General features: G+C 64.9%; 47 protein-coding genes and 1 tRNA gene (1 of these 48 running past the window's edge). 25 read left to right on the forward strand and 23 right to left on the reverse strand.

Translation table 11 applies throughout. The annotated features are described in order from the left end of the window. Window positions 1-194: 194 nt before the first annotated feature. On the reverse strand, window positions 195-1,046 hold the full coding sequence (locus tag ACEE23_RS03140) for an HAD family hydrolase (RefSeq protein WP_448871912.1): 852 nt from the start codon (window positions 1,044-1,046) through the stop codon (window positions 195-197). A 61-nt stretch (window positions 1,047-1,107) separates the two neighbouring features. On the opposite strand from ACEE23_RS03140, the gene ACEE23_RS03145 reads away from it, so the two are divergent. Continuing rightward, entirely contained in the window at window positions 1,108-2,154 is a 1,047-nt protein-coding gene (locus tag ACEE23_RS03145) for a 3-hydroxyisobutyryl-CoA hydrolase (protein WP_448871914.1), read from the forward strand. Window positions 2,155-2,170: 16 nt separating this feature from the next. Here ACEE23_RS03145 and ACEE23_RS03150 read toward each other — a convergent pair whose 3' ends face one another. The 4 genes from ACEE23_RS03150 to ACEE23_RS03165 form a co-directional block, all read right to left on the reverse strand. Further along, window positions 2,171-3,319 (reverse strand): glycosyltransferase family 4 protein, encoded by a 1,149-nt coding sequence (locus ACEE23_RS03150; RefSeq protein WP_448871916.1) that lies wholly within the window; start codon window positions 3,317-3,319, stop codon window positions 2,171-2,173. 14 nt (window positions 3,320-3,333) lie between these two features. Beyond that, a complete protein-coding gene (locus tag ACEE23_RS03155) occupies window positions 3,334-4,527 on the reverse strand; it encodes an NAD-dependent epimerase/dehydratase family protein (protein ID WP_448871918.1) in 1,194 nt (397 codons plus the stop codon). 180 nt (window positions 4,528-4,707) lie between these two features. Beyond that, window positions 4,708-5,298: a TetR/AcrR family transcriptional regulator gene (locus ACEE23_RS03160; protein WP_448871920.1), complete on the reverse strand. Its 591-nt coding sequence runs from the start codon at window positions 5,296-5,298 to the stop codon at window positions 4,708-4,710. Then, window positions 5,291-8,020, reverse strand: a complete 2,730-nt coding sequence (locus tag ACEE23_RS03165; protein WP_448871922.1) for an MMPL family transporter — start codon at window positions 8,018-8,020, stop codon at window positions 5,291-5,293. Before ACEE23_RS03165 ends, ACEE23_RS03160 begins: the two co-directional genes overlap by 8 nt. Before the next feature lie 246 nt (window positions 8,021-8,266). Between ACEE23_RS03165 and ACEE23_RS03170 the strand changes: the two genes are divergently transcribed. Next, window positions 8,267-8,923: a hypothetical protein gene (locus ACEE23_RS03170; RefSeq protein ID WP_448871924.1), complete on the forward strand. Its 657-nt coding sequence runs from the start codon at window positions 8,267-8,269 to the stop codon at window positions 8,921-8,923. Between the two features lie 42 nt (window positions 8,924-8,965). On the opposite strand, the gene ACEE23_RS03175 is transcribed toward ACEE23_RS03170, so the two are convergent. Continuing rightward, on the reverse strand, window positions 8,966-9,370 hold the full coding sequence (locus ACEE23_RS03175) for a hypothetical protein (RefSeq protein WP_448871926.1): 405 nt from the start codon (window positions 9,368-9,370) through the stop codon (window positions 8,966-8,968). 37 nt (window positions 9,371-9,407) lie between these two features. On the opposite strand from ACEE23_RS03175, the gene ACEE23_RS03180 reads away from it, so the two are divergent. Beyond that, window positions 9,408-10,277 carry a patatin-like phospholipase family protein gene (locus tag ACEE23_RS03180; protein WP_448871928.1) on the forward strand — a complete coding sequence of 290 codons (870 nt, stop codon included), beginning with the start codon at window positions 9,408-9,410 and terminating at the stop codon, window positions 10,275-10,277. Between the two features lie 12 nt (window positions 10,278-10,289). On the opposite strand, the gene ACEE23_RS03185 is transcribed toward ACEE23_RS03180, so the two are convergent. Beyond that, window positions 10,290-12,236, reverse strand: coding sequence for an MFS transporter (locus ACEE23_RS03185; RefSeq protein WP_448871930.1), 1,947 nt, complete (start codon window positions 12,234-12,236; stop codon window positions 10,290-10,292). Between the two features lie 372 nt (window positions 12,237-12,608). Here ACEE23_RS03185 and ACEE23_RS03190 point away from each other — a divergent pair, with 372 nt between their 5' ends. Continuing rightward, the gene (locus ACEE23_RS03190; protein WP_448871932.1) at window positions 12,609-14,177 is read left to right on the forward strand and encodes an aspartate:alanine exchanger family transporter; all 1,569 of its coding nucleotides are present in this window, start codon (window positions 12,609-12,611) and stop codon (window positions 14,175-14,177) included. A 140-nt stretch (window positions 14,178-14,317) separates the two neighbouring features. On the opposite strand, the gene ACEE23_RS03195 is transcribed toward ACEE23_RS03190, so the two are convergent. Genes ACEE23_RS03195 through pth (ACEE23_RS03205) form a run of 3 tightly spaced genes read right to left on the reverse strand, consistent with a single transcriptional unit; the run spans window position 14,318 to window position 17,520 of the window. Beyond that, the gene (locus ACEE23_RS03195) at window positions 14,318-15,961 is read right to left on the reverse strand and encodes a peptide chain release factor 3 (RefSeq protein ID WP_448871934.1); all 1,644 of its coding nucleotides are present in this window, start codon (window positions 15,959-15,961) and stop codon (window positions 14,318-14,320) included. 48 nt (window positions 15,962-16,009) lie between these two features. Then, entirely contained in the window at window positions 16,010-16,810 is an 801-nt protein-coding gene (locus ACEE23_RS03200) for an SDR family NAD(P)-dependent oxidoreductase (protein WP_448871936.1), read from the reverse strand. Window positions 16,811-16,857: 47 nt separating this feature from the next. Beyond that, window positions 16,858-17,520, reverse strand: a complete 663-nt coding sequence (gene pth / locus ACEE23_RS03205) for an aminoacyl-tRNA hydrolase (protein ID WP_448871938.1) — start codon at window positions 17,518-17,520, stop codon at window positions 16,858-16,860. Between the two features lie 31 nt (window positions 17,521-17,551). Between pth (ACEE23_RS03205) and ACEE23_RS03210 the strand changes: the two genes are divergently transcribed. After that, window positions 17,552-18,547 (forward strand): nitronate monooxygenase, encoded by a 996-nt coding sequence (locus ACEE23_RS03210; RefSeq protein WP_448871940.1) that lies wholly within the window; start codon window positions 17,552-17,554, stop codon window positions 18,545-18,547. Window positions 18,548-18,613: 66 nt separating this feature from the next. Further along, on the forward strand, window positions 18,614-20,074 hold the full coding sequence (locus ACEE23_RS03215) for a glyceraldehyde-3-phosphate dehydrogenase (protein ID WP_448871942.1): 1,461 nt from the start codon (window positions 18,614-18,616) through the stop codon (window positions 20,072-20,074). A 109-nt stretch (window positions 20,075-20,183) separates the two neighbouring features. Here the strand turns inward: ACEE23_RS03215 and ppk2 are convergent, their stop codons facing one another. The 9 genes from ppk2 to ACEE23_RS03260 all read right to left on the reverse strand — a co-directional run bounded on the left by ppk2 (window position 20,184) and on the right by ACEE23_RS03260 (window position 29,795). Then, window positions 20,184-21,056, reverse strand: coding sequence for a polyphosphate kinase 2 (ppk2, locus tag ACEE23_RS03220; RefSeq protein WP_448871944.1), 873 nt, complete (start codon window positions 21,054-21,056; stop codon window positions 20,184-20,186). Between the two features lie 53 nt (window positions 21,057-21,109). Further along, window positions 21,110-21,940: a fumarylacetoacetate hydrolase family protein gene (locus tag ACEE23_RS03225; protein WP_448871946.1), complete on the reverse strand. Its 831-nt coding sequence runs from the start codon at window positions 21,938-21,940 to the stop codon at window positions 21,110-21,112. Between the two features lie 6 nt (window positions 21,941-21,946). Further along, window positions 21,947-22,504 carry an aminoacyl-tRNA hydrolase gene (gene pth, locus ACEE23_RS03230; protein ID WP_448871948.1) on the reverse strand — a complete coding sequence of 186 codons (558 nt, stop codon included), beginning with the start codon at window positions 22,502-22,504 and terminating at the stop codon, window positions 21,947-21,949. A gap of 94 nt (window positions 22,505-22,598) precedes the next feature. Further along, window positions 22,599-23,252 (reverse strand): 50S ribosomal protein L25/general stress protein Ctc, encoded by a 654-nt coding sequence (locus ACEE23_RS03235; protein ID WP_448871950.1) that lies wholly within the window; start codon window positions 23,250-23,252, stop codon window positions 22,599-22,601. Window positions 23,253-23,554: 302 nt separating this feature from the next. After that, entirely contained in the window at window positions 23,555-24,883 is a 1,329-nt protein-coding gene (locus ACEE23_RS03240) for a YkvI family membrane protein (protein ID WP_448871952.1), read from the reverse strand. A gap of 203 nt (window positions 24,884-25,086) precedes the next feature. Beyond that, the gene (locus tag ACEE23_RS03245) at window positions 25,087-25,857 is read right to left on the reverse strand and encodes an SDR family NAD(P)-dependent oxidoreductase (RefSeq protein ID WP_448871954.1); all 771 of its coding nucleotides are present in this window, start codon (window positions 25,855-25,857) and stop codon (window positions 25,087-25,089) included. Between the two features lie 120 nt (window positions 25,858-25,977). Then, a complete protein-coding gene (locus ACEE23_RS03250) occupies window positions 25,978-26,955 on the reverse strand; it encodes a ribose-phosphate diphosphokinase (protein ID WP_448871956.1) in 978 nt (325 codons plus the stop codon). 19 nt (window positions 26,956-26,974) lie between these two features. Next, window positions 26,975-28,435, reverse strand: coding sequence for a bifunctional UDP-N-acetylglucosamine diphosphorylase/glucosamine-1-phosphate N-acetyltransferase GlmU (gene glmU, locus ACEE23_RS03255; protein WP_368519529.1), 1,461 nt, complete (start codon window positions 28,433-28,435; stop codon window positions 26,975-26,977). A 136-nt stretch (window positions 28,436-28,571) separates the two neighbouring features. Continuing rightward, the gene (locus ACEE23_RS03260) at window positions 28,572-29,795 is read right to left on the reverse strand and encodes an MFS transporter (RefSeq protein WP_448871958.1); all 1,224 of its coding nucleotides are present in this window, start codon (window positions 29,793-29,795) and stop codon (window positions 28,572-28,574) included. A 211-nt stretch (window positions 29,796-30,006) separates the two neighbouring features. Between ACEE23_RS03260 and ACEE23_RS03265 the strand changes: the two genes are divergently transcribed. From ACEE23_RS03265 to ACEE23_RS03285, 5 genes are all read left to right on the forward strand, one after another. Then, a complete protein-coding gene (locus tag ACEE23_RS03265) occupies window positions 30,007-31,728 on the forward strand; it encodes a multicopper oxidase family protein (RefSeq protein WP_368519531.1) in 1,722 nt (573 codons plus the stop codon). Between the two features lie 66 nt (window positions 31,729-31,794). Then, window positions 31,795-32,505: a trimeric intracellular cation channel family protein gene (locus tag ACEE23_RS03270; RefSeq protein WP_368519532.1), complete on the forward strand. Its 711-nt coding sequence runs from the start codon at window positions 31,795-31,797 to the stop codon at window positions 32,503-32,505. Between the two features lie 367 nt (window positions 32,506-32,872). Beyond that, window positions 32,873-34,243, forward strand: a complete 1,371-nt coding sequence (locus ACEE23_RS03275) for an HAAAP family serine/threonine permease (protein ID WP_368519533.1) — start codon at window positions 32,873-32,875, stop codon at window positions 34,241-34,243. A gap of 72 nt (window positions 34,244-34,315) precedes the next feature. Further along, window positions 34,316-35,689 (forward strand): L-serine ammonia-lyase, encoded by a 1,374-nt coding sequence (locus ACEE23_RS03280; protein WP_368519534.1) that lies wholly within the window; start codon window positions 34,316-34,318, stop codon window positions 35,687-35,689. Between the two features lie 68 nt (window positions 35,690-35,757). Beyond that, window positions 35,758-36,570, forward strand: a complete 813-nt coding sequence (locus ACEE23_RS03285; RefSeq protein ID WP_368519535.1) for a helix-turn-helix transcriptional regulator — start codon at window positions 35,758-35,760, stop codon at window positions 36,568-36,570. Window positions 36,571-36,656: 86 nt separating this feature from the next. On the opposite strand, the gene ACEE23_RS03290 is transcribed toward ACEE23_RS03285, so the two are convergent. Next, a complete protein-coding gene (locus ACEE23_RS03290) occupies window positions 36,657-37,295 on the reverse strand; it encodes a hypothetical protein (protein ID WP_448871962.1) in 639 nt (212 codons plus the stop codon). A gap of 640 nt (window positions 37,296-37,935) precedes the next feature. Here ACEE23_RS03290 and ACEE23_RS03295 point away from each other — a divergent pair. The 3 genes from ACEE23_RS03295 to adhP all read left to right on the forward strand — a co-directional run bounded on the left by ACEE23_RS03295 (window position 37,936) and on the right by adhP (window position 43,672). Then, window positions 37,936-38,583, forward strand: a complete 648-nt coding sequence (locus ACEE23_RS03295) for a TetR/AcrR family transcriptional regulator (RefSeq protein ID WP_368519537.1) — start codon at window positions 37,936-37,938, stop codon at window positions 38,581-38,583. Between the two features lie 5 nt (window positions 38,584-38,588). Next, window positions 38,589-42,245, forward strand: a complete 3,657-nt coding sequence (gene mfd, locus ACEE23_RS03300; protein WP_368521104.1) for a transcription-repair coupling factor — start codon at window positions 38,589-38,591, stop codon at window positions 42,243-42,245. A 401-nt stretch (window positions 42,246-42,646) separates the two neighbouring features. Beyond that, window positions 42,647-43,672 (forward strand): alcohol dehydrogenase AdhP, encoded by a 1,026-nt coding sequence (gene adhP / locus ACEE23_RS03305; RefSeq protein ID WP_368521008.1) that lies wholly within the window; start codon window positions 42,647-42,649, stop codon window positions 43,670-43,672. A gap of 123 nt (window positions 43,673-43,795) precedes the next feature. On the opposite strand, the gene ACEE23_RS03310 is transcribed toward adhP, so the two are convergent. Beyond that, on the reverse strand, window positions 43,796-45,295 hold the full coding sequence (locus ACEE23_RS03310) for an amino acid permease (protein ID WP_409338174.1): 1,500 nt from the start codon (window positions 45,293-45,295) through the stop codon (window positions 43,796-43,798). 69 nt (window positions 45,296-45,364) lie between these two features. On the opposite strand from ACEE23_RS03310, the gene ACEE23_RS03315 reads away from it, so the two are divergent. Beyond that, entirely contained in the window at window positions 45,365-45,976 is a 612-nt protein-coding gene (locus tag ACEE23_RS03315; protein ID WP_368519539.1) for a MazG nucleotide pyrophosphohydrolase domain-containing protein, read from the forward strand. A gap of 14 nt (window positions 45,977-45,990) precedes the next feature. On the opposite strand, the gene ACEE23_RS03320 is transcribed toward ACEE23_RS03315, so the two are convergent. Continuing rightward, a complete protein-coding gene (locus ACEE23_RS03320) occupies window positions 45,991-46,413 on the reverse strand; it encodes a hypothetical protein (protein WP_368519540.1) in 423 nt (140 codons plus the stop codon). A 233-nt stretch (window positions 46,414-46,646) separates the two neighbouring features. On the opposite strand from ACEE23_RS03320, the gene ACEE23_RS03325 reads away from it, so the two are divergent. From ACEE23_RS03325 to ACEE23_RS03355, 7 genes are all read left to right on the forward strand, one after another. Continuing rightward, window positions 46,647-47,423: a lytic transglycosylase domain-containing protein gene (locus ACEE23_RS03325; protein WP_368521106.1), complete on the forward strand. Its 777-nt coding sequence runs from the start codon at window positions 46,647-46,649 to the stop codon at window positions 47,421-47,423. 128 nt (window positions 47,424-47,551) lie between these two features. Further along, window positions 47,552-48,829 (forward strand): phosphopyruvate hydratase, encoded by a 1,278-nt coding sequence (gene eno, locus ACEE23_RS03330; RefSeq protein WP_448871965.1) that lies wholly within the window; start codon window positions 47,552-47,554, stop codon window positions 48,827-48,829. Window positions 48,830-48,997: 168 nt separating this feature from the next. Next, complete coding sequence (locus ACEE23_RS03335; protein ID WP_368519542.1) at window positions 48,998-49,651, forward strand: septum formation initiator family protein; 654 nt, start codon at window positions 48,998-49,000, stop codon at window positions 49,649-49,651. Between the two features lie 46 nt (window positions 49,652-49,697). Beyond that, window positions 49,698-50,243, forward strand: a complete 546-nt coding sequence (locus ACEE23_RS03340) for a DUF501 domain-containing protein (RefSeq protein ID WP_448871968.1) — start codon at window positions 49,698-49,700, stop codon at window positions 50,241-50,243. Between the two features lie 62 nt (window positions 50,244-50,305). Then, entirely contained in the window at window positions 50,306-51,277 is a 972-nt protein-coding gene (locus ACEE23_RS03345) for a Ppx/GppA phosphatase family protein (RefSeq protein ID WP_448871970.1), read from the forward strand. Between the two features lie 109 nt (window positions 51,278-51,386). Continuing rightward, window positions 51,387-51,463, forward strand: a tRNA-Leu gene (locus ACEE23_RS03350). Window positions 51,464-51,785: 322 nt separating this feature from the next. After that, window positions 51,786-53,240: a DHA2 family efflux MFS transporter permease subunit gene (locus tag ACEE23_RS03355; RefSeq protein ID WP_368521013.1), complete on the forward strand. Its 1,455-nt coding sequence runs from the start codon at window positions 51,786-51,788 to the stop codon at window positions 53,238-53,240. Window positions 53,241-53,396: 156 nt separating this feature from the next. On the opposite strand, the gene ACEE23_RS03360 is transcribed toward ACEE23_RS03355, so the two are convergent. After that, on the reverse strand, window positions 53,397-54,965 hold the full coding sequence (locus ACEE23_RS03360; RefSeq protein WP_448871972.1) for an esterase-like activity of phytase family protein: 1,569 nt from the start codon (window positions 54,963-54,965) through the stop codon (window positions 53,397-53,399). Window positions 54,966-55,298: 333 nt separating this feature from the next. Here ACEE23_RS03360 and ACEE23_RS03365 point away from each other — a divergent pair, with 333 nt between their 5' ends. From ACEE23_RS03365 to ACEE23_RS03375, 3 genes are all read left to right on the forward strand, one after another. Beyond that, on the forward strand, window positions 55,299-55,934 hold the full coding sequence (locus ACEE23_RS03365; RefSeq protein WP_368519789.1) for a dioxygenase family protein: 636 nt from the start codon (window positions 55,299-55,301) through the stop codon (window positions 55,932-55,934). 116 nt (window positions 55,935-56,050) lie between these two features. Next, window positions 56,051-56,845, forward strand: coding sequence for a Bax inhibitor-1/YccA family protein (locus ACEE23_RS03370; protein WP_368519547.1), 795 nt, complete (start codon window positions 56,051-56,053; stop codon window positions 56,843-56,845). Window positions 56,846-57,591: 746 nt separating this feature from the next. Further along, a protein-coding gene (locus ACEE23_RS03375; protein ID WP_448871974.1) for a hypothetical protein crosses the window boundary here: on the forward strand, window positions 57,592-57,671 show its start. It continues 526 nt past the right edge of the window; only the first 80 of its 606 coding nucleotides appear in the window; its start codon is at window positions 57,592-57,594; its stop codon lies beyond the right edge, outside the window.

Below are 57,671 nucleotides of genomic sequence, written 5' to 3' on the forward strand. Positions count from 1 at the left end.
GTGGTGTGCTCGGGGCAGCCGGCACGCCGCTAGCGCGGGTGCTCTGGCTGCGACTGCGGCGCGGGTCAAGCTTTTGGGCTACGCGTTTGCCCAGTTTGCCGGCCTTAGAACTCACCACTCGCTCCTACCTAGCTGGGGAAAATAATCGCGCCCTGATCCGCGAGTCAGACTCAGTGCCAGGGCGATGGTGGGGATTATTCTCCAAACCAGTCGCGGAGTACTTCTAACACGCCGTTGTTGAGATTGGAGGGAGCTTGGAGATCCGCGATTTCTTTCAGGCGGCGGTGAGCATTCTCCATCGCCACCGCGGTGCCGGCCGCCTGGAGCAGCTGGAAATCGTTGAGGTAGTCGCCGAAGGCGGCGGTCTGCTCCATCGGGATGCCCAGCTTCGCGGCTAGTTGTTCCAGCGCGTGGCCCTTATCCGCGTCGGCGGACATGATGTCCAACCAGTTCTTGCCGGAAATCGCCAGGTTGTTGCCGGCGGCCGCGGCCCGCAGGTGCGGGGCGACGTGCTCTTCGGAGTCGGCCGTGCAGTAGACCGCCAGCTTGACCAGCGGCGTATCGGCCGCCACCCGCGCCAGGTCCTCCACCACGGTCACGGAGTGGTAGTACTTGTCGATTTCGGCCCGGATGGCAGCCGAGGTACCGGCGGCGATGTAGGCGGTCTCCGGCGCGCAAAGGACCACCGCGTAAGTATGGGCACTGTCGGCACTGTCGGCGCTGTCGGCACTGTCAGCACTGTCGATGCCCGCGCAGGCGCCCAGGCAGGCGGTGACCACGTCGGCGGGCAGCTGCGTGGTGTCCACGACCGTGCCGCGGTGGCTGACCACGGTCCCGTTTTCTGCGATGAAGGAGTTGATGCCGCTAATGTCGGCGAACATGTCGCGGAGGGTGGCCAGCTGCCGGCCGGACGCCGGCACCAGGACCACCCCACGGTCGTGGAGCCGGGCGGCGAGCTCGGGGAAGCCGGCGGGGATGCGGCCTTCGCCGTCGAGGAGGGTTCCGTCCATGTCGAGGGCGATGAGCCGGGGAGTAGGTGCAGGCATAATGATCCTCCGTGAAGTGTGGGGCTGCGGCGCCGCTGTGTGACGTGGAATACTGGATACCATGACTGAACACAACGATGCCCCAGTAATTCTTGACGTCCGCAACAGTACCGGAGTGGTGGAGCTCAACCGGCCCAAGGCCTTGAATTCCCTCAACCCTGAGATGGTCGACAGGATTGTTGAGGGCCTGAACCAGTGGCGCGACGACAACGCCATCGAGCAGGTGCTTTTTGTCTCCCGCAGCCCGAAGGCCTACTGCGCCGGCGGCGACGTGCGCGCGGCACGGGAGGGCCTCATTGATGGCAACGTCGCGGAGGTCGACCAGTTCTTCCAAGACGAGTACGCCATGAACGCCCAGCTGGCGCACTACCCGAAGCCGGTCATCGCGGTTCTCGACGGGATCGTCATGGGCGGGGGAGTAGGCATCTCCGTGCACGGCAGCCACCGCATTGTCACGGACAAGACTTTCGCCTCCATGCCGGAGATGAACATCGGCTACGTCACCGACGTCGGCGCGGGATATGCCGCCCAGCGCGCGGTGGGCACCCGCGGCAAGCCCTCGCCGGCGCTGGCGAAGTTCTGGGCGCTGACCGGCTACCGGATGTACGCCGCGGATCTGCTCTACTCCGGCCTGGCTACCCACTACGTCAAGGACGCCGAGGCCGTGGTGGAAGACATCGTCGAGCGCGGGATCGATGCCGCGCTGGGCGAGCACTCCACCCAGCCGGAAGAGGCGGCCCCGATGGCGGAATTCATCGACGATATTGAGGCTATTTTCGGCGCGCCGACGTGGGAGGAAATCTCTCAGCGCCTGGAGCAGGCCGGTAATGAGGAGCTGGCGCGCAAGGTCGCGGAGCTCACCCAGGCCGCCAGCCCGACCTCGCTGGTGGCCGCGGCCGAGCTGCTGGCGGCCGAGGAGCGCGCCGCCAGCGTCGACGACGCGCTGGCCATGGAAAACGCGCTCGGGAAATACCTGCGCGGGCTGCCCGACTTCCGCGAGGGCGTGCGCGCGGTGCTAGTCGACAAGACCCAGGACGCGACCTTCACGCCGGCTGCTGCCAGCGAGGTCGACGTGGAAGGCATCCGCGCGGCGCTGGGCAGCGTGTAGACACGCGGCGTTAAGCCTAAGCGGGGCGGTAGAGCGGGCCGTCGATGGCCCGCTGATAGGTCTCAACGAGGGAGCGGGTCGCCGCCTCCCAGGACCACCGCTCGGCCTCGGCGCGCGCGGCCTCACCCATGGCGGCGCGGCGGTCGGCATCGCCTAGCAATCCCGCCAGGGCCTCGGCCCACGCGCTGTCGGAGGCGTCCTCGTCGACCAGCAGGCCGGTCTTCTCGTCGTCGATGACAAACGGGATGCCGCCCGCGCGGGTGCCGACCACCGGCACGCCGGAGGCGAAGGACTCCAGGGCCACTAGGCCCAGGGTCTCGGTCCGGGAGGGGAAGCAGAAGACGTCGCCGCAGGCGAAGGCCGCGGCCAGCTCGTCGCCGGAGAGATAACCGGTAAAGACCGCCTCGCCGGGGCCGAACTGCTTCGCCAGCTGCTCGGAGTAGGGGCCGGCGCCGACCACCGCCAGGCGCGCGCCGGGCACGCGATCGCGCACACGCGCCATGATGCCGGGCAGGCGGTCCAAGTCCTTTTCCTTGGACACGCGCCCCACGTAGGTAACCAGCGGGGCTTCGGGGTGCCCGTCAGTCAGCCGGGAGCGCATGTCCTCGCTGTAGCGGAGCGGGTAGTAGTTGTCCGTGTCCACCGCCTTGGGCCACAGCGAGACGTTGTTGATGCCCAGTTCTTGGGCGCGCTCGACCATGGGGCCTGAGGTACACAGGTTTTCTATCGCCTGGTTGTGTAGGTAGCGCAGCGCCGCCTCCGTGGCGGGCCGGACCCAGCCGATGCCTAAGGCGTCGACGTATTCGGGCAGGTTCGTGTGGAAGCTGCCCACCAGGGGCAGGGCCTCGCGGCGCGCGGCCCACACGCCCAGGGCCGCGGTCCAAATCGGGTTGACCACGTGCACGACGTCGGCGTCGAAGCGCCGCAGGCGATAAAGCACCCGCGGATCCGGCAGGCCCCATTTCAGCTCGGGGTAGACCGGCCACAGGGACAGCGAGGGGATGGAGACGACCTCGAAGCCGGCGTAAGTGGCCGGCGGGTTACCGGGGGCGAAGACTAAGACCTCGTGCCCGGCGGCGTGCAGCTGCCGCAGGGTGTGGGTAAGCCGGGTGACGACCCCGTCGATTTTGGGCAGGAAGACTTCCGTGAAGATGGCAATGCGCACGGTAGCTGCCTGCCCTATTCGTTCTCGGGAACGCCGGCGGACTGCTTGGCCGTCCAGAGGGAGCGCGCGGGGATCTTGGACCGATCCACCCGGTCGCAGTACTTGCGCGCGACGTCCTCGACCTCCTGCAGCAGCCCCTCGGACAGGGTGGTGGGCTCAAGGCCCAGGCGCAGGAAGGTGTCGTTGGATACGTGCAGCTCGTTCTCGGCAGACTCCTTGCGCGGGTTCGGCACGTAGGCGACCTGCGCGCCGGAGAACTTCGCTACCAGCTCCGCCAGGTCGCGCACGCGGTGGGTCTCGGTCATCTGGTTGATGATCTTGACCCGCTCGCCGCGCTGCGGCGGGTTGTTCAGGGCTAGCTCGATGCAGCGGACCATGTCGCGGATGTGGATGAACGCGCGGGTCTGCCCGCCGGTGCCGTGCACCGTCAGCGGGTAGCCGACGCCGGCCTGGACCAAGAAGCGGTTGAGCACGGTGCCGTAGTCGCCGTCGTAGTCGAAGCGGTTGATCAGCCGCTCGTCTTGGCGGGTCTGCTCGGTGTGCGTGCCCCAGATGATGCCCTGGTGGAGATCGGTAATGCGCAGCTCGTCGTTCTTCGCGTAGTAGGCGAAAAGGTGCTGGTCCAGCACCTTGGTCATGTGGTAGACCGAGCCCGGGTTGGACGGGTAGAGGATGGACTGCTCGACCGGCTCGGAGCCCGGGACCTCCACCTTGACGTCCAGGTAGCCTTCCGGGATCTCCATGCCGGCGGTGCCGTAGCCGTAGACCCCCATGGTGCCCAGGTGGGCGACGTGGATGTCCTGGCCGGACTCGACCACCGCAGCCAGCAGGTTGTGCGTGGCGTTGATGTTGTTGTCCACCGTGTAGCGCTTGGTCCGCGAGGACTTCATCGAATACGGCGCGGCGCGCTGTTCGGCAAAGTGGACGACGGCGTCCGGGCGCTCGGTGTTGATGAACTCCAGCAGCCCCTCGTAGTCGTGGGCCACGTCGATGCGGTGGAAGCCGATGGTCTTGCCGGAGACTTCCTTCCAGGCCTCCAACCGCTCGTCGATGCTGCGGATCGGGGTGAGCGATTCGGCTTCGAGCTCGGCGTCGATGGCGCGCCGGGAGAGGTTGTCAACGATGTGCACGTCGTGGCCCTGGTCGGACAGGTAGAGGGCTGCGGGCCAACCGCAGAATCCGTCCCCGCCCAGAATGGCTACCTTCACTGTGTGATGCTCCAATAAAAGATCGAGAATAGGGAGAACCTTAAAAAGGTCTAGAAATAAAATTTTACCCTGATTCAACGCTTAAGGCGCTGAATCAGGGTAAACCTTCAGTGAACATTTGCTGCCCAGCGGGGCGGGCACCAAGCGGGCACTACCTGGATTCTTCGGGGAGTAGTCCGCCTAGACTATCGAGCGAAGCGTGGCAAAGGCCCGCCGGACCATCTGCTCACCCACCTCTGGGTCGCGCGGCTCAGGCAGTGCGAAGAAAGCCTTGCTCGCCGACGCACTCACCGCGGCGCAGGTGTGGAGAACCACCTCGGTGTCGAACGCGTCCCGCTCGGGGCTGTGCCGGGAAAACGCTTCCGAGACTTGCTCTGCCACGCGCTTGGCTTCGTCGCGATTGACACCGGAGAAACATGACTTATCTAGGTAATCCATCACCATCGACAACGAAGCCACGGAGTGCAGCTCCGGTTCGGCGGTACGGAATCCCTTACAGACGATGTCTTCGAAGATCTCCGTCGTGGTTGCTTGCGCTGGGTATTCGTCTACCTTCTCGGCAATCGAGCTGACTGCATCAAGTGCGAACTGGGCCAGGCACTCGTTCAGACTGGCGTAATAATTGTGGAAGGTGCGGGCGGATACGCCTGCCTGCTCGGCCACGTGAGAAACCGTGAGCGCTTCCGCGCCTTCGGCTAGATAGATGCGGCCAGCCGCATCCGCTATCGCCTGCCGGGTGGCGCGCTTTTTCGTTTCTCGGAGATTACTCATTGCCAGTAAATGCCTTCTTGACCTTGGTCCACCAGGAACCCTTGCCCGAAAGGTTATCGCCTTGCTGCACCCGGGCGCCAGTTTCGGCGTCCTTAGCATCGCCCTCGCGCGCCGGGGTGGCCGGGCCGGATTCGGTGTAAACACCGGCGCGTCGGGCCGCCTCAACGTGAGCGGCGTAGCCGCCGTGTTCTGGGTGGAAGTCCGCGTAGGTGTCGCGGTGCTGGCGCGCGGCCGAGTCGGCATTGCCAGTGCCAGCAGCGCCGCTTGCGGGCTCGGTTGCAGGCTCGGTCGGGCCGGCAGTGGCGGTAGCGGTAGCGGCGCTGCCCGCGGTCGCTGCGCCAGCGGCAGCCGGGGTGCTGACCTGGTCGGGGTCGCCGCCGGCCATCAGGGCCTCGCGGTTGGCGGTAAGCGCCTCGCCCTCGATGTCCATGTTCGGCAGGGCCTTGTCCAGCCACTTGGGCAGCCACCAGGCCTTGTCGCCCAGCAGGAACATGGTGGCCGGGATGATGGTCATGCGGACCACGAAGGCATCGATAGCCACGCCGATGGCCAGGGCGAAGCCCATGGTCTTGATGAACTGCTCGTCCATGAGCATGAAGGCGGCGAAGACCGAAATCATGATGAGCGCGGCCGCGGTGACCACGCGGGCGCCGTGCTTGAAGCCGTTGGAGGTCGCGTTCCCTGCGGTCTTGCCGTGGACGTAGCCCTCGCGCATGCGGGTGACCAGGAAGACCTGGTAGTCCATGGCCAGCCCGAAGGTCAGGCCGATGAGCATGATCGGCAGGAAGGACAGCAGCGGCTGCGGATCGTCGATGATGCCGAAACGGCCCTCCTGGAAGATAGCCACGGTGATGCCGAAGGCGGCGGCCATCGAGCCCGCGAAGCCGAGCGCGGCGATAAGCGGGACCCAGATGGAGCGGAATACCAGCAGCAGGACAAGGAAAGCCAGGGCCAGGACCACGGCGATGTACGGGATGAGGATATCCGTGAGCCGCTCCGAGATGTCGTCGAAGATCGGGGTGATGCCGGTGATGCCGTATTCGCCGCCGGTGTCTTCGGTGAAGTCGGACTGGTAGGAACGCAGTGCGTTCAGGGTGTCCGTGGTGGCCTCATCGGTAGCGCCCGTGGTCGGGGTGATAAGCACCTGGGCGGCGTCCATATTGTCGGTCGTCGCGATGATCTGCGCGTTTTCGACGCCCTCGGTGTCATTGAATTCGGCCAGCAGCTGCTGGAACGCAGGCATGCGCTCCTGCTCGTTCACGTCTGCGACGTCGACGTAGGCGACCATCGGGGCGTTGCGGCCTTCGCCGAAGGCGTCGGCGGTGATCTCGTAGGCATCGCGCTGCGGGCTGCCCAGGTTGGCGGTGCCATCGGTCGGCATGGCCAGGGACAGGTTGGCGGCTGGGATGGCCAGAATGCCCAGCAGCACAATGCCGGCGACCAGGTTGGTAACCGGACGTGCGCGGATCTGGCGGACCCACTTCAGGCCCATAGTGGGCTTCTCGTCCTCCGGGTCCGGGACCTTCGGCCCCGGCACGCGGCCGGCGAAGATCTTGGTGCCCAGCAGGCCCAGCAGGGCCGGGATGAAGGTCAGGGCGACAAGCACGGCGACGGCCACGGTAGCCGCGGCGGCGATAGCCATGGTGCCCAGGAAGGGGATGCCGATCATGGTTAGTGCTGCCAGCGCGATCACCACGGTGGTACCGGCGAAGACCACGGAGGAGCCCGCGGTGCCCAACGCCATGCCCATGGCGTGGGCGCGGGTCTTTTTATCCATCTTCTTCAGCTCTTGGGCCAGTTCCTTCGGGCTCAGGTTGTTCAGCCCAGAGGAGGTGATGAGCTCGTTGCGGTAGCGGTTGACAATGAACAGGGCATAGTCGATGCCCACGGCCAGGCCGATCATGGAGGCCAGCATCGGGGTCATGTCCGAGATGGTGTCGGTGAAGATGGTGCCCAGCTGGACCCCCAGCAGGCCCACGCCGACGCCGATGACCGCGGAGATCAGCGGCATGCCGGCGGCGACGAAGGAACCGAAGGTAATCAGCAGCACGATAGCGGCCACGGCCATACCGATGAGCTCCGAGGTCATGTTCATCTCTTCGCCTGCGGCGGAGAAGGCGTTGCCACTGTACTTGACGGTCAGGTCGCCGGAGTCGTAGTCATCGATGATGCCGGTGACCGCGTCGCGCTCGCCCTCGTCGATCTCCATGACCTCCGGCGCATCAAAGGTGATGGACAGAGTGCCGGTGGTCTTGTCCTCGCTCAGCGGGGACAGGGCCTTGAGGTTGGACTGGATCTGCTCCTGCGGCATGCCCTGGGCGGCCATCTGCTCGCCCATCTGCTTCTGCATGCCACCGGCGGCCATTACCGGGTTGACCAGCTGGTCCGTGTCGGTCAGGGCGTCGGTGCCCTTGAGATCGTCGATGAGCTTATCGACCTCGCCCATCACGGCCGGGTCGTCTAAGGTCTTGCCCTCCGGTGCCTGGATGACCACGTTGGCGGTGGGCTCGTTCATAGCATCCGAGTTGTTACCGAAACGCTCGTTCATCTTGTCTTGGGTGACGGTGGAATCCATGTCCGGCATGGAAAAGTTCGGGTTCGGCTCTTTGGCGAAGCCGGCGGTCAGGCCGGCCATGGCGACCAGCAGCACGAGCCAGAAGGCCAGGAAAGGCCAGACCTTCCGGTACGACCAGCTGCCCAGCCGGTAGAGGAATTTAGACATAAAGCGTGCTTTCTTTCTCGCTCAGAAGAATGGTCAAACGACAAATGGTTAAACGTCGGTCCGCCCCCCTGCCGCGCGAAACGTCGTCTAGGCGGGGAGCGGAGGAAGTGAAAGAAGGATTCCGGGGCACGTGTGTCTGAACGTGCACGACCTCGGAAACATTGCATAGTGTACGCAAACTTGCAGAGGTTGTGCAACTTGGGCGCGCTTCGGGCGTTCAGGGACTTAAGCGGTAAGATTGCGCCCATGCTGCACGCCGCTAGTTTCGCCTTCCTGGACTCCGTCAACGCCCTGCTCATCGGCGTGGTCACGGCGCTGGGCGTGATGCTCGAGCGTGGCAAGTACCGCCGGATCGTGCCGCTTTTGATCTTCGGCGACTGGTTCGGCGTCTTCGCCCTGTCAGTGGTGACTATGTTCGTGCTGGACCAGCTCAAGGCCTACGTCGAGGGCTTTCTCGACACGCCTATCCTGGGCGTGCTGCTCATCGTCCTAGGCTTGGCCGCGGCCGTGATGACCTGGCGCCACCGCGGGGGAGAGTCCAACGAGATGGTGAGCAAGCTCCTGCGGCCCCTGCAAAACCCAAGCCCGCTGACGTTTTTGACCGGTTTCATCCTGGGCGTGGCCCAGTCCATCACCTCCGGCGCCTTCTTCGCCGGGCTCATCTACTTGGCCGCCGGGGACTACAGCGTGGGCATCCGCTACGGCGGGCTCTTCCTCTACGCCACCTTCGCCCTGTCGCTGCCCATCGCGGTGGCGGTCTTCGTCGGGCTCGTGCGGTGCAAACCCCACTCGGCGGCCGGGCGGCTTTTCGCCCAGGCCCGCGAGAACAAGGAGACCGTCAGCAAGGTCGGCAGCTACGTGGTGGCCGCCATCCTGGTCATCATCGGCTTCGCGATGCTCTAGGTCTGAATCCACCACAAACCCACCTCAAACCCACCACAGCCCTTAATCCACCACGAAGGCCAGGCGCTCGGAGATTTCACACTCGCCCGGGCCGGTCAGCTTCTCCGCTACCGCGCGGCGCTCCTGGTCGGACAAGGGGATAAGCCAGCCCTTCTTCGGATCGTGGACCGGCAGGGTGGCCTTGCTGACCGGCAGGAGGTAGACCGCCACGTCTGTGTTGGCGGCGGTGGCATCGCGCCTGCCCGCCGTTAGCAGTAGCGGGCGGGCGTTTTCGGCCGCCTCCCGCACCGCGTCGGCGGTGATGACGTCAATATCCACAATAACGAGGGTTTCCGCCGTGGACACCTGCAAGCGCGCGGCCGCGAGCTCCGGCACGTCAACGCGGGCCCGGGCCAGGGAGGGGCCTTTCCGGCCGGTCAGTGTGGACCAGATACTGCGCACATCCATGGCCTTAATTGTATCCGCGGTTAGAATGGCGGCCATTATGATTGATGCCTCGGATACCGCGCTTGTCATCGAAGGCGGCGGGATGCGCAACTCCTATACCGCCGCCTGCATCGTCCAGTTCATCCAGCAGGAGGTCCAGTTCGGCTGGGTCGGTGGGGTCTCCGCGGGCTCGTCGCACACGGTCAACTACCTGTCAGGGGACCCCATCCGCGCGGAGGATTCCTTCACCGACTTCGCCAAGAACCCCAGCTTCGGCGGCGTGGGCTCCCTGCTGCGGGGCAAGGGCTATTTCAACGCGGAATTCATCTACGAAAAGTCCGCGGACCAGGACCTGCCCTTCGATTGGGAGGGCTACCAGGCGAACCCGGCGGAGATGAACCTGGCCGCCACGCGCGCGGACACCGGGGAATCCGTCTACTGGACGCGCGCGGACGTTAACGTCCCGGAGGACCTTTTCGTGCGGGTGCGTGCCTCCTCCACCCTGCCGCTGCTGATGCCGCTGCGCTTTATCGACGGCGCGCCCTACGTCGACGGCGCCCTCGGCGAGCACGGCGGGATCACCATCGAGCAGGCCGAGCTGGCGGGTTACAAGAAATTCTTTTTCGTCGGCTCCAAGCCGCGGGACTATATCCGCCCCAAAACGCGCCGGCCCAGCATGGTGCGCGGGCTCTTCCGGCGCTACCCGGCTATCGCGGAGGCGCTCATCCAGCGGCCGGACCGCTACAACGCCTCCCGCGCGCGGCTGGCGGAGCTGGAGCGGGCCGGCCAGGCCTACCTGTTTAGCCCGGAGGACATGCAGGTCTCCTCCACGGAGCGCTCGGTGGCCAAGCTACGCGCCAACTTTGCCGCCGGCGCCCGCCAGGTCGAGAGCGAATGGCCCGCCTGGCAGGAGTTCCTGCGCGGCTAGGGCGTGTACTGGTTAAGCCTCGCCGGGGACGGCGGCCGCGGCCTGCGGGGCGGAGGAAACGTAGGTCGCCACCAGGTAGCGGTTGATATCCGAGCGGTTGATGACGCCGACCACGCGGCCGGCGGAGTCGACCACGGGCGCCTTCTTCAGGTGCCGGTCGGCCAAGACCGCGGAGATGGTCCCCAGGTCGTCCTCGGCGTTGACCGTGACCACGTCGGTGGTGGCGATGTCGGCCACCGGCTTGTCGAGCACCGCGGCGACCTCGACGCTAAACTCGTCCTCGCCGTGGTGGATGAGGAAGGCATAAGGCGTGGTAAACCGCGGGACCTGGGTGCCCAGTGCGCCCAGCACGTCGCCGTCGGAGACGATGCCGCGCAGGGTACCGTCCTGGGCCAGCAGGGGCACGGCGGAGATCTTCTTGTCCACGAAGACCTGCAGCGCCTGGCGGATCGTGGCGGCAGGCGGCAGGTGGTAGACGTCGGTCTTCATTAGCTGGCTAACCAGCGAGTCCGCGACCGCCGGGGCCGCCTCGCCTGCCACCGGGGCAGCGGCGGCATCGTGAGCAGTGCGCGAGCGGGTGCCGGCCACGGCCAGGACTGCCGTCCCGGCGGCGAGGACAAAGAGCAGGACGCCGACGGCCAGAAAGCCGCGTTTAGCGGACTCATCCGAGCCCTGCCCGGAGGCGACGAAGGCGCCGTAGATGCCGGTGGAGACGGCCGAACCGATACAGCCGGCGACCTGGAAGGACGTCGAGAAGATGGTCACGCCGTGCGCGTTCAGGTGGCGCGGCAGCGAGGATAGAGCGAAGGACTGCACTGGGCCGATGGCCAGGGCGGAGCCGACGATGGCCGGGATGTACCACAGCGTGATGGCCCAGAGGACCTCGCCGCTCATGGCCCAGGAGGTGGCCAGGGAGAACACGGCCATGAGCGCCATGCCCAGCGGCAGGATGAGCTGCGGGCCGGAGGAGTCGTAGATCTTGCCGGCCACCGGGCCCAGGATCACGGCCATCAGGATGGCGGGGAAGAGCACCAGCGAGGCGGTCAGCCCCGTGGTTCCGTGCACCGACTGCAGGTGGATCGGCACGAGGATGTTCATGGAGAAGACGATGATGAGCGCGACGACGTTGATGGTCACGCCGGCGCGGAAGGCGAAGACCCCCAAGGGGCGGAGATCGATGAGCGGATCGGCGCTGGTGCGCTGGCGGCGCACGAAGGCGGCCAGGGCGAGGGCGCCGATGACGATCGCGGCTACGGCGACGAGGCGCTGTGGGCCGAAGATGGTGGATATACCGTAGAGAAGCCCGATGAGAGCCACGGCGACCAGCGCCACGGAGAGCGCGTCCAGGGTGGTCTTGGCGTTTTCGGAGATGTTGTAGACCACGATCCAGCCGACGATGAAGCTAATCAACGCCAACCCGCCGAAGAACCACAGCAGCAGGCGCCAGGAGGCCAGCTCCAGCAGGCCGCCGGAGACCACGATGGCCACCGACGGGCCCAGCGTGGTCATCGCGCCCATCAGCCCCATGAAGGTGCCGAGTTTCTCGCGCGGGGCGACGGTCAGGGCGATATTCATGCCGATGGGGACGAGCAGGCCCGTGCCCAGCGACTGGATGATGCGGCCGAGCAGCAGCACGGTGAAGTTCGGGGCCAAGGCGGCGACGACGGAACCGATGACCAGTGTGGAGGTCGTGGCCAGGTACAGCGGCTTGGTATTAAAGCGGCGGAAGAAGAACCCCGCGGTCGGGGTCATCACGGCCGCGCCCAGCATGTAGGCGGTGGCCAGCCACTGCACGGTGGTCACCTCCACGCCGAAGTCGGCCATGATGGGGGTAAAGGCCACGTTCAAAAACGTCTCGTTGAAGGTGGCGAGGAACGCCGAAAACGCGGCGGCGATAATGATGGAAAGCCCGGCCGGTTTAGCCGACTGGGCAGGCGCAGCAGAATGTGAAGCAGCCAAGGAAACACCTCTGGGGTTGTAGCGGGTGAGAAGAAATCGGACTATCACCAGGAAGACCTGTGTGACAAGGCGTCGTGGCGTTAGCAGATTTACTCGCACCGCCGCACCCCAGCGCGGGTAATCAAAGGTGGGCGCTAGCGGGAGGGCTCCCGGGGCACTCCGGGTTGGTGCTCCAGGTGGGTCTTAGGCGCGATACATGTCTCGTGTTCCAGCCGGCCAGACAGTGTAGCGGCACCTGCTGGGGCGGTTCTAATTGCTGGGCGCCGGCGACGTCGAAAGTTTGCCCCTGAAAGGGGCGCTGCCCAGCGACGGGCCTAGTCAGGGCAGGGTCTCGGCTGGCGAAGTGCACCCGACCGCTTAGAATTAAGCAACGTGTTAGAAATCTTTAATGGTAATGAGCTACTGACCATCTTCTTGATGATCGTGCTCGGCACCTTGTTCGGGATGATCCCCTTCGGGCCCCTGCGCTTCGGCGCGGCCGGCACGTTGTTCGTGGGGCTCGCCTTCGGTTCCTTCGTGGATTTGGACGAGACCATCCTGAGCAAGTTACAGGAAATGGGCTTGGGCCTGTTCATCTACATGCAGGGCCTGTCCGCCGGGGAACGTTTTTTCAAGGGATTATCCGAGCAGTTTAAGCAGATGATGGCGGCCGCGGCCGCAGTGATCTTGGCAGCCGGGGCCGCGCTGGGCTTCGGTGGCATTCTGGGGATTTCCCCGCTGGGCGCGGTAGGCGTCTTCTCCGGCGCCACGACGTCGACGGCCTCGCTGGCCGTGGCCCAGCAGCAGACCGGCGAGGACCTGCCGGCCGTGGGCTACTCCCTGGGCTACCCGGTGGGCGTGGCCGTGGCTATCCTCATGGTCTCCTTCATCCTGAAGCAGAGCTGGCCGGCGAAGAAGGACCAGGATAACTCCGCCGACCAGGTCTTCCGCGCCATCACGGTGCGCGTGACGAAGAACGACGTCAACATGGCGGACCTGGAAGAGGAATTCGGTGAGCACTTCATCATCGCGACCATCCGCCGCGGCAACAAGGTCATGGTGGCCGGTGACTCACCGGAGATCCACACCGGCGACATCATGCGCGTGATGGTGACCAAGTCTTATTCCCGCGAGCTGGTCAAGGCGCTGGGTAAGCGCCAGCCGCAGACCCCGTTCGTGGACAAGCGCCTAGTCATCGAGGACGTGGCAATTTCCAACGAGGACGTCGCCGGCCGCACCGTCGGTGAGCTCAACCTCTTCGAGCGCTACGGCGGCCGCATCCTGCGCGTGCGACGCGGCGACGAGCTGTTTCTGGCCAACGATGACACGCACCTGGCCTCCGGCGACGTCGTGGAGCTCATCGTGAAGTTCGACCGCCTGGGCGATATCCGCGACTACTTCGGTAACTCGGTCAAGTCCTATGCGGAGCTGAACTGGGTGGCCGTGGCCGGCGGCCTGTTCATCGGCTACCTGATCTCGCTCATCGTGATCCCGCTGCCGGGCGGGGCCTCCTTCGAGCTCGGCTTCGCCCTAGGCCCGCTGATTACCGGCCTGGTACTCGGCGCGGTCCACCGCACCCGCCGGGTGCCGTGGCAGGTTCCGTCCTCCATCAACACCTCCTTCCAGCAGTGGGGCCTGATGATCTTCCTGGCCTCGGTCGGCCTGGCCTCGGGCGAGGCCTTCGTTTCCACCGCGTTTTCCATCGTGGGGCTCAAGGCCATGGTGCTGGCGGCGCTGGTGACCATCGTGGTCATCGTCCTCTTCGCGCTGTTTAGCCGCATGCTGGGCCAGTCGGAGACCCGCACCGTCGGCGGCGTGTCCGGTATCTTCGGCCAGCCCGCCGTGGTCAACTACGCCACCGGGGTGAGCACCGACTCGCGCATCATGACCGGCTACGCTTCGACCATCGTGGTGGCCCAGGTGGTCAAGATCGTGGTCATTCCGTTCATGCTGATGTTCTAGCTGGCTTCGGCTTAAAGCCTGCAGCTATAGCCAGCTCTTTCAGACAATCAGGCAATAAAGAAAATAAAGGGTGCCTGACCGGTAAGTTACCGGCCAGGCACCCTTCGTCTATGGGCCCGGTTGTTGGAAAAGCTGGTGGCCTAGTCGGCGACCAGGGTTTCCATGGTCAGCTCGGGGTGTTCCTTCTCGATGAAGGCCAGCTTCCACTTGTCGCCGAAGAGGGCGATCAGCTCGCCGTCGGTGCGGGTGAAGATCTCCACGCCGCGCTGGCGGCCCAGCTCGGGGGCGGACTCGGCGTCGGTGCGGCGCGCCACGGAGTAGGGGATGGGCTCGGTGACGGTCTCGACGTTGTACTCCAGCTCCATGCGGGCCTGCATGACCTCGAACTGCATGGGGCCGACCGCGGCCATGACCGGGGAGGCGTCGCCGCGGGCGTCGTTGCGCAGGATCTGGACCACGCCCTCGGCGGCGAGCTGATCCAGGCCCTTGCGGAAGGCCTTGTATTTGCCCAGCGACTTCGCGCGCAGGATCCGGAAGGCCTCCGGGGCGAACTGGGGCATCGGGCGGAACTGCACCTTGCGGCCGGTGTAGATGGTGTCGCCGGGGGCGAGCGAGCCGGCGTTGACCAGGCCCACGATATCGCCCGGGTAGGCGGCATCTACCGTGTCGCGGGTGCGGCCGAAGACCGTCAGCGCGTACTTCGTGGAGAACGACCGCCCGGACTGGGCGTGGTGGACCTGCATGCCGCGCTCGAAGCAGCCGGAGACCACGCGCATGAATGCCAAGTTGTCGCGGTGCTTCTGGTCCATGCCGGCCTGGACCTTGAAGATGACGCCGGAGAAGTCATCGGTGACCTCGCGCACGGCGTCCATCGCGCTGGACGCGCCCGAGTCGGCGGCCTCCAGGGCCTTCGGATCGGATTCGCGCTCGCGCGGGGCGGGCGCGATGGCGCACAGCGTGTCCAGGATCTGGTGCACGCCGAAGTTCAGCATCGCCGAGGCGAAGATCAGCGGGCTGGTCACGCACTGCTCGAACATTTCCTGGTCGTGGACCGCGCCGTCGGCGGCGAGCAGCTCGGCTTCCTCCGCGGCGGTGGCCCAGACGTCCGCCTCCTTTGCCGCGGCGTCGGCGGGGGAGTAGTGCTCCTCCGGGGCGATGGTGGAACCGCCGGCGGTGCGGATGAAGTGGATGTACTCGTCAGCTTCGCCGTCGTCGTTGACGTGGGCGAGGCCGCGGAAATCGCCCGCGATGCCGACCGGCCAGTACAGCGGCGTCGGCTGCAGCTGGATCTCGTTGACGATCTCATCGACCAGCTCCAGCGGCTCCCGGCCCACGCGGTCCCACTTGTTGATCACGGTGATGATCGGCAGGCCGCGGGCCTTACAGACGCGGAAGAGCTTGAGGGTTTGCGGCTCGAGGCCCTTGGCGGCGTCGATGAGCATGACGGCCGCGTCCACCGCGGTCAGCACGCGGTAGGTGTCCTCGGAGAAGTCCGCGTGGCCCGGGGTGTCGACCAGGTTGATCATGTACGGCTCGCCCTCGTGGCCCTCCGGCGAGTATTCGAACTGCAGGGCGGAGGAGGCCACGGAGATGCCGCGGTCCTTTTCCATGTCCATCCAGTCGGAGACGGTGGACTTGCGGCCGGCCTTGCCGTGCACGGCGCCCGCCTCGTTGATGATGTGGGCGTGCAGCGCCAAAGCCTCGGTCAGCGTGGACTTACCGGCATCCGGGTGGGCGATAACGGCGAAGGTGCGGCGGCGGTTGGCTTCAGCGGCAATACTCATGGCGCATAGTTTACTTCCCGGTAGCAGGGACGTTTAATTGCACGGTGCCTAGTCGAGGTGCAGCCGCTGGCCCAGGGCGTTGAACAAAGCGCTGATTTCGGCGTCGGAGACCTTCTTCTGGCGGCCGGGCCGCTGGTGGTTGTTGTAGTACTCGCCCGGGGTGAAGTGGATACCTGGCGTGCCGGTCAGGTAGAACGCCAGGTTGCGGGCGCCGTCCTCGGCCGTGCCGAAGTGGCGGCCCAGACGCCCGGTGTAGGCCTTGGACAGGCGGGCGTTGGAGGTGCGCGAGAAGTTCGTGGCCAGCACGCCGGGGTGGAAGGCCACGGAGTTCAGCCCCTGTTCGTGCAGGTAGCGGGTGAGCAGGATGGTGCCCAGCTTCGCGTTGCCGTAGGCGCGCTCCGAGCTGAAACCGTGGAAGGTGTTCGGGTCCTCGGGGTCGAACTTGGCGAGCAGGACGTTGGCAATTGAGGCGGTCTGCACCACCGGCGCGCTACCGAGCTGCTCGCGCAGCAAGGTAGTCAGCAGGAACGGGGCCACCACGTTGACCTGCCAGGTGCGCTCGAAGCCGTCCGCGGTGGTCAAAGGTCCGTCGAAGATGCCGCCGGCGTTGTTGGCCAGGCCCGCCAGCGGGCCGAACTCGGCCAGCTTCTCCGCCAGCTCGCGGACCTCGCGGAGGGATTCGAAGTCCGCGACCAGGTGCGGGGCGTCGATGTCCTCGGCGACGCGCGCGGTTTTCTCCGGGTTGCGGCCGACGACGATGATGCGATCGTCGGGGCGGGTGCGGTGGATGAGGCGGGCAGCGGCGGCTCCGACGCCATCGGAGGCGCCGGTGATGACGAAGGTTTTCATATCTTAAGCCTAGCGCGGCCGCCGGCCCGGGATCCGGCGCTTCGCGTTTAGCGGGAATGGATGGTGTTCTGCGCGGCGGCCAGGCCCTTCTCCACGATGAGCCGGGCGCCCTCGGCGGCGGTGCCGATCGCCGTATCCAGCCCGCGGCTGGCGTCCACCGGGCCCAAGACGTAGTCGGGGATGGACGAACCCTTCGTCGGGCGGCCGATGCCGATGCGCACCCGCAGGTAGTCCCGGGTGCCCAGGTGCTCGGTCAGGGATTTCAGCCCGTTGTGCCCGTTTTCGTTACCGCCCTGCTTGAGGCGCACCTTGTGGGCCGGCAGGTCGAGCTCATCGTGAATGACAATAATGCGCTCCGGCGGGACGCCTAAGCGCCGGGCCAGCTCGCCGACCGGCTCGCCGCTTAAGTTCATGAAGCTCTGCGGGCGCACGGCCAGCACCGGGGTGCCCTCGATGTCCAAGGAGGCGGCATCGGCCGCCAGGCCGCGCACCGGTTGGACCAGCCCGCCGGTGGCCGCCAGCAGGTCATCGACGGCCATAAAACCGACGTTGTGCCGCGTCGCCGCGTATTTCGGCCCCGGGTTGCCCAGGCCAACGATGAGCCACTCGGCGCGCAGGTCCTCCGGCGCCGGCGCGGTAGGCCGGTGACTAGAGGGCTGGGGCCCGGACGGCTTCCGGAAGGGGCTTAAGAGTTTATCTAAAAAAGGCACGCTCTTAGTCTGGCATATATCCTACTAAGACATGACAGCGAACAGAGTCCTGGACGAGGTGACCTGCCCGGTCCTGCCGGCGCCGATGGCTGGCGGCCCGACCACCCCGGAGCTGGTGGCGGCGGCCGCGAAGGCAGGCTCGCTGGGCACCCTGGCGTGGGGTACGGCCAGCCCTGAGCAAGCAAAATCCCAGCTCGAGCAGCTGCTGGCCACCGGCACCACCCGCTGGGCGGTCAATCTCTTCCGTCCTCAGCAGCCGCTGCGTGAAGGGGAGCGCCGGGCTGCGGCTGCTGTGGCGGCGGCCGAAGGGGTGGAGCTGGCCGATGCCGACTACAGTTTCGGCTGGGATTTCAAACTCGACCTGGCCTTAGGCGCGCCCACCCCGCCGCGGGTGGTCTGGGCGATGTTTGGCACCTTCACCAGCGAGGAGATCGAGCGTATCCACGACCGCGGAGCTGAGGCCTGGGTGACCGTGACCAGCACGGCCGAGGCGCGCGCGGCCGCGGAGGCTGGGGCCGACGTGCTATGCGTGCAGGGGCCCGACGCGGGCGGTCACCGCGGTACTTGGGACGAATACGCCGAGCCGGACCAGCGCGCGCTGCCGGATTTGGTGCGCGCCTGCCAGGTGGGAGTACCACTGCTGGCCGCGGGTGGCCTGCGCACCGCCGAGGACGTCGCCCGCGTACTTGATCTGCCGGGGGTGGCGGCCGTGGTATGCGGTTCCGCGTTCCTTTTGGCTGATGAGGCGGGAACGAGCCCCGCCAACCGGGAAATGCTTTCCAAGGGCGGGCCCACCGTTGCCACTCGCGCTTTTAGCGGCAGGGTGGCCCGGGGCCTGGCGACGGAGTACACCGCGCAGCACCCGGACGCCCCTGCCATCTACCCCCATCTCAACCAGATCCTGCGCCCGCGGCGGTCGGCGGGGGATAAGTCGGTGGCGTATTGCCTAGTGGGCGAACCGGCCACTGGGCTGCGCGGGGGTAGTGTGGAAGACATCCTCTGCCGTCTTAGCCAAAAGGCGAACTAGAACGCGATAAACTTTTTGGTTGAGAATTGGTTATACACCCATCGGACCGTGAAAAGGATTGATTTCGTGACCACGAACTCGCACGTGTGGCAAGAAAACTGGAATGAGCGCCTGGAAAAGGCGCAGGAGATGCTGCCGCTGATCCACCAGCTTCACCGCAAAAACAACGTCGTCACCACGATCTTCGGCCGCCCGCTGGTGGGCGTCACCGACATCGACATCATCAAGAGCCACCGCTACGCCCGCCGCATCGCGGAGCGCGAGCTGTCCACCTTCGAGACCCTGCCGATTATCCAGGAGCTGACCGAGATGAACCTGGGCTCTGCCTCCGTCGACGTGGGGCGCTTGGTCATCGGCTACGAAGAGGAAAAGGACAACTACAACAGCCTGCGCGATTACCTCGAGCAGGAGCTGGTGGAGGTCGTCGGTGCCGGCGTCAACAAGGAATGCACCGACGTCGTGCTCTACGGCTTCGGCCGCATCGGCCGCCTGCTGGCCCGCATCCTGATTGCCCGCGAGGCCGCCTACGGCGGCGTGCGCCTGCGCGCCATCGTCGTGCGCAAGAAGGGCGACGGCGACATCCTCAAGCGCGCCTCCCTGCTGCGCCGCGACTCCGTCCACGGCGCCTTCAACGGCTCCATCTCCGTGGATGAGGAAAACGAGGTCATCTGGGCCAACGGCACCAAGATCAAGGTCATCTACGCCTCCGACCCGGCCACCATCGACTACACCCAGTACGGCATCAAGGACGCCATCCTGGTGGATAACACCGGCGCGTGGCGCAACCGCGAGGGCCTGTCCCAGCACCTGGAGGCCCCGGGCATCGGCCGCGTGCTTCTGACCGCCCCGGGCAAGGGCGACATTAAGAACATCGTCTACGGAATCAACGACGGCGACATCGCCGAGGACGACAAGATCCTGTCCGCCGCCTCCTGTACCACCAACGGCATCACGCCCGTCCTCCAGGTCATCAACGAGCGCTACGGCGTGGTCCATGGCCACGTGGAGACGGCCCACTCGTTCACCAACGACCAGAACCTCATTGACAACTACCACAAGGGCGACCGCCGCGGCCGCGCCGCCGGCCTGAACATGGTCCTGACCGAGACCGGCGCCGCCAAGGCCGTGGCCAAGGCCGTCCCGGACTTCGAAGGCAAGCTGACCGGCAACGCCATCCGCGTTCCCACCCCGGACGTGTCCATGGCCGTGCTGAACCTGGAGCTGGCCCGCGAGGTCGAGCGCGAGGAGGTCAACAACTTCCTGCGTGACGTCTCGCTGCGCTCCCACCTGCGCCAGCAGATCAGCTACATCGCCTCCCCGGAGGTCGTCTCCTCCGACTTCGTCGGCTCCACCCACGCCGGCATCGTCGACGGCCTGGCCACCATCGCCAGCGGCAAGCACCTGGTGCTCTACGTCTGGTACGACAACGAGTTCGGCTACTCCAACCAGGTCATCCGCATTGTCGAGCGCCTGGCCAACGCCCGCCCGAAGGTCCTGCCGGGCCGCATCCACGCCTCGCAGCTCTAAGGCGCGTGGGAACCCGCTAAGGGCTTACGGATAAATAAATTTCCCCGCTCGGTGCGACTGTTCTACCGAGCGGGGAAATTTTTAGGTCCTGTGCTGGGAGGCCTGGGACTTATTTCTTCTTGTCCTTCCTTTTCTTCTTCTTATCCTGCTTGCCGCGCTCGAGGTCGGCAGCGACGTCGGGGACGTACTTGAACTCCTCGCGGGCCGGGCGCTCGTATTCCTGCCCATCGGAGGCCGGGCGCTGCGGGATATCCGGCAGCTCGCGGTCGATCTTCCGGTAGGGGATGGAGCTGAGCAGGTGGGAGATGACGTTGATGCGGGAACGCTTCTTGTCCTCCGACTCGACGGTGTACCACGGCGCGGTGGGGGTGTCGGTGTGGATGAACATCGCGTCCTTGGCGCGGGAGTAGTCCTCCCAGCGGGTGATGGACTGCAGGTCCATGGGGGAGAGCTTCCAGCGGCGCAGCGGGTCGTTGCGGCGGGACTCGAAGCGGGCGATCTGCTCTTCGTCGGAGACGGAGAACCAGTACTTGCGCAGCATGATGCCGTCCTCGACCAGCATCTGCTCGAAGGTCGGGGCTTGGTGCAGGAAGCGGACGTATTCCTGATCGGTGCAAAAGCCCATGACGCGCTCGACGCCGGCGCGGTTGTACCAGGAGCGGTCGAAGATGACGATCTCGCCGGCCGTCGGCAGCTTTTCGATGTAGCGCTGGAAGTACCACTGGCCGCGCTCCCGGGAAGTGGGGGCGGGGAGGGCCTCCACGCGGCAGGAGCGCGGGTTAAGGTACTGCGTGATCCGTTTGATCGCCGAGCCCTTGCCGGCGGCGTCGCGGCCTTCCATGATGATGACCACGCGCGCACCGGTCTCGACGACCCACTGCTGCATATCGACCAGCTCGGCCTGCAGGCGCTTGAGCTCGTCCTCGTACGCCTTCTTGTTCAGTTTGGGCGGCTTGGTGGTCTTGGCGTCTTTCTTGCTCATAGTTCAATCGTAGCCGCCGGAAGGCCGTGGGGAAAACCCATCAACCGTGAATATTAATCGGCAAAGACCGTGGTGTTTTCTATGTGGCCGAGGCCCTCAATCGCCACGCGCACGGTGTCGCCATGCCCCAGGAACTGCTGCGGGTCTCGGGCGAAGCCGACCCCCTCCGGGGTGCCGGTGACGATGACGTCGCCGGGGTTGAGCGGGTAGAGGTGCGAGCAGAAAGAGACCAGCTCGGCGACGGGGAAGATCAGGTCGTCGGTGTTGTCTTCCTGGCGAATCTCGCCATTGACCGTGGTGGTCAGCCGGGCGCCGGTCCCCGGGGACCACTCGTCCGCGGTGGTCAGCCACGGCCCGAAGCCGGAGCTGCGGTAGAAGGACTTGCCCGCGTGGAACTGGGTGGTCTGCCGCTGGAAATCGCGCAGGGTGTAGTCGTTCATGATGGCGTAGCCGGCCACGTGGGATAGCGCCCGGCTTCGATCGATGCGGTGCGCGCGGGTGCCGATGACCGCGGCAAGTTCGCCCTCGTAGTCGAGCTTGCCCTGGGCGTAGCCGGGGATAGTTACGTCGCTAAATGGCCCGGTGAGCGCGTCGGCGAATTTCACGAACAGCGTGGGCTGGTCCGGGGCCTGCCGCCCCATCTCCCGGATGTGGCGGGCGTAGTTGAGGCCGACGCAGATGATTTTCTCCGGCTGGGGGATGACCGGGGCGAGGTCCTCGTGGTCGAAGACGATGGGCTCGCCGGAGAGCTGGGCAGCTTTGCGCCAGTCGCCGCTGCGCAGCAGGGCGCCCACGTCCTCGTGGTCGAGTTCCACGCCGGTGTAGTCGCTGTCCACGCGGACGGTGGTCGTGCCGTACTGGGTCTTCAGGGTAGCGAGCCTCATAGAAGGCTATGTTAACGCCTGCAGCACCTCGTCCGCGGCATCGGCTGCGATAATCGGCACCTCCGCGGCCTCCTTCTTGGAAAACTTGGCCAGCACGAAACTGGCCGGATCCAGGCGCCCGGGCGGGCGGCCGATGCCCACCGACAGGCGCTGGTAGTCCTTGGTACCCAGGGATTTCGTGACCGAGCGCAGACCGTTGTGCCCGTGGTCGCCGCCGCCCAGGCGCAGACGCACGGCGCCGAAGTCCTGCTCCAGCTCGTCGTGAATGATAATGATGTCTGCCGGCTGGACGGAGAAATAATTCGCCAGTGCCTTGACCGCGCCGCCGGAGGTGTTCATGAACGTGCGGGGCCGGGCCAGGATGACGCGGCGGGCACCCAGGCGCCCCGGGGCCAGCTCGGCGATCTCCGCGTTGGTTTTCCGGTTCAGGCTCAGGCTGGCGGCCTGCGGCGTGGCCCGGCTGGCGAGCTCCGCGATGACCTCGTGGCCGACGTTGTGCCGGGTGCCGGAATATTTCGGCCCCGGGTTGCCCAGGCCGACGATTAGCAGGGGAGTCTCACTCATGCTCACCATTGTGGCACAGGCAAAAAGAAAGGCGGGCCGCCCCACGCACTCGGCGTGGAGGGCCCGTAGTACGTCCCTAGCGAGGGGGCTGTGATTACTCCTCGTTGTCGGAGGAGGACTGGCCCTCGTCGACGGACTCGGCACCAGCGTCGGCGCCGCCTTCCTCAGCGGCCTCAGCGGCTTCCTCGAGCTCGGTGTCAACCTCCGGCTCGGAGATGGAGACGATGACGGTCTCCTCGTCGGCGACCAGGGTGGAGCCTTCCGGCATGGTCAGGTCGGCAGCGGTGATGACGGTGCCGTCCTCGGCGCCCTCGATGGAGACGACGATCTCTTCCGGGATGTTGAGCACGTCGGCCTCGATCATGACGACGTCGGCGTCCTGCAGGTACATCATGCCCGGAGCCGGCTCGCCCTCGATGGTGACCGGGACCTCGACCTCGACCTTTTCGCCGCGCTTAATGGACAGCAGGTCGATGTGGTCAACGTCGAGGGTCAGCACGTTCTGGTCGACGTGCTTGACCATGGTCAGGTGCTGCTGGCCGTCGATCTCCAGCTCGAGAACGGCGTTGACGCCGTGGTAGCGCAGCAGGGTCTGGATCTCCAGCAGGCCGGCGGCGAAGTGGATCGGCTCGGTGTTGGAGCCGTAGATCACGCCGGGGATCTTCCACTCGCGGCGCAGGCGGCGAGCGGCACCCTTACCGAACTCGGTACGGGCTTCAGCCTTGATGACAGGGCGTTCGTTAGCCATTGTTTCTCCTTGAAAGTCGAATGTAGGTCGAAAAGTACACACGGCAAGGACTAGGCGTATAAATACGACTAAAGCCTGCCGATGGACGTCTTGGTCGAGTCACATCGCAGGCTTGGATAAGTGAAGCTTGGAATGTAGTTTTATCAATCGCGTCGATAACGGCCAACACCACGCGCGTGGTTAGTCAGCCCTCGCCGAGACAGATAGAAATCTAGCACGCGCGGCCCCGGCGACGCAATTTCCGTGCCCCGGGGAGCATGGTGCCTCGAGACACCATATACGCCTAGGAGTGCTGGTCACTCCTAGGAGTCCTGCTCGGAGGCCTTCTGCGGGCGCGCCGTGGCGGGGGCTTCGGCCGCGGCATCGTTAGCCGCCTTGTCGGACGCGGCGATGGGGTTGCCGTCGGCGTCGTACCCGGTCGGGTCGGTCTTGCTGACGTAGCGCACCTGGCCGCGGTGGATGGGCTCGTAGCGCCCCTCCAGCCAGTCTTCATCCACCTCGTAGCCTTCGGCGCTGAACGGGTTGCTGGAGTCCGCGTCCAGCTCCGCGATGACCTCCTGGGAGACGGATTCGCGCAGCGGCTGGGAAGCCAGGTTGGAGTGGAAGATCTCGTGGGAGAGCTCGGTGCGCTGGGCGTTGCTGAACTTCTGCTTCGGGTCGATCATGCGCAGCACCAGGGAGCGGATCTTGTCGCGGCGGCGGGACTCGGCGGTGATGATGCCGCGGCCGCGGGCCAGCCAGGTGAAGATCAGCACGGCGATCATCACCAGGGCAACGTAGCCCATGATCGGGAAGACCGCGCCGACCAGGGTGGCGAAGTCCAGGAAGGACAGCACGTAGCCGACGATGACGATGACCACGAGGGTCAGGCGGAAACGCTGCGGGGCGTGCGTGGACACACGGCGGGAGAGGCTGTAGAAGTTGCCCAGCGCGGTCGAGAAAATCATGACGTAGATGACCAGCGAGGCGAACAGGCCCAGGGTGCTATTGACGTTGGTGATGATGCTCAGCGTCGGCAGGGCGTCCTCGTAGACGTCCGTGACGTTGAAGATCATGGCAACGACCATCATGACCAGCAGGACGCCGAAGAGCAGGCCGCCGATGATGCCGCCGCGGCCGGCGGTGCGCACGTCGGTGGTGTCGCCGCCCATGATGATGCCCATGGAGACGCCACCCATCATGGCGATACCGACGTAGTTGAAGGTCGAGACCCACCAGTTCGGCAGGGTGGTCTCCACGTTATCGATGCCGAACTGGCCCACGGCGGCGAGATCCGCCGGGGCGTTCATGAAGGAATAGACCGCGGCAATCACCAGCAGGGCAACCACGAACGGGGTGATAGAGCCCAGGGTGTTGGTGACCTTCTCGACGTTCATCATGCCGCAGATGATGACGGCGACGGCCATCAGCGTCGAGCCCACCCAGAGCGGCAGGCCGAACTGCTGGTTGAGGTTGGCGCCCGCACCGGCCAGCATGACGAAGGAAATACAAAACTGCGTGAAGGTGATGGAATAGTCCACGAAGCGGGCCAGGAACTTGCCGGACACGCTGGAAAAGACGCGGTCGTGGGAGGTCGCCTGGAAATAGCTCCCGTACTGCATGGCGATCATCGCCGCCAAGGGCATGAGCACCAGCGCGATGATGGCGCCGATGACACCCCACCAGCCGAAGGCGGCGTAGTACTACAACATCTCTTGGCCGGAGGCGAAGCCGGCGCCGACAGTACAACTGAAGTACGCCATTCCCAGCATGAGAGCCTTTTTCACAAAAAGTCCTTTCACGTTGAAATCTTTCAACAACAACGTAGAACTTTAGCGGCTGTGCTGGGCAAATGCTAGCCAGCGGTGTAGCCGCCATCCACCATGTGGGCGCTGCCAGTGATATAGGACGCGTCCGGGGACAGCAGGAAACGCACCAAGTGGGCCACCTCTTCCGGCTGGCCCAGGCGGCCCAGCGGGTGGGAATTGATGACGCGGTGCAGCGCCTCATCGTCCATGTCCTTGGCCAGGCGGGCGCCGCGCACATAGGCCGGGCACACGCAGTTAATGCGGATGGCCTTGGAGCCGTATTCCAGGGCGGCGCTCTTAGTCAGGCCCACCACGCCGTGGTTGGCGGCGGTGTAGGCGGAATTACCCGCCGAGGCGAAGGCGCCGTGCACGGAGGCGACGTTGACGATCGAGCACGTCGAGGTACGTTCCTGGTCCATGAACTGCTCGAGCTGGTAGCGCATGCCGTAGGCCACGGCGTTGAGGTTGCGGTCGATGAGCTGATCCCACTCGCTCACGGCGAATTCGCCGGTATGGTCGTCGCTGCCGCCGTAGCCGGGGCAGTTGACCGCCAGGTGCAGCGCGCCGTAGGTCTGGACGGCCAAGTCGACGGCGTCGCGGTGGGCGGCCTCCACGGTGGTGTCCATGACGTGGCCGGTGACCTCCGCGCCGGCGGCGCGGAGCTTCTCGACGAGCTGGCCGAGCAGCTGCGGGTCTTCGTCCGCGACAACGAGGCGAGCACCCCACTCGCTGAGTTCCTCGGCCACCGCGGCTCCGATTCCGTAGCCGGCCCCGATGACCAGGGCTACGGATCCGTCGAAATTAGAAAACCTACCCATGAGTGTCCTTCCTTGTGGTCGTGGCTCCCTCACCGTTGCGACCCACCGGAGCGTTTAGGCGTTCCGGCTCACGGTCGCAACGGGGGAGTTGCCTAGGGCACCCAGGGTAGTGATTTTTTCTTAGTCTCGCGGCTCAAACAGGGTAGTAACCGAGCCGTTTTCGAAGATCTCGTGGATCGTGCGGGCCAGCAGCGGCGCGATCGACAGGACCGTCAGGTTGGACCAGCCCTCGGTGGACTGCGGCAGGGTATCGGTCGTGATGACCTCCTCCGCGCCGCACTCCGACAGGCGCTCACGGGCCGGATCGGAGAAGACACCGTGGGTACAGGCGATGATGACCTTGCGGGCGCCGGCCTCCTTGAGGACGCGGACCGCGCCGGCGATGGTGCCGCCGGTATCAATCATGTCATCCAGCAGGATGCAGTCGTGGCCCTCGACGTCACCGACGACGCGGTTGGACACGGTCTGGTTGGCCACCTCGGTGGAGCGGGTCTTGTGGACGAAGGCCAGCGGGGCGTCGCCCAGCTCGTGGGCCCACTTCTCGGCGACCTTGACGCGGCCGGCGTCCGGGGAGACCACGGTGATGTTGTCCGTGGGGTAGGTCTTCTTGATGTAGTCGGTCAGGATCGGCATGGCGTGCATGTGATCGACCGGGCCGTCGAAGAAGCCCTGGATCTGGTCGGTGTGCAGGTCGACGGAGACGATACGGTCTGCGCCGGCGGCCTGCAGGAGGTCGGCGACCAGGCGGGCGGAGATGGGCTCGCGGCCGCGGTGCTTCTTGTCCTGTCGCGCGTAAGGGTAGAACGGCAGGATAGCGGTAATGCGCTTGGCGGAACCGCGCTTGAGCGCATCGATCATGATGAGCTGTTCCATCAGCCACTTGTTCAGCGGCTGGGTGTGGGACTGCATGACGAAGCAGTCGGCACCACGCACGGATTCCTCGAAGCGAATAAAGATTTCGCCGTTCGCGAAGTCGCGGGCGGTGGTGGGGACTAGGTCCGTCTTGAGCTCCTTGGCTACGGCCTCAGCCAGATCCGGGTGTGCGCGCCCGGAAAACAGCTTCATGTTTTTGCTGCTGCCAGTGATTTTGCCAGTCATAGCGAGTTAAAAACCCTTCTTATTTGTGGTCGCCGTTATGTGGTTCGTCTTGCGCACGGGCTGCCGCCTCCGCCGCCGGGGTACCCGGCCGCTTCTTCTGCACCCAGCCCTCGATGTTGCGCTGCTTGCCACCAGAGACAACGAGTGCTCCTGCCGGAACATCGTCCTTGATTACTGTACCCGCTCCGGAATACACGCCGTCACCGACCGTCACCGGAGCAATAAACATGGTGTCCGAGCCGGTGCGGACGTAGTCGCCCACGGTGGTGTGGTGCTTGTTGACGCCGTCGTAATTGACGAAGACGGAGGAGGCACCGATGTTGGATTCGCGGCCGACGGTCGCGTCCCCGATATAGGTCAGGTGCGGCACCTTGGAGCCCGGCCCGATGTGGGCCTTCTTGGCCTCGACGAAGCCGCCCAGCTTGCCCTTTTCGCCGAGGATGACGCCGGGGCGGATGTAGGTGAACGGCCCGACGGTGGCCTCGGTGCCGATGACCGAACCCTCGCCGTGGGCGCGGATGACGCTGGCGCCGGCTCCTACCTGCATGTCGGTCAGGGTGGTATCGGGGCCGACCACGGCGTTGTCGCCGATGGAGGTAGTACCCCACAGCTGGGTGCCGGGGTGGATGGTCACGTCTTGGCCGATGGTCACGCCTACACCAATCCAGGTGGTCTCCGGATCCACCACGGTGGCGCCACCGCGCATGGCCGCTTCCACCAGGCGGCGGTTGAGCTCGCGGCCGGCGGCGGCCAGCTGGATCCGGTCGTTGACGCCGGCAAGCTCCGCCGGATCCGGGGCGCGGAAGGCGCCGACTGACTGGCCGTCCTCGCGGGCGATCTCCAACACGTCGGTGATGTAGAGCTCGCCCTGGGCGTTGTTGGTGTCCAGGCGGGTCAGGGCGGAGCGCAGCGTGGCGGCGTCGAAGGCGAAGACGCCGGAGTTGACCTCGCGGATAGCGCGCTGCGCGTCGCTGGCGTCCTTGTGCTCGACGATGGCCTGCACGGAGCCATCCTCGGCGCGCTCGATGCGGCCGTAGCCGGTGGGATCGTCCAGCTCCATCGACAGCACGGTGACCGCGTTGCCGGCCTCCTGGTGTGCGGCGCGCAACCCGTCGATGGTCTCGGCGCGCAGCAGCGGGACGTCGGCGTTGGTGACGATGACGGTGCCCTCGAAGTCCGGTAGCGGTTCCAGGCCGCACTGCACGGCGTGGCCGGTACCGTTTTGTTCTTCCTGGACCGCCTGCAGGATCTCCCGGCCGAGCTCCTCAGCGAGGCTATCGACGGCGGGGGAGACCTGGTCACGCTGGTGGCCGACGACGGCCACGAGGTGCTCGGGCTCCAGGCCGGCGGCGGCGTGCAGGCTATGGCCCAGAAGGGTGCGGCCGCCGATGCTGTGCAAAGTCTTTTGCGTTGCAGACTTCATGCGGGTGCCAGCGCCGGCGGCGAGAACGATGACGGCTACGGGTTGCGGACTTGCCACGTGGGGAACTCTCCAAAATCTTAATCGGCGAAAGTGCAATAAGTTTTTCGCTAAACATCATATAGCGGAGCGCGCCCAGCCGCGTTCTTTTGAGCAGACACGTTGGAGCGATCCGCGGCGTTGTACACACAAAGTCCTACGCCGAGACGTCTTCCAGCTGGCGGGCCCGCCACACGCCGATGGCGCCGACGATGGCCAAAAAGAGCAGCGCAACCGAGGGCCCGGCCAGGGCGATAAGTGCGGAGATGCCGCCGACAATGAGCAGCATGACGCCCATCATCGTGTTGGCCGCGCCCACGTACTGGGTGCGCTGATCGCCCTCGGCCATGTCCACCACGTAGGTCTTGCGGGCCACGCGGATGGCGGTGTGGGCCAGGGTGACCACGAAGAAGCCGGCGGGCAGCAGCCACTGGTTGACTGCAGCGGGCAGGGTGGCATCCGCAGCCACGATAAGAACCAGGACCACGGAGGCCACCGCGGCGCCGCCGGCCATCACGTTGCGGGACGACTTGTCGGAGAAGACCCCGGAGACCCGCCCGCCGATGAGCGAGGCCACGCCGGAGGCCAACAGGAACGAGCCCAGGCCGCCGAGCAGCGTATCGCCGTTGCGCTGGGCCAGGGTGACGATAAACGTGGTCGAGAGTGCGGAGACCAACAGCAGGGAGCGGACGTTGACGAACTGCCGAAAGCGGCTGTCTTCGGTATACAGATTCCAGGTGTCGCGCCACCAGGACTGGGCCGGCGGCTGCTGGGTCTCCTCCGTGACCGGCTCCTCGATGCCGCGGAATACCAGGGTGGCCACCGCCCAGGTCAGCGAGCCGGCGACCACCAACAGGCCCAGCGCCCACTGCGGCAGGTGCCCGGTCAACACGAGGAAGATGCCAACGATGAGGGTGGCGCCGCCGCCGACGGCGGTAGCCCGGCCGGTGACCTCGCCGCGGGTGCCCTTAGAAATCGTGCGGCCCTGGACGTCCTTGCCCGCGATGGAGCACAGGGCCCGAAAGACGGACAGCGCCGCGAGCGCCAGCAACACCCCGGCGCCCAGCAACCAGCCGCGGGCGACGATGATGACCAGCCCGATGAGGAAAGCGGAAACGGCCTGGCCGACCGATCCGATCATCCACAGATTCTTGCGGCTGTTGTGCGTGGTCACCCAGGGGGTCAGCGCTGCCTGCGGCAGCATCGAACCGGACTCGCGGAAGGGCACCAGCAAGGCGGTGAAGAAATGGGGAACGCCCGCGGCCTGGAACGCCCACGGCAGCACCGTCTTGGCGGAGACCACCTGGTCGCCGAGGTTTTGCAGACCGTTTGCCCAGACGAAACGCCGCGCGTTGTGGGATTCCCTATTCTTGTTTTGCATGGTGCTGAGCCTATTGGACGGCGAAAATTTTGGGTAGTAAGGACGGCCTCGCTGCGGCCCGCGAAGCGAGAACTTCAGCTCGGCGGAACAAGCTCGTCCGGTGTGAGATTGTGCGCGGCGGCGCCAACACGGGACAGGTGGCGAGGCCGGTGGCCTAGGCTGGAGGGAGTATCAATTGTTCACGGTGTTGTGAAGGCAAAGGTGATTGTTTATGCCCGCTCGTGCCCATGTGCACCGCCCGTTCAACCGGCGAATGTTTTTCCGCGGCACGCTCGTCGCCGCCCTGGGCGCTGCGGCGGCCCCCGCGCTGGCGGCGTGCTCTGATAGCCAGTCCAGCCAGCAGCCCGCACCGCGCGGCTACGACGGCGACCTGCGCGAGCTGGCCATCCCGCCGCTCTATGAAGGCTCGCTGGAGGGTACAACCCGCACGTTCAACCTGCAGGCCCAGGCCGGCCATGCCGAGATCCTGCCCGGCCAGCCGCGCACGCGGACCTGGGGGTTCAACGGCGATTACCTGGGCCCGACGCTGCGCGCCAAGAAGGGCGAGGAGGTCAAGGTCCGCGTAGATAACAACCTGCCGGAGATGACCACCGTCCACTGGCACGGGATGAAGCTGCCGGCGTATGCCGACGGCGGCCCGCACTCGCCCATCGAACCGGGGGAGAGCTGGGAGCCGTCCTGGACGGTGGCGCAGCCTGCCGCCACGGTGTGGTACCACCCGCACCCGCACGGGCAGACCGCCGTGCAGGCCTACCGCGGGCTGGCTGGCATGTTCATCCTGGACGACGAGGTCTCCGAATCGCTGGAAATCCCGCACGACTACGGGGTGGACGATATCCCGGTCGTCATCTGCGATCTCAAATTCACTGACGACGACCAGTTGGACAACCGGATCGATGACACGCTAGGCCTGATGGGTACCACTCCGGTGGTAAACGGCCAGACCAACTGCTTTTTCCAGGCCACCACGCGCCGGGTGCGGCTGCGTTTCTTAAACGGCGCGACCATGCGTTTCTACACGCTCAGCCTGGACAACGACGCTCCCTTCCAGGTCATCGCCACGGACTCCGGACTGTTGGGCGCGCCGGTGGAGGCCGACGACATTCTGCTCGGCCCCGGTGAGCGCGTCGAGGCCCTAGTGGACCTGGCCCCGGGCGAGGAAATCAAGCTTGTCTCCCACCCGCGCGAGGACCGTTTCGGCATCCCCGAAAACGGCGAGTACACCGTGGACTTCGGCTTCCAGGACTCCTTCGACCTGCTGACCCTGCGCGGCCCCCAGGATGACGCGCCGGAAGCCCCGGCGCTGCCGGCAAAGCTCGACCCGGCCGCGGACAAGACGCCCGATTCGGACGGGCTGAAGGAGCGCACGTTCGTGCTCAATACCTTCCTTATTAATGGCGAGTCTATGGACATGGCCCGCGTGGACGAGGTCATTGAACACGACAAGCCGGAAATCTGGCACGTGGAAAACGAAAACGCGGACTGGCCGCACAACTTCCACATCCACAACTCCCGCTTCAAGATCCTGGACTTCAACGGGCAGGGGATTGAGGTTCCGACCCAGGGATGGAAGGACACCATCGACCTTCCGCCGAAGGCGACGGCGACCCTTCTGGTGGAATTTGGCTATTACCCAGACCCGACCATCCCTTATATGTTCCACTGCCACATGCTCCTGCACGAGGACGAGGGCATGATGGGGCAGTTCGTCGTGGTCGAGCCCGGCGACGAGCCCGACGTGCGCGTGAATCCGGCGGCGATGACCTTCGATGAGCACGCCGGGCACTCGTCCAACCACGCCCAGCACGGCTCTATCGATGCCTCCCGCAGCCCCTACGCGCCGACCAATCAGGCCCAGCCCGCGGCTGGTGCGAACGAGCCGGCGCCGCGCGGCAACCCCGGCGGGCACCAGTCCAATCTGGACGCCAAGTAGCCAGCACAGCAGGCAAAGGGCATCCGGGCGGGGTTGGGCTCCGCGCGGTTGCCTATTGTGGAAAGCATGCACGACGTCGATCCGCTCATCTCCACCCTCTATCAAGTCTTTGATCTGATCGGGGTGGTCCTCAACGGCATCATCGGCGGGACGATTGCCCGCAAGCGGGAATTCGACATCGTGGGCTTCATCTTCCTCGCGCTGTTTTCGGCCTTGGCCGGCGGCATGATGCGCGACATGCTCATCGGGGCGGGCGCGGCCGCCGCTGTGTCCGACCCGGCCTACCTGGGGCTGGCCTGCGTGGGCGCGCTGGTGGCGTTCTTGACCGATCTCAAGGGCAAAGTCTGGGAGATCTTCAAGGTCCACGGCGACGCCATCATCTTGGGCGTGTGGTCCACGACTGGGTGCGTCAAGGCGCTCTCCCACGGGATGCCGCTGATTGCCTGCGTGTTCATGGGCGTGCTGACCGCCGTGGGTGGGGGAATGATTCGTGACATCGCTTCGGGGCAGATTCCAGGCATCTTCGGCGGCAGCCCGCTCTATGCCGTGCCCGCCATTATTACGGGGGTGGTCATGGTGGGCTTTTCCATCTCCGGATTCCAGGCGCTCGGCATGTTGGTGGCGCCGCTGGTGGGCACGGGCCTGGCGGTGCTGGCCTACTGGCGCGGGTGGGTGCTGGCCCGCCCGGGTCGCGCGCCCGTGAACTACACCGCGGAACACATGGCGCAGTTCGTGCGGCGCGCCGGAAACCGCTGGTGGGGGCAGCGCCGCAAGTAATCGCGCGCTCGCGGTCGTGATAAAGGCCTGAAGCTGATAAAAATTACTCTGCAATTTCCGCTAAAGGGCTGAAAAAATCTTTGTCATTCGTGCAAAAAGGGCGGTTTTGCACGCAGTTAAACGGTACTACCGTATCGCTATAGGGCGATAAACCTGCTGGGTACGCCGTATTTCTGAGTGTTTGGTCACATTGCAGTCATTTTCTTGGGTTTTGCAGCAAATTTATTTGCACAACCCTCGGGGGAGGGATAAAGTTACAACTAACACGAAAGGGAAATCGAGTGGCAGCCGTCACAAGGGTTCCAGATGGCAGTCCCACCCGAGTCCTGAAAGTGGCTCACATATCGCACTACTGGGAGAGACAACAATGTCCACAATCATCAACCCGCAGAACGCCGCCGGTTCAGAATCCGGCTCTGGCGATTCGCAGGCCGTCAACGCAAAGAACACGGCCACCCTTCTTGCCGACGAAAAGCCCACCGTCGATCCTCGCGGTTGGCACAAGACCGACACGGTCTGGATGCTGAGCCTGTTCGGTACCGCAATTGGTGCCGGCGTCCTCTTCCTCCCGATCAACGCCGGCCAGGGCGGCATCATCCCGCTCATCATCATGACGCTGGTTGCGTTCCCGATGACCTTCATGGCCCACCGCGCGCTGACCCGCTTCATGCTTTCTAGCTCCAACCCGGACGCTGACCTGACCCAGGTGGTCGAGGAGCACTTCGGCCCGAAGGCCGGCATGGCCATGACCATCCTGTACTTCCTGTCGGTGTACCCGATTCTGCTGGTCTACTCGGTCACCATCGTCAACACGGTCTCCAGCTTCATGCAGCACCAGCTGGGCATTGAGCCTCCGTCACGCTGGCTCCTGTCGGCCATCCTGGTCGGCGGCCTCATCCTGATTGTCCGCATGGGCAACGACTTCGTGGTTAAGGCCATGTCCGTCCTGGTCTTCCCGTTCATCGCCATCCTGGTCCTGCTGTCCCTGTACCTCATCCCGAACTGGTCGGGCGCCCTGTTCAGCACCTTCGACATGAGCGAGATTTCCCGCGTCTCCGGCCACGGCCTGGGCGTTACCCTGCTGCTGCTGGTCCCGGTCATGGTCTTCTCCTTCAACCACTCGCCGATTATCTCCTCCTTCGCCAAGGCAAAGCGCCAGGAGTACGGTGCAGCTGCCGATAAGAAGACCGGCCAGGTCCTGGCCGCCGCTGAGGCCCTCATGGTCGGCGTGGTTATGTTCTTCGTCTTCAGCTGCGCGCTGTCCCTGTCCCCGGAGAACGTCGCAGAGGCCAAGGAACAGAACATCACCATCCTGTCCTACCTGGCTAACCACTTCGATGACCCGATTATCGCTTGGGTCGCCCCGATTGTCGCCATCATCGCCGTCGCCAAGTCCTTCCTGGGTCACTACCTCGGTGCGGCCGAAGGCTTCGAAGGCATCGTCGTGAAGTCCTCCGGCGGCCGCCTGGAGCGCAACAAGGCTCTGGAAACCGGCACCCTCATCTTCATGCTGGTCTCCGCTTGGCTGGTTGCTTGGGCTAACCCGTCCATCCTGGGCATGATTGAAACCCTGTGTGGCCCGACGATTGCCATCCTGCTCTTCCTGATGCCGCAGTACGCCATCCACAAGATTGACGCCCTGAAGAAGTTCCGCGGAAACTTCGGCAACTACTTCATCACCGTCATCGGCATCGTGGCCGTAGCCACCATCGTCTACAACATCATCCAGGTCTTCTAAGACCACTTCCTCCGCCCCCACTTCGGTACTCCCACTACGGGAATAGGAAAACTTCGGAAAGGTAATCCAGCCATGTTCGTCAGTATCTTTGAAATGTTCAAGATTGGTATCGGGCCCTCTAGCTCCCACACCCTGGGGCCAATGAAGGCCGGCCGCCAGTTCGTCGATGAACTCGAGCGCGCCGAAATCATCGACCGGGTCGACCGCATCCACGCCGAGGTCTACGGCTCCCTGTCCCTGACGGGCAAGGGCCACGCCACCGACGACGCCATCATCATGGGCGTGGCTGGCAACGAGCCGGAGACCGTCGACATCGACGAAATGCCGGTCTTCCTGGCCAAGGTACGCGCCACGAACAAGCTGGAAATCGGCTCGGCCCAGCGCATGGTCGACTTCGACGACATCGTCTTCCGCTCCGACTTCCACCCGGCACACGAGAACACCATGTCCCTGACCGCCTACAACGGCGACGAGGTCGTCATGGAGAAGTTCTACTGTTCCATCGGTGGCGGCTTCATCGTCGAGGCTGAGGAAGTCGGCGGCGCCTGCGCTCCGCACCAGCCGGTACCGTACGCATACCCGACCGCCGCGGCCCTGCTCGACCTGTGCCGCCGCCACGACCTGTCCATCCCGGAGCTGGCCATGGCCAACGAGATTGAGGCCCACGGCGAAGAGGCAGTGCGCGAACACATGGCCAAGGTCTGGGAGGTCATGAAGGAGGGCATCCAGCGCGGCATCACCACCGAGGGCACCCTGCCGGGCAAGCTCCACGTTCCCCGCCGCGCAGCGGTCCTGTACAAGCGCCTGACGGAGAAGCCGAACGGCGGCAACGACCCGCTGAGCGCCATGAGCTGGCTCAACGTCTACGGCCTGGCCGTCAACGAGGTCAACGCCTCCGGTGGCCGCGTGGTTACCGCCCCGACCAATGGTGCCTGCGGCATCGTCCCGGCCGTGCTGGCTTACTACGACAAGTTCGTCGCCCCGGTCGACGAGGACACCTACCGCGACTACTTCCTGACCTGTACCCAGGTGGGCGCCCTGTTCAAGATGAACGCCTCCATCTCCGGCGCTGAGGTTGGTTGCCAGGGCGAGGTCGGCGTGGCCTGCTCGATGGCTGCTGCCGGTCTGGCACAGCTGATGGGTGGCACCCCGGAGCAGGTGTGCGCCGCTGCCGAAATCGGCATGGAGCACAACCTGGGCCTGACCTGCGACCCGGTCTGCGGCCAGGTGCAGGTGCCCTGCATCGAGCGCAACGCGGTCGGCGCCGTCAAGGCCGTCAACGCGGCCCGCATGGCCCTGGAGCGCGAGTCCGACCCGACCGTGTCCCTGGACAACGTCATTGAGACCATGTACCAGACCGGTAAGGACATGAACTCCAAGTACCGGGAGACCTCCGAGGGCGGTCTGGCCACCGTTCTCTTCCCCCGACTGCTGCCTTGCAGCTAAACTTACGGTAAGCGTAAGAAAAATCACAGCAAAATATTGAGCCCCTACCAGAGATAAGGAACGCGGACATGCACACGGCATTGAAAGACCTCATCACCTCCGCACCGGTGAAAGACACGGCCGACCTGCATGCCCGCTACGTTCCCCTGGTTGAGTTCATGGGCCAGGCGATGGGCCCCAACTGTGAGGTTGTCCTGCACGACCTGACCGTGCCGGATGAGTCCATCATCGCCATCGTTAACAGCCACATCAGTGGCCGTAAGGTCGGCGGCCCGGTCACGGACTTCGCCCTGTGGTTCATGAAGCAAGGTTCCCACGACTCCATTCCGTTCGTGGCGGGCTACCGCTCAGTAAACGCCGTCGGCCGAATCTGCCGTTCGTCCAGCTACTTCATCCGGGATGAGTCCAATGAACTCATCGGGATGGTCTGCGTGAACGTTGACATCACCGAGCTCGTCAACGTGCAGCGCCTAGCTGGCAGCCTCATCGGGGAATCCCGCGACAGCGCTGCCGAGGGAGCTCCCATGCCGACCACGGCCGAGGCCAAGCGCCGGGCGGTAGAGCTCGCGCAAGCCACGAGCGCTGCGGCCGTCTCCAACGCAACCAACACCGGTTCGGACGAGGCAGAGGAAGAAAACCACCACTCCCTGGAAAGCTTGCGGACCAACCTGGAGTCTCTGTTGGAATCCATGCTGGATACCGCACTAGAAAAGCAAGGCGCTGCGCCAAACCAGATGCGTCGAGACGAGCGTCTGGAGGTCGTTGCGGACCTTGAAGAAGCAGGCTTCTTCCTGCTCAAAGGTGGAATCGCCGCAGCCGCGGAGCGTCTGGAAGTCTCCGAGCCCACTGTGTACCGCGACCTCGTGAAGGTCCGCAGCTAACGCAGCTCAGAGCTGCGATATGGAAGCGCCCCCGCAGGTGACCTGATGGTTACTTGCGGGGGCGTTTTTAGCGATCTAGTGGGTCATTAGACCTCGCCGCCTAGGTAGACGGGCACGCCGTGCTTGCGCATCGCGAGCTCGCAGGTGCGCTGCTCCCAGCCCAGGCTGCGGCCGACGAGCTGCTGTTCCGACTCGGTGCTCGGGTAGACGACGATCGTCTCCTGGTAGTGCAGTTCGCTGAGCTCGGCCGCGTCCTTGTCCATGCGAGCAAAAAGGCCGCACACGTCTTCGCGGATCCCCATCGGGATGCCCATGGTCCCGGCGATCCAGCGGGCGTAGGTGCGCGGGGCGACGCTGAGCGCGTGCGCCATGCCGGCATTGTCCAAACCCAGCAGGTGCTGGGATGCCTTGAGTTCGCCGCGGGTGATGGAGACGGGAGTCTCAGTTACCTCGTACTTGACGTCCGGCGCGCCCCAGACGTGGATGGCCAACTCACACAGGATATCCGAGTTCAGTGGGCGCGGGTCGTTGATCTCTGCGAGCTCGTCCTCGTCCAATACGGACTCATCGAGAGGGGAGACCGCGTGGACCTGGTCTATCCAGCAGTCCATATTTATGCCCTGGTACAAGGCCTCGTCGATGAGCTTCTTGCGCACTTCCGGGAGCGTCTCGCCCCAGGCCTCCAAGTCGTAGTCGAACTGGGTCGCGCTGATGATATAGGTCATGTCTTAACTCTCGGTCAAAGATGAGGGGAGTGGGTTTCCAGAACTGTGTGAAGCGCCCGCGGTCCCACTCAGGAAATGCGGGAATCCGCACCTGTGGCAGTGACGAGTGTGGTGGTGAGGTGTTGGGTGAAGACACTAGTCTTGTGCATGTCGGACTCTCTTCCGTGTTCGATGGCCGGGACCTTTCCCTTGCCGTCTGATCTCGAGCTTATGCGTCGGCCAGATCCTTGTCTAGTGCTAGACACGGTGAGTGGGGTACGAGAAAGTCCACCGCGAAAAACAGAAAATAGCCCCAGAAAGTTTGGGCCGGTTGGACGTCGGATTGGTAAAACCCGCCCCACCAGTGGAAACTGGTCGGGGCGGGTAAACGAAAAGCTTCCCCACTAGGACTCGAACCTAGAATGACGGTACCAAAAACCGTAGTGTTGCCGATTACACCATGGGGAATCACGACGCTCCATTGAAGTGGCGTTGTGCCCTAACAGACTACCTTACGGGCCGGGGATCGGAATAATCGGGTTGTGGCGCTGTAGCGAGGTTGGGCAATGGTGTTGTGGGTGGTTGGTGCGCGCTGGGGCGCTGCGGTGGGTGGCAGGCCCGGTGGTGCTGGCCGGGGGCATCGGCGGCTAGGCTTTAAGGCATGGTGAAACGACGCATGACGGGCCGCCAGCGGCGCGAACAGCTGCTGGCTGTGGGGCGGGCGGCTTTCGCTGAGCTAGGTTTCGATGGGGCTAGCGTCGAGGAGATCGCGGCGCGGGCTGGGGTCTCGAAGCCGGTGGTCTACGAACATTTCGGGGGCAAGGAAGGCATCTACGCCGTCGTTGTGGATCGGGAGATGGTGGCGCTGGAGGGCGTCATTACAGAGGCGATCGACCACGGCAGCTGGCGGGAGCGCATTGAGCAGGCCGCGCTCGCGCTGCTGACCTACGTGGAGGAGGAGACCGACGGTTTTGTCATTCTGGTGCGGGATTCCAAGCCGGGCACGGAGCGCTCCTATGGGACGCTGCTGAATACGGCGGTTGGCCAGGTCAGCTATATACTGGGCCGGGCTTTCGCCCGCCGGGGGCTGGACGAGGAACTGGCGACGCTCTACGGCCAGGCGCTGGTTGGGATGGTCTCCACCACGGCGCTATGGTGGCTGGATGTACGCCAGCCGGACAAAGAGGTCGTGGCCGCGCATATTGTTAATTTGTGTTGGAATGGGCTCTCCGACATGCAAGCCCAGCCGAAGCTCGTCGCGCCGCCGGCCGGTGGCGCGGGGCAGACACAGGAAGAGGAGAATTCATGACGGCAATGCTGGCCGGCCTGCTCAAGGTCGTTGCCTCCGATCCGAAGCTGAAAGGCCTGGCGGCCCAGGTGGGGGAGCGGGCCCTCCACATCACCGGCATTGACCAGGCGCGCCCCTGGGCGATCGGCACGCTGGCCAACCAGGCGCCGGTGCTGGTGGTCACCGCGACGGGCCGCGAGGCGGAGGATTTAAGCGCCGAACTGGCCGCCATGTTGGGCGACGCCGTGGCCTATTTCCCGGCCTGGGAGACACTGCCGCACGAGCGTCTAAGCCCCGGCGTGGATATCATCGGCCGCCGCGCGCAGGTCCTCGACCGGCTGGCACGCGGCGACGTGCGCGTGGTGGTCACCGCGGCGCGCGGTTTTAGCCAGCCCATCCTCAAGGATGTGGAAGGCCGCGCGCCGATCCACTTCGCGGAGGAGGAAGAGCACGACCTTACTGCGCTCGTGGAGGCCCTGGACTTTAAGGCCTACCGCCACGTGGACATGGTCGCCCGGAAGGGCGAATACGCCATCCGCGGCGGGATCCTGGACGTCTACCCGACGACGCTGGATTACCCCGTGCGCGTGGAGTTCTGGGGCGACGAGATCACTGATATCCGGAAGTTCTCCGTGGCCGATCAGCGCACCATCCCCGAGATCGAGGTCGGCGCCGTCGACGTCTATCCCGCCCGCGAGCTGCCCGTGACTGACGCGGTCGCGCAGCGGGCCGGGGAGCTGGCCCAGAAGCACCCGGGCAACCCCGCCCTGGTGGAGCTGCTGACCAAGCTGGGCGAGAAGATCCCCGCCGACGGCATGGAGGCGCTCCTGCCGGCGCTCAGCGATGCCCCGATGGTCCCCCTGACCGACTTCCTGGACGCGGGCGCCCACGTGGTCCTCGTGGCGCCGGAGAAGATCCGCACGCGCATCTCTGACCTCGTCGACACGGACGCGGAGTTCATGGCCGCCGGCTGGGAGGCCGTCGCCATGGGCGCCGACGGCCCGCTGGCCACGGAGGGCCTCGACCTGTCCGCGGCCAGCTTCCGCGACTACGACGAGCTCTCGGACCTGGTCACCGACTCCGGGCGCCCGCTGTGGACCTTTGCGCCGCCCGGCATGTTCGCCGCCGACGAGGCGCAGACCCTGCCGCTGGAGTTCGAGCCCGGCCCGACCCCGCGCGGGGATCTCAAGGCCATTGACCAGATGATGGCCGAGCTGCTGGCCCACACCCAGGCCGGCGGCCGCGCGGCTTTTATCGCGCCCGCCCACGGCGCCATCAAACGCATGGTCGACCGCTTCGCCGAGAAGGGGATCCCCACCGAGGTCGCCACCCCGGGCTGGGAGCCCAGCCCCGGCAAGGTCACCCTGTACCAGGCGCTCAGCCACGCCGGGCTGGTCTTCCCCAAGGTGCGCAAGCTCAAGGACGCGGAGGCCCTGCCGCTGGTCGTCATCACGGAAACCGACCTGACCGGTAACCGTGTGGGCGATATCGCCGGTGCCAAGCGCCGCCCGGCCAAGCGCCGCAACAAGGTCGATCCCCTGGCGCTGAAGCAGGGCGATTTCGTCGTGCACGAAACCCACGGCATCGGCCGCTTCCTCAAGATGGCCGAGCGCACCATCAAGGCCGGGGACGAGACCTCGCGGCGCGAGTACATCGTGCTGGAATACGCCGCTTCCAAGCGCGGCCAGCCGGCGGATCAGCTGTGGGTGCCCATGGACTCGCTGGACCTGCTGAGCAAGTACACCGGCGGCGAGGCCCCGAAGCTGTCCAAGATGGGCGGCTCGGACTGGAAGAACACCAAGAAGAAAGCCCGGGCCGCCGTGCGCGAAATCGCCGGCGAGTTGGTGCAGCTCTACGCCAAGCGCCAGGCCGCGCCCGGACACGCCTTCGCGGAGGACTCGCCCTGGCAGCAGGAGATGGAAGACAACTTCCCCTTCGTGGAGACCGAGGACCAGATGCTGGCCATCGATGCCGTCAAGCACGACATGGAATCCACCGTGCCGATGGATCGCGTCGTGGTGGGCGATGTCGGCTACGGCAAGACCGAGGTCGCCGTGCGCGCGGCCTTCAAGGCCGTCCAAGACGACAAGCAGGTCGCCGTCCTCGTGCCGACCACGCTGCTGGCCCAACAGCACTACAACACCTTCGCCGAGCGCATGGCGGGCTTCCCGCTGGAAATCCGGGTGCTCTCCCGCTTTACCACCCAGAAGGAGGCCAAGGAGATCATCTCCGGCCTGGCGGATGGCACGGTCGACATCGTCATCGGCACCCACCGCCTGCTCCAGACCGGCGTGTACTGGAAGCAGTTGGGGCTCATCATCGTGGATGAGGAGCAGCGCTTCGGCGTCGAGCACAAGGAGCACATCAAGGCGCTCAAGGCCTCGGTCGACGTGCTGACGATGTCCGCCACGCCTATCCCGCGCACCCTGGAGATGTCCATGGCTGGCATCCGCGAGATGTCCACCATCCTCACCCCGCCGGAGGACCGGCACCCGGTGCTGACCTACGTCGGCGCCTACGAGGACAAGCAGGTCGCGGCCGCCATCCGGCGCGAGCTGCTGCGCGATGGCCAGACCTTCTTCATCCACAACAAGGTCGCCGACATCGAAAAGAAGGCGCGCGAGATCCGCGAGCTCGTGCCGGAGGCCCGCGTGGTGGTCGCCCACGGGCAGATGCCCGAGGAAGTCCTGGAAAAAACGGTGCAGGGCTTCTGGGACCGGGAATACGACGTGCTGGTGTGCACGACCATCGTCGAGACCGGCCTGGACATCGCCAACGCCAACACCTTGATCGTGGAAAACGCCCACCACATGGGCCTGTCCCAGCTGCACCAGCTGCGCGGCCGCGTGGGGCGCTCCCGCGAGCGCGGTTACGCCTACTTCCTCTACCCGAAGGGTGCCACACTCAGCGAGACCAGCTACGACCGCCTGGCCACCATCGCCCAGAACAACGACCTGGGCGCCGGCATGGCCGTGGCGATGAAGGACCTGGAGATGCGCGGTGCCGGCAACGTGCTGGGCGCCCAGCAGTCCGGGCACATCGCCGGGGTCGGCTTCGACCTCTACGTGCGGCTGGTGGGCGAGGCTGTGGAGACCTTCAAGGCCCTGGCCAAGGGCGAGACCCCGCAGGTGACCGACGAGGCCCCGAAGGAAATCCGCATCGACCTGCCGGTGGACGCGCATATCCCGGAGCGCTACATCAACTCCGAGCGCCTGCGCCTGGAGGTCTACCGCAAGCTCGCGGCCTCCCAGGACGATAAGGACCTGCGCGCCGTGCGAGAGGAGATGGAGGACCGCTTCGGGCCCGTGCCCACCGAGGTCCTGCGCCTGCTGGCCGTCGCACGGCTGCGCCACCAGGCGCGCCGGGCGGGGATCTCCGACGTCACGGTGCAGGGCACCCGCCTGAAGTTCCACCCGGTCGAGCTGCCTGATTCCAAGCAGGTGCGCCTCAAGCGCCTGTACCCGGGGTCGAATTACCGCGCCGCGGCCCAGGCTCTGCAGGTGCCTTTCCCGAAGGCGGGGCGGAACGTTACCTCGCCGCAGCTGCGCGATACCGAGCTGGTCCAGTGGGTGGCCGATTTCATCTCCGCCATGTTCGACGTGGACAAGATCGACGTCACCGGCGACGACCCGGGCAAGCCGAAACCGAAGGACAAGAAGAACGTCATTTCGGTGGGACAGTAGCCGCGCTCGCCGCCTACGCGGCACGCTTCCCCCGTCAGACTATTTAGTTTGGCGGGGGGGTAAGTTTTTCCCTTAATGAAAATTGGCACCATGAGCAGGGCGTGCAGTAGATCACTTTAAGTCATTAATAGTGTTATCGGGCATAACATTGGGTAAAATTGGGCTCGGCCCTGGTTCGCCTCAGGAACTACTTGGGTGGGTCCACACCACGCGGTGTTAACACTGTTCTTCGCAGGTTTCGCACGTGGGGTAGGGCCCTAGCGTGGCCCCTTCGCCACTTCTACGCTGCTGGTTAAGGCACTTGCGCCGGTACGTATGACATCCAGTCGAAGATGCCACGGGTTGACTAGTTCAAGTGGACTGCCTGGGGCAGTGAGCAACGTAGAAAGGAACCAACCGCCATGTCAGATCAATTCCGCGCCGCGGTGGTCGAAGAATTCGGCCCACGGCTTAACCTCGAAGACATTGACCTGCCGGAGCCCGGCCGCAACCAAGCGCTGGTCAAGAACATCGCCTCGGGCATCTGCCACACCGACGTCCACGCCGCTGGCGGCGACTGGCCCGTCAAGCCGGAGCCGCCCTTCGTGCCTGGACACGAGGGCGTCGGCGAGGTCGTCAAGCTGGGGCCGGGCGAGCACGACGTCAAGGTAGGCGACATCGTGGGCAACGTGTGGCTCTGGTCCGCGTGTGGCACCTGCGAGTACTGCCGTACCGGCCGGGAAACCCTGTGTAACGAGGCCGAATACGGCGGCTACACCGTGGATGGCTCGTTTGGCCAATACATGCTGGTCGACACCCGCTACTGCGCGCGCATCCCGGAAGGCGCCGATCCCATCGAGGTAGCCCCCATCCTGTGCGCCGGCGTGACGGTCTACAAGGGCCTCAAGGAGGCTGAGACCAAGCCGGGTCAGTTCATGGTGATTTCCGGAATCGGCGGCCTCGGCCACGTGGCCGTGCAGTACGCCGTGGCCATGGGCATGCGCGTTATCGCGGTGGACATCGCGGACGACAAGCTCGAGCTCGCCAAGAAGCACGGCGCCGAGTTCGCGGTCAACGCCAAGGACCAGGATCCGGCTCAGGCCGTGGAGGAATACACCCAGGGCGGCGCCCACGGCGTGCTCGTGACCGCGGTCCACCCGCAGGCCTTCGGTCAGGCCATCGGCATGGCGCGCAAGGGCGGCACCATCGTCTTCAACGGCCTTCCCCCGGGAGACTTCCCGGCGCCGATCTTCGACATCGTCTTCAAGGGCCTGACCATCCGCGGATCCTTGGTCGGTACGCGTCAGGACCTGGAAGAGGCGCTGGACTTCTACGCCCGCGGCAAGATCAAGCCGACCGTCACCGAGGTCAAGCTGGATGACGTCAACGACGTCTTCGATGGCCTCATCAACGGCGGCGTGGACGGCCGACGGGTTATCCGCTACTAGCCGCGCCCTGAGCGCTAGCTGCTAGCTAGCCCGCGAAAACCCACCGAAAAAGCCCGGTTGCTGCATTGAGAGCAACCGGGCTTTGCCGCGTGCCTGGGCCGTGTGGTCTTTAAAGCGGCGCTGCTAGCTCAGGGTGAGCGAGCCGGTGCTTAGCCCCCAGATGGCAATGGCGGCGCCGATGGTCACGACGACGACCACGCCCCACTCGAAGGCGTTGAAGACGCGCTCGCGCTTGTACAGACGGGTGCCGACGTAGGGAATCATGCCCGGGATGACCGCCAGAGCTCCCAAGAGTACGTAGACCGGATCGGCGGCGTAGATGAGCCAGACCGAGTAGATGAAGGCCACCAGCGCGATGGCGAAGTGGCGGCGGTTGTCCCGGCGACCGACCTCGGGCCCGGAGATATCGAAACGCACCCCGGCGTGCGGGTGGTTCAGGCCCTTGCCGCGCACCGTGAGCAAGAGCAGATAGAACGCGGAGAAGATATAGGGCAGCAGGTACATGATGGTCGCCAGCTGCACCATGGCGTTGTAGGAGGTCTCGTTCAGGTAGAAGATGATGATGAAGACCTGGATGACCGAGGTGGAAATCAGCTGCGCGGCCCAGGGGGCGCCGGCTACGTTGACGGTGCCAATGCGGCGGGGGATGAGGCCATCGATAGCCATCATCACGATGGGCTCAGCGCACAGCATCTGCCAGGAGACATAAGCGCCCAGCACGGACAGGCACAGGCCTAGGGAGATGAGCGCGCCGCCCCACGGGCCGACCACGGCGGTAAGAACCGAGGCCATGGAGTTGTCCGGCAGCGCGGCGAGCTCTTCCTGGCTCAGCACGCCGAAAGATAGCGTGGATACGGACACCAGCAGGGCGAGGACGGAGAAGAAGCCGACGACCGTCGCGCGGCCGACGTCGCCGCGGGTGCGGGCCTGCTTGGAGTAGACGGACGCGCCCTCCACGCCGATGAAGACCCAGACGGTAAACAGCATGATGCCCTGGACCTGCTCGAACAGGCTGGCTTCGGAGGCCCGGCCCCAGAAGTCGAAGGTGAACTTGTCCCAGCTGAACCCGAGGAAGGCGACCAGGACGATGAAGGCCAGGATGGGGACCAGCTTGGCCACGGTGGTTACCAGGTTCATGAAGGCAGCCTGCTGGATGCCGCGGGCTAGCACGGCGAAGATGAGCCACGTCATGGCCGAAACGGCCAGGGCGGAGGTCCACTGGTGGTCCGCGTTGAAGAACGGGATGTAGTGGCCGACAGTGTTGAAGAAGAGGGTGGCGTAGCCGACCTGCGCCATGACAGAGCCGAGCCAGTAGCCCCAGCCGGAGGTGAAGCCGATGAAATCGCCCAGGCCGGCGCGCACGTAGGAATACACCCCGGAGTCGAGGTTGGGCTTGCGGTGCGCCAGGATTTGGAAGACGAAGGCGACTGACAGCATGCCGACGCCGGCGATGAGCCAGCCGATGAGCATGGCGCCCGGGCCGGCCACGGAGGCGATGTTTTGCGGCAGGGAGAAGATGCCCGCGCCCACCGTGGAGCCGATAATGAGCGCTACCAGCGTCCATAGCGTCACGGAGTGGGAGCGGCCCGTCGCTGCCACCACCGGGGAATCTTGATTAGTCACCCGTTAAAACTATCGTGTATACCGCCCGCAAGGGAATTCAGCGAAGACGACCCCCTATACTCGGGGTCTATGACTGTCCTGCTGCTCGATGAACGTTGGCCCACCCTGATCCCCATGCAGGCGCACGGCCGGCTTGCCGGCCCGGTGTCTTTCACCAGCGAAGTTCCCGTGAAGGTGCGGTGGAATTTCTCCGATCTGGTAACCGGGGAAACGCCCGAGGGCCTGCTGGTGACCACCGACGACAACGACCCGGAGGCCCGACGCCGGATTGCGGCGGGCGAGGCGGTCATCGAGGCGGAGTCGCGGCAGGACCCGGTCGGCCAGGCGCAGCGCGTGATGACGCGGGCGTTGCACATCGGGGAGTGGGAGCGGGCGCAAACGCACACCAGCCTGCTGCCGTATCTGGAGGAAGAATCCGCCGAATTCGCCGAGGCGGTGCGCTCCGGCGCCGCGGAAGCAGAGCTCTGCGCCGAGCTAGGCGACGTCTTCCTGCAGGTGCTCTTCCATGCCGAGATCGCCAGCCGCCGGGGTGCTTTCGAATTCGCGGACGTGGCGGCCAGCTTCGTGAACAAGATGCGCCAGCGCAGCCCCTACCTCTTCGACGGCACACGCACGGTCGTGCCGAGCGAAGAGCAGGAGCGTCTCTGGCGGGAGGGCAAGGCGCGCAGCCGTCGCTCCTAGCTGCTCAGTTCTACCTAGGCGCCCTGGCGCAGGGTAGAGGACAGCAGCGGGAGGTAGTCGCCCAGCTGGGAGGACAGGCCGGTGCCGCCGGTGAGCAGGGTGTCCTGCTTAACGATGCCGCACTCCAGGGCGCGGTCGGCGGTCTCGCCGGCGAACTTGGTGGCGGCCAGCTGAATGGGCGAGAAGGTCTGGCCGTTGGGGTTGAGCTCGCGCAGGTTGCGCGAGAGCTGGTTGCGGGTGGTCTCCGGGGTTAGCAGCTCGCCGGAGGTGGTGGCATCGATAGCGTGCAGGGTGGTGCGCAGGGTGTTGCAGTCGGCGCCCTTGATGAGCTGGGAGCCCAGATCCAGGATGGACGGGGCGGCCTGGGCCGCCGGGGCCAGGGCCAGGGTCAAAGCGGTAGCTGCCGCGGTCGCAGCGGCGGTAAGGCGAGAACGCATGAGAAAAGTCCTTTGGGGTGAGAAGAGAGGTTAAGGAAAAGGCCGGGGCCCGGCAGCTGGCCGGGTAGAGCCCAGATAGAACATAGCCGAGAAGTTGTTACAAAAGTTAAAAGAGTGACAAATGTTGCAAATTTGTGACCCTTTCCGCCGGTCGCGGCGCCCTCATGTCGCAGTTCGCCCCGGGCGATAGCAGGCCGGTAGGATATGACCTCGTGACTCAACGGACGGGCAAGATGGCACTGAGGGGATGCGGCTGCGCCGCGGTCCTCGCCATCGTGCTGATCGTCGCGCTGGTGGGCTGGTCACTGTCCTTTTTGGGGGCGCCCTCGCCCGTACGCAAGCTCGACCCAGTGCCGGACAACGTTCCGCCGCAATCCCCGGCAGAAGTCGCCGACATCAACGTCCACGCCCCAGGGCGCACCGCGGACAAGTTGACCTACTGGGCCCAGGATCTGTCCGAGCAGACCGGGATCCCGGCCCAGGCGCTGCGCGCCTACGGCAACGCAGAGCTTATCGCCCGGGATTCCTGGCCGGGCTGTAACTTGCGCTGGAACACGCTGGCCGGCATCGGCTACGTGGAGACCCGGCACGGCACCTACTCGGGCAACTGGTTCAAACCGTCCTCGCTGGATGACAACGGCTACCCGCAGCCGCCCATCGTCGGCATCAGCCTGGACGGGACCAACAACACGGCCGAAATCCCGGACACGGACAACGGCGAATTTGACGGCGATACCGAGTACGACCGGGCCGTCGGCCCAATGCAGTTCATCCCCGAGTCCTGGAAGCGCGTCGGGGTGGACGCCAACGGGGACGGGCACCCGGACCCGAACCAGATCGACGACGCCGCGGCCGGGGCGGCGAAATTGTTGTGTTTGGACGGACGTGACCTTTCGCACGAACAGGGGTGGGTCGCTGGTGTGCTCGCCTACAACCAATCGGGGGAATACGTGCGGAAAGTCGCCGCTGCGGCCAATTCTTATGCCATCGGCCAACCGGCTACCAGCTAGGGCGGGCATCCGGCTTGGCGGATATGGCCACGCCGCGGGCAAGTTTTCGGTAAAAATGGAAGCTAGGTAGGCGTCCCATGTTTTCGGGGCGCGCCCACATCTAACCTCTAGAGGAGTGAATTTCTAGCATGGCCGATATCCTGCACGTATTCGCACGCGAAATCCTGGATTCCCGCGGCAACCCGACCGTGGAGGCGGAAGTTTTCCTGGATGACGGTGCCCACGGGCTCGCCGGCGTCCCGTCCGGTGCTTCCACCGGTGTCCACGAGGCCCACGAGCTGCGTGACGGCGACGACCGTTACCTGGGCAAGGGCGTGACCAAGGCGGTCGAGAACGTCAACGAGGAGATCGCTGATGAGCTGGCCGGCTTCGTGGCCGATGACCAGCGCCTGATCGACCAGGCCATGATTGACTTGGACGGCACCGAGAACAAGTCCCGCCTGGGCGCGAACGCCATCCTGGGCGTGTCGATCGCTGCCGCCAAGGCTGCCGCTGAGTCCGCTGCGTTGCCGCTGTACCGCTACGTCGGTGGCCCGAACGCGCACATCCTGCCGGTGCCGATGATGAACATCCTCAACGGCGGCGCCCACGCTGACTCCGGCGTGGACGTCCAGGAATTCATGATCGCCCCGCTGGGCTTCGACTCCTTCGCTGAGGCCCTGCGCGCCGGCGCCGAGGTCTACCACGCCCTCAAGTCCGTCCTGAAGGACAAGGGCCTGTCCACCGGCCTGGGCGACGAGGGCGGCTTCGCCCCGTCCGTCGGCTCCACCAAGGAGGCCCTCGACGTCATCGTCGAGGCCATCGAAAAGGCCGGCTTCACCCCGGGCAAGGACATCGCCCTGGCCCTCGACGTTGCCTCCTCCGAGTTCTACCAGGACGGCAAGTACCACTTTGAGGGTGGCGAGCACACCGCGGAGGAGATGTCCAAGGTCTACGAGGAGCTCATCGACGCTTACCCGATCGTCTCCATCGAGGATCCGCTGCAGGAAGACGACTGGGAGGGCTACACCGCCCTGACCGCCGCCATCGGCGAGAAGGTCCAGATTGTCGGCGACGACTTCTTCGTCACCAACCCGGCCCGCCTGCAGGAGGGCATCGACAAGAAGGCCGCCAACGCCCTGCTGGTCAAGGTCAACCAGATCGGTACCCTGACCGAGACCTTCGACGCCGTGGACCTGGCCCACCGCAACGGCTACCGCACCATGATGTCCCACCGTTCCGGCGAGACCGAGGACACCACCATCGCCGACCTGGCTGTCGCCCTGGGCTGCGGCCAGATCAAGACCGGCGCCCCGGCCCGCTCCGAGCGCGTGGCGAAGTACAACCAGCTGCTGCGCATTGAGCAGGAGCTGGGCGACGCTGCCGTCTACGCCGGCCGCTCCGCCTTCCCGCGCTTCAACGGCTAAGTGCGGCTGAATCCTTAGCTTCGGCCCCGGGCATCCCCGGGGCCGTTTCTCGTCTGGGGGCTTCGCCAGGCTCCGGGGGCGCGGTCTTAAACTGCGTCCCTTTTTTAACACTCGCCCCGCCGCGCCGTTGCTGCGTGATGGGGCGGTCACGCTAGGATAGTGGCCTATATGGCACGCGAGAAGAAAACCCCCAGCAAGCGGCGCACCACCGTACCGGTAGCGTCGCGCTCTGCGGGGCGCTCCGGCCGGTCCACCGCGCGCCCGCGCCCCAAGGCAAACCGGAAGCCGGACCGCCTGGATGTCGCCGGCTTTACCGTCATCGTCGCCGTGCTGGTGGTGGTGCTGGCCGCCATCGCCGTGCCGCTGCGCAACTTCTACCAGGGGCGCTCCGAAATCGCGCGGCTGAACGAGTCCATCGCCGCGAAGGAAGCCGAAAAGGCGCAGCTGCAGGAAGAAATCGACCACTACCAGGACGAGGACTTCGTCAAGCAGGAAGCCCGTCGGCGCCTGGGTGTCATCGAACCGGGGGAGACCGCCTACCGAATCCTGGACCCGCAGATGAGCCCGGATCACTCGGTGACCACGGGCAAGGACGCCGTGGAGGAAGACCAGCCGTGGTACGCGGTGCTGTGGGACTCGCTCTCCGAGGGCGAAGAGCCGCGTTCGGTGGTTTCCGGTGGGCCGAAGGACACGGGAGCTAACCAGGACGAGACCTCCGAGGGGCCGGTCTCCTCGGCCGTGGAAGAGGCCATCGAGGAATCCCATAACTCCCCGGAGCAGCCGGATCCCGTGGACCAAGGCGCGGATTACGCGCCGCAGTAACGCCCCGCGCTCACGCCGGTGGGGTGTTCGTGAGACAATAGCGTCTATGACCGTGACAGATAAGGACCTCGCCACCGTCGGCCAGCAACTGGGCCGTACTCCGCGGGGTGTGCTGGAAGTTTCCTACTACACCCCGGACGGCCAACCCGCCGTCATCAAGACCGCCCCCAAGCTGGAGGACGGTACCCCGTTTCCCACGCTGTACTACCTGACGGATCCCCGCCTGACCGCGGAGGCCTCCCGCCTCGAGGTCGCCCACGTCATGAAGTGGATGGAAGCGCGACTGGCTGACGAGGCCGACTTGGCCCGCGATTACCGCGCCGCCCACGAGCACTACCTGGCCGAGCGCAACAAGATTGCCGACCTGGGCACTGATTTCTCCGGCGGCGGGATGCCCGACCGCGTCAAGTGCCTGCACGTTCTGATCGCCTACGCGCTGGCCGAAGGCCCCCAGCACTTCCGCCTGGGGACGGAGGCAGTGGCGCTGGCCGCCGAGCACGGCGAACTGCGCGGCAGCGCCATCCCGGATGAGTGGCCGAGCGTGGCCGACCTGGGCATCGATATGGAACAGTTCGACTTCTCCAATACCTAAACCTGGCCCATAACCTCCTCGTTTACCCGCTCGAACAACTCGCCTAAGGACACGACACCAGCATGACTCGCGTAGCAGCAATCGACTGTGGCACCAACTCCATCCGCCTGCTTATCTCCGATGTGCAGCCCGGCGGCAAAGTCAAGGATGTAACCCGGACTATGGAAATCATCCGCCTGGGCAAAGGCGTGGACGCGACCGGGGAAATCTCCCAGGAGGCTTTGGGCCGCGCCCGCGACGCGCTCGAGCAATTCGTCCAGCAGATGAAGTTCGAGCAGGTCAAGAAAGTGCGGATGGTCGCCACCTCGGCGACGCGCGATGCGAAGAACCAGCAGGAATTTTTCGATCTGACCGCGGAGCTCCTCGGCGAGATCGAACCCGGAGCCTGCGCGGAGGTCATCACCGGGGAAGAGGAGGCGCGGCTGTCCTTCAACGGCGCGGTTAGCGACTTGGCTCCGGAGCGCGCCCCGTTCTGTGTGATCGACTTGGGCGGCGGCTCCACGGAGTTCATCGTCGGCGACGAGGACGGCGCCATCGACAGCTCGCACTCGGCACAGATGGGCTGCGTGCGCATCACCGAGCGCATCATGCCCTCCGATCCGCCGTCGGAGACCGAGATCGAAATCGCCAAGGACTTCGTCGCGGACAAGATGGAGGAAGTCTCCCGGCTCGTCAACGTCGATAAGGCCCAGACCTTCGTGGGCTGCGCCGGCACGTTTACCACCCTGTCGGCCCTGGCCCAGGGGCTGGAGCGCTACGACGCCGATGCGATCCACGGCACCGAGCTGCGCTTCGACGCCCTGCGCGTGCTTTTGGACCAGCTCATGCACACCCCGGCCGATGAACGCGCCCTGAACCCGGTGATCCACCCCGGCCGTGCCGACGTCATCGGCGGCGGCTCAGTGGCGGTCGAGGGGATCATGAACCTCATCGAGAAGCACAACGATGCCCGCTCCTTCGTCGTCTCCGAAAAAGACATCCTCGACGGCATCATCGCTGGCCTCGTCGCCGGCATGGATGCCACCGACAGCTAGCCCTTCGCAACGGAGCCTAGGCAACGGGTCTCAAGCAACCAGCCCCGGGGTCGTGCGACCCGGTTTCCATCCCGGCCCTGTTGTGAATTAGACTCAATAGGGTTGCACAGCCCCTATAGCCCAATCGGCAGAGGCAGTTGACTTAAAATCAATTCAGTGTGGGTTCGAGTCCCACTGGGGGCACCACTACCAGCGGAAACACTCCGCCGGCACCACGGGAACCGCGCTTTCCGTCAATAAGGAGTCCAAAAATTGCGCGATTTCGATGGGGTAGCAGCCCTTGGCGCCCCCCAGCTGAGCCAATAGCTAAAGCCGAGGCTCCATCTGTAGCGGGTGCCCCTGCGCGATAAAAGTTCCGCAGGTCGCAGAGCCGTTGCTCCCGCCAACTGGTTTTTCAAGTTGACAGCGCCGCAAATGTCCAGCATTGTTGACTTATCACGATTATGCCGCCCGCCCCTTGTCAGGGGCGTGCGGCCCTTTTTAATTTGTTTTTCCAGGAGGTTGCCGGATGACCAGGCCCGATCCGCGTTCCCGCTCCCTGTCAGGGGAGACCACGCTCATTATTTCGGTGCTCGCACTGACCACATTTGTGATGCTGCTGAATGAGACCGCCCTGTCGGTGGCCCTGCCGTCCATCATGACGGAATTCGACGTCACCTCCGCGGTCGCGCAATGGCTGCTGACTGGCGTGCTGTTGACCATGGCCATCATGATGCCGATGACCGGGTGGATCCTGGATCGCTTTACGACGCGTTCGGTGTACTTCTTTGCGGTCGGTGCCTTCCTTATTGGTTCTGTCGTCGCGGCCTTCTCTCCGACGTTCGTGATTCTGCTGGGCGGCCGTGTCCTGCAGGCCGTGGGTACCGCTATCCTCCTGCCGTTGCAGATGACCGTCGTGATGACCGTGGTTCCGCCGAAAGTGCGCGGTACCGTCATGGGCGTTATTGCGATCGTCATGGCAGTCGGCCCGGCCCTGGGACCGACGTTCGCCGGTGCCGTGATGTCCGTATCCACCTGGCACACCACGTTCTGGATCATGGCCGCCCTCGTCGCCGTCGCCGCGGCCTTTGCGGCCTGGAAGCTGCGTAACGTAAGCGAGCTCAAGCGCGCCCCGCTCGACGTCGTGTCCGTGGTGCTTTCCGCCATTGCCTTCGGCGGGCTGGTCTACGGCCTGTCCTCGGTGGGCGTGCTCATCGACGGCGGCGACGGTGCGGGCGTCGTCATCGGTGTGTCCATCGCCGGCGTTATCGGCCTGGCACTGTTTATCTGGCGCCAGCTCGCCCTGGCTCCGAGCGGCCGCGCCCTGCTGGACCTGACCCCGCTGACGGTCAAAAACTTCGTCGTGGCCATCATCGTCATCGTGCTCTTCCAGGCCGCGATGCTGGGCATGGCCAACACTCTGCCGCTCTACCTCCAGGGCGCGCTGCTGACCACCGCGCTGGTCGCCGGCCTGGCCTCCTTGCCGGGCGGCCTGGTGGAGACGGTGCTTTCTCCTATTGCCGGCGCCTTCTACGACCGCGTCGGGCCCCGCCCGCTGGTCGTCCCCGGCACCCTGATCGGCGCGGCCGCGCTGCTGTGGATGGGCACGGTCAGTGAGGAATCCCCGGTCTGGCTGCTGGTGGTGCAGTACACGATCTTTGGCGTCGCCATGGCGCTGTCCCTGACCCCGCTCATCACCACGGCGTTGTCTTCTCTGCCGTCCGAAATCTACTCGCACGGTTCCGCCATCCTCAACACCCTGCTCCAGCTGGCTGGCGCGGCCGGTATCGCTGTGATGATTGCCATCATCGGCCACGTCGCCGGTGCCGGGGGAGGCACCCGTGCCGCCCAGGGCGACGGCGCGGCCACCGCCTTCATGGTCTGTGGCGGCCTGCTAGTAGTCGCTGTTATCGCCGCGCTGTTCCTGCGCAAGCCCGAGGACCACGGTGAGGTCAAGACGGTGGATAGCGCTGAGCCGGCCTAAAAACCGCGGCTAGCAAGACCCAAAAACAATGCTGAGGCCTTAAGAGGCAGATGCAGCAGGCGTTGCTGAATACGGAAAAGACCAGCCAATAGGCTGGTCTTTAGTTTGCTTAAACCCACTAGCTCCCGGCCGGAAGCCGGGGCGGACTAGAGCGGACTAGCTCAGGAACTGGCGAACCTGGGCAGGCAGCAGGTCGAGCAGCTGCTGCGGCAGAGCCTTGGTGAAGGCCATGGCGCCGCCCACGACCGCGATGATGCCGACCACGGCTGCGAGGATCCCGCCGACGCTAGAACCGCTCAGGGAAGAAAGGGAGGATGCCGAAGAGGCGGAGGAGGTAGAGGAGCCGGAGGACTGAGACGGCTGCTCGTCGTCCTGGCCCTGGTCGCCCTCGCAATCGGTGGTGCGGGTGTTTTCCACAGCCCGGAAAGGAATACCTTCGGTCACGCCGTCATCGGCCCAGAGGAAGACGGTGGTTTCCTCCTGCTTGCCGTCGGTGCACTCGCCGGCAAAGGTGTGGGTGGCGAAGCCCTCGTTGGCTACATTGTCCATCTCGGTCGGACGGGCCTGGACCTCGGAGGCTGCCTTCCACTCGCCGTCAGCCTGGGTCAGCTCGATGGACGCGCCTTCGCAGACCTCGTCGCACAGGGCGCGCAGGACACCGGATTCGGTGTCGTAGTCCAGCGCCATGACGCCTTCGAAGGGGGACTCGTAGCGCTGCTTGAGAACCGGGGCGTCGCCGGACAGGTCGACGAAGAGGACCTCGCCGTTAGCCTCGACACCGACCGCGAACTCGCCGCCGCCCAGAGCAGAAATGGCTTCCAGGCCGGAGTTGGCGCCGATTTCGCCGGTGAACTCGGACAGGTTCCATTCCTGCTCGGCGGCCAGGTCCCCGCCCTCGCTGGTCGGCGCAGCGAAGTGGAGTACGGACGGGCGGGAGACATTCTTGGATGCGTTGTCGCGCTCGGTGGCGACGTAGAGGGAGCCGTCCTCGGCAACGGTAATGCCCTCGGTATCCGGCAGGCCGCTGCCGTCCGGGTACTTGAGGTTCCACTGACCGGCGACGGTGTAGCTGCCGCTGTCAACGTCGTAGTCGAGCGCCATCAGGCCGCCCTCGTCGTTGTTGACAACCCAGGCGCGCCCGTCGGCGTCGAAGTCGATGCCGGAGAAGTCTTCGATAGCTAACTCCTCGCCGAGATCAACGTCCTTGATGGTCTGCGGGTCGAAGGGCCACTCCGTATCCGCAACCGGCTCGGTCTCGCCCTCGGCGATATTGGTGGCATCGCGGGTCGGCTCGCCGGTCACGGCGAATTCGCCAGTCATGTCCGGAACGCGGCCCCAGGTGGTGGCAGCGTGGCCTTCCCAGGTGGTCTCCTCGACGAGCTGGCTTTCGGCGTCAAAGAGGTGAACCGAGTCGTTGCCGCCTAGGCCAAAGCCGTCGTCTTCCAGGTCCGTGTAGAAGCTGAAGTAGCCGCCGGATTCAATCTCGGTGCCTTCCGGGAAGACGATTGGGGTGTGGTCGTCATCGTCATCCAGGATTGACCAGCCGCTGATGTCTACCGAGTTCACCTCGTCGATGTTGGCTAGCTCAACCCAGTCACCGACTGGGTCGCCGTTGGACTCCACCTCGTTGATAACGACAGGGGACTCGGAGTCTCCTGCGCCAGGGCGGTGGGGACGGACAGAGCACTGAAGGTCATCGTGGCGGCGACGGTAGCCGGTAGCCAACGACGGCGGGAAACTGCAGACATGGGCAGGGTTCCTTGCTTATAGGGACAGAGAGAAAAGAGCAGACAACACCTTAAGTGCCAGTGGTAGCCGGGGCCCGACAACGAGGTAAACACTAGGCAAACGCTGAGTTTGTAGCCCCAAAATTGGATACAGGCACGCCTCAGTAACTGCTTGGTTAGCTATCTGGAACTGCTCTGGGGCCTACACGCATTCGCCCGGGGGACGACATCGAAGATTAGGGACTCGCTTTAGACATGCGCGCGATGGTGACCCGGCGACGGCCCCAACGGTCCCGACATTCTGGACGAAAGCGGCGTCGAGCGCCGTGACCTGACCACCTCCGTCGCTGGCAACGGCTCGGTCGACGGCGTGCCGATGACGCTGACGATGAACCTCATCGACATCACCAACGACAACCAGCCGCTGGCCGGCGCCGCAGTCTACGTCTGGCACTGTAACGGTGCGGGGGAGTACTCCATGTATTCCGATGGCGTGACGGATCAAACCTGGCTGCGTGGCGTCCAGGTCACTGACGATGCCGGTACCGTGACCTTCGATTCCATCGTCCCGGGCTGCTATAGCGGGCGCTGGCCGCACATCCACTTCGAGGTATTCACCAGCATTGATGAGATCACTGATGCTTCTAACTCCGTGCTGACCTCGCAGATTGTCGTGCCGGAAGAGGTCGCGCGTGCCCGTTACGACGACGATACCTATGCGGGCTCGCTCGACAACTCCAACAAGATAACCCTGGAAACCGACAACGTATTCTCCGACGGCTGGGACGCGCAGACCCCTGCGGTATCTGGCTCGAGGTCGGCCGGTTATCGGCTGGAGATCGATGTGCCCGTCGATGCCACCGACAAGGCCACCGGTGGCGGGCAAACGCCTGCCGCGGGCGGTGGCCCGGGCCAAGGCGGCCCCGGCGAAGGTGGCGGCACACCCCCGGAGCCACCGAGCAACTAGAATTTTGGGTATAAGTCAACAGAGTGGGAACTTTCTGGAAACGCGACGCGTTGATCCTAGTGACCAGACCCTAGACTCCTAGACATATTCCCAAAAGGAAAGGAAGCGGGATTCCCTTGCGCAGTAACAACCCGGTAATGAACACGCTTGCCACTTCGGAGCAACAATCTTCGAATGGCTACAACGACCCGCAGGCTTACGGCCAGGCTCCTGAGCGCCCGATGACTGTCGATGACGTCGTCACCAAGACGGGTATCACGCTCGGCGTCATTATCGCCTTGGCAGTCGTCAACTTCGGAATCGCCGTGGTTACCGGTGATGCCTCGCTGTCGATGATCCTGACGCTGGTCGGCGGCATCGGCGGTTTCATCACCGTTCTGGTCGCCACCTTCGGCAAGAAGTGGGACTCCGCAATCGTCACCCTTATCTACGCTGCTTTTGAGGGCCTGTTCATCGGCGGGTTCTCCCTGCTGATTTCCGGCTACTTCACCGTGGGCGGCTCCGACGCCGGCGCCCTCATCGGCCAGGCCATCCTGGGCACCGTCGGCGTCTTCCTGGGCATGCTCTTCGTTTACAAGACCGGCGCGGTCAAGGTCACCCCGCGTTTCCGCAAGATTGTCTCCGGCGCCATCATCGGCGTCTTCGTGCTGGTCATCGGTAACCTGCTGCTGGCGCTGTTCACCGGCAACAACCCGCTGCGCGACGGCGGCACCCTGGCGATCATCTTCTCCATCGTCTGCATCGTCCTGGCTGCCCTGTCCTTCATGAACGACTTCGACCTGGCCGACCGCCTCATCCGCGCAAACGCACCGGCGTCGCACGCCTGGGGCGTGGCCCTCGGCCTGGCCGTCACCCTGGTCTGGCTCTACACCGAGATTCTGCGCCTGCTGAGCTACTTCCAGAACCGCTAGCTTGCACCACGCTTTCTGCCTACCGCCTTTCCCCGTTTGGGGAGGGGCGGTTTTGTGTTTCCGGCAACCCCGCGGTTTGGCCGGTTTTACCGGTTCTGCGGCTCAGGTGCGCCCTTCGCGGTCACGGGCTGGCAACAGGTGCGCTGCTCGCGATTCTCGGTGAGCGCGAAGGGTTCATTGGGCATCGCCGTTATTGCACGCGATTAGTGGCTGAGTGCTGGACATGGCAGGACATGTCAGTCAAGCTGTTGTGATAAACCTACAGGCACTAGACAGGTTGGCTTTGGTAGCCCATGTGTTGAGACCCCATGAGCTGCGAAAGAAGCGCAGAATTCCCCGCAGGCTTATGACATCTATGTAATTCCGGGTACACCCGTTTCTTCAAGCGCCAGTTGGTTTGAACATGGAGTGGCTCACTTTCATGCAGTTTTCAAACCGCAAATGGCCTGCACCTACGCTGTCAACTTTCTGTAAAAGGACTAGCGCGCAGACACCAGCTGAAACCGGCCGCAGAAAAAAGTTTGACGGCTCGGGAAGACAAAATTTCGATGTTCATGCAAACTGGGTACCGAGGCCGCCGCTAAGGGGCACGAGGGAGAGCCGACAAGGAGCTTCCAAGTGCTTCGCCCCGGTAATAAAAGCCAAGCTCGGGGTAGCTTTTGTTGCTGGGGTGGCGGTCTCACACGTTGAGGTGGGGCACGCAGAAAGATCGGGGGGATCACATGGTTAGAAAGGTACTGAGCAGCGTGGCACTAGCCACAGCCTTTCTCGCCGGGGGTTGTTCCGGAGTCGGTTTCTCTGAAACAGGCTCGGAGCTTTCTGCCGA

Source organism: Corynebacterium sp. 32222D000AT (genome assembly GCF_053546955.1).

Coding starts and splice junctions, on each gene's coding strand:
- ACEE23_RS03140 (WP_448871912.1), bottom strand. CDS start 1,046: ATGCCTGCACCTACTCCCCGGCTCATCGCCCTCGACATGGACGGAACC.
- ACEE23_RS03145 (WP_448871914.1), top strand. CDS start 1,108: ATGACTGAACACAACGATGCCCCAGTAATTCTTGACGTCCGCAACAGT.
- ACEE23_RS03160 (WP_448871920.1), bottom strand. CDS start 5,298: ATGAGTAATCTCCGAGAAACGAAAAAGCGCGCCACCCGGCAGGCGATA.
- ACEE23_RS03165 (WP_448871922.1), bottom strand. CDS start 8,020: ATGTCTAAATTCCTCTACCGGCTGGGCAGCTGGTCGTACCGGAAGGTC.
- ACEE23_RS03170 (WP_448871924.1), top strand. CDS start 8,267: ATGCTGCACGCCGCTAGTTTCGCCTTCCTGGACTCCGTCAACGCCCTG.
- ACEE23_RS03175 (WP_448871926.1), bottom strand. CDS start 9,370: ATGGATGTGCGCAGTATCTGGTCCACACTGACCGGCCGGAAAGGCCCC.
- ACEE23_RS03180 (WP_448871928.1), top strand. CDS start 9,408: ATGATTGATGCCTCGGATACCGCGCTTGTCATCGAAGGCGGCGGGATG.
- ACEE23_RS03195 (WP_448871934.1), bottom strand. CDS start 15,961: ATGAGTATTGCCGCTGAAGCCAACCGCCGCCGCACCTTCGCCGTTATC.
- ACEE23_RS03200 (WP_448871936.1), bottom strand. CDS start 16,810: ATGAAAACCTTCGTCATCACCGGCGCCTCCGATGGCGTCGGAGCCGCC.
- ACEE23_RS03210 (WP_448871940.1), top strand. CDS start 17,552: ATGACAGCGAACAGAGTCCTGGACGAGGTGACCTGCCCGGTCCTGCCG.
- ppk2 (WP_448871944.1), bottom strand. CDS start 21,056: ATGAGCAAGAAAGACGCCAAGACCACCAAGCCGCCCAAACTGAACAAG.
- ACEE23_RS03225 (WP_448871946.1), bottom strand. CDS start 21,940: ATGAGGCTCGCTACCCTGAAGACCCAGTACGGCACGACCACCGTCCGC.
- pth (WP_448871948.1), bottom strand. CDS start 22,504: ATGAGTGAGACTCCCCTGCTAATCGTCGGCCTGGGCAACCCGGGGCCG.
- ACEE23_RS03235 (WP_448871950.1), bottom strand. CDS start 23,252: ATGGCTAACGAACGCCCTGTCATCAAGGCTGAAGCCCGTACCGAGTTC.
- ACEE23_RS03245 (WP_448871954.1), bottom strand. CDS start 25,857: ATGGGTAGGTTTTCTAATTTCGACGGATCCGTAGCCCTGGTCATCGGG.
- ACEE23_RS03250 (WP_448871956.1), bottom strand. CDS start 26,955: ATGACTGGCAAAATCACTGGCAGCAGCAAAAACATGAAGCTGTTTTCC.
- ACEE23_RS03260 (WP_448871958.1), bottom strand. CDS start 29,795: ATGCAAAACAAGAATAGGGAATCCCACAACGCGCGGCGTTTCGTCTGG.
- ACEE23_RS03265 (WP_368519531.1), top strand. CDS start 30,007: ATGCCCGCTCGTGCCCATGTGCACCGCCCGTTCAACCGGCGAATGTTT.
- ACEE23_RS03270 (WP_368519532.1), top strand. CDS start 31,795: ATGCACGACGTCGATCCGCTCATCTCCACCCTCTATCAAGTCTTTGAT.
- ACEE23_RS03275 (WP_368519533.1), top strand. CDS start 32,873: ATGTCCACAATCATCAACCCGCAGAACGCCGCCGGTTCAGAATCCGGC.
- ACEE23_RS03280 (WP_368519534.1), top strand. CDS start 34,316: ATGTTCGTCAGTATCTTTGAAATGTTCAAGATTGGTATCGGGCCCTCT.
- ACEE23_RS03285 (WP_368519535.1), top strand. CDS start 35,758: ATGCACACGGCATTGAAAGACCTCATCACCTCCGCACCGGTGAAAGAC.
- ACEE23_RS03290 (WP_448871962.1), bottom strand. CDS start 37,295: ATGACCTATATCATCAGCGCGACCCAGTTCGACTACGACTTGGAGGCC.
- ACEE23_RS03295 (WP_368519537.1), top strand. CDS start 37,936: ATGGTGAAACGACGCATGACGGGCCGCCAGCGGCGCGAACAGCTGCTG.
- mfd (WP_368521104.1), top strand. CDS start 38,589: ATGCTGGCCGGCCTGCTCAAGGTCGTTGCCTCCGATCCGAAGCTGAAA.
- adhP (WP_368521008.1), top strand. CDS start 42,647: ATGTCAGATCAATTCCGCGCCGCGGTGGTCGAAGAATTCGGCCCACGG.
- ACEE23_RS03315 (WP_368519539.1), top strand. CDS start 45,365: ATGACTGTCCTGCTGCTCGATGAACGTTGGCCCACCCTGATCCCCATG.
- ACEE23_RS03320 (WP_368519540.1), bottom strand. CDS start 46,413: ATGCGTTCTCGCCTTACCGCCGCTGCGACCGCGGCAGCTACCGCTTTG.
- ACEE23_RS03325 (WP_368521106.1), top strand. CDS start 46,647: ATGGCACTGAGGGGATGCGGCTGCGCCGCGGTCCTCGCCATCGTGCTG.
- eno (WP_448871965.1), top strand. CDS start 47,552: ATGGCCGATATCCTGCACGTATTCGCACGCGAAATCCTGGATTCCCGC.
- ACEE23_RS03335 (WP_368519542.1), top strand. CDS start 48,998: ATGGCACGCGAGAAGAAAACCCCCAGCAAGCGGCGCACCACCGTACCG.
- ACEE23_RS03340 (WP_448871968.1), top strand. CDS start 49,698: ATGACCGTGACAGATAAGGACCTCGCCACCGTCGGCCAGCAACTGGGC.
- ACEE23_RS03345 (WP_448871970.1), top strand. CDS start 50,306: ATGACTCGCGTAGCAGCAATCGACTGTGGCACCAACTCCATCCGCCTG.
- ACEE23_RS03355 (WP_368521013.1), top strand. CDS start 51,786: ATGACCAGGCCCGATCCGCGTTCCCGCTCCCTGTCAGGGGAGACCACG.